The 46781-nt window shown below is 38.5% G+C and carries 47 protein-coding genes, 2 other RNA genes and 1 pseudogene; 23 read left to right on the plus strand and 27 right to left on the minus strand.

Annotated elements, in window-relative coordinates; genetic code table 11:
- Together C4E06_RS12575 and C4E06_RS27895 are read right to left on the minus strand one after the other, a co-directional pair.
- Positions 1-1216: FAD-binding oxidoreductase (locus C4E06_RS12575; protein WP_232826239.1), on the minus strand; the 1216-nt coding region annotated here is incomplete at its 3' end.
- Positions 1164-1523 (minus strand): FHA domain-containing protein, encoded by a 360-nt coding sequence (locus C4E06_RS27895; RefSeq protein WP_198648610.1) that lies wholly within the window; start codon positions 1521-1523, stop codon positions 1164-1166. The genes C4E06_RS27895 and C4E06_RS12575, both read right to left, overlap by 53 nt.
- A 107-nt stretch (positions 1524-1630) precedes the next feature.
- Here C4E06_RS27895 and C4E06_RS12580 point away from each other — a divergent pair, with 107 nt between their 5' ends.
- From C4E06_RS12580 to C4E06_RS12590, 3 genes are all read left to right on the plus strand, one after another.
- Complete coding sequence (locus C4E06_RS12580) at positions 1631-2569, plus strand: NAD(P)-dependent alcohol dehydrogenase (RefSeq protein ID WP_107668422.1); 939 nt, start codon at positions 1631-1633, stop codon at positions 2567-2569.
- Between the two features lie 18 nt (positions 2570-2587).
- A complete protein-coding gene (locus tag C4E06_RS12585; protein WP_107668380.1) occupies positions 2588-3298 on the plus strand; it encodes an MBL fold metallo-hydrolase in 711 nt (236 codons plus the stop codon).
- Between the two features lie 102 nt (positions 3299-3400).
- Positions 3401-3904, plus strand: a complete 504-nt coding sequence (locus C4E06_RS12590; RefSeq protein ID WP_107668381.1) for a DUF3122 domain-containing protein — start codon at positions 3401-3403, stop codon at positions 3902-3904.
- Here C4E06_RS12590 and C4E06_RS12595 read toward each other — a convergent pair.
- Positions 3901-5526 carry a CocE/NonD family hydrolase gene (locus C4E06_RS12595; RefSeq protein ID WP_107668382.1) on the minus strand — a complete coding sequence of 542 codons (1626 nt, stop codon included), beginning with the start codon at positions 5524-5526 and terminating at the stop codon, positions 3901-3903. The genes C4E06_RS12590 and C4E06_RS12595 overlap by 4 nt on opposite strands.
- A gap of 25 nt (positions 5527-5551) precedes the next feature.
- On the minus strand, positions 5552-6028 hold the full coding sequence (locus tag C4E06_RS12600) for a YbjN domain-containing protein (protein ID WP_107668383.1): 477 nt from the start codon (positions 6026-6028) through the stop codon (positions 5552-5554).
- A gap of 150 nt (positions 6029-6178) precedes the next feature.
- On the opposite strand from C4E06_RS12600, the gene C4E06_RS12605 reads away from it, so the two are divergent.
- Positions 6179-6811: a TetR/AcrR family transcriptional regulator gene (locus C4E06_RS12605; RefSeq protein ID WP_198648613.1), complete on the plus strand. Its 633-nt coding sequence runs from the start codon at positions 6179-6181 to the stop codon at positions 6809-6811.
- A 126-nt stretch (positions 6812-6937) separates the two neighbouring features.
- Here the strand turns inward: C4E06_RS12605 and C4E06_RS12610 are convergent, their stop codons facing one another.
- Positions 6938-7891 (minus strand): transposase, encoded by a 954-nt coding sequence (locus C4E06_RS12610; RefSeq protein WP_107668385.1) that lies wholly within the window; start codon positions 7889-7891, stop codon positions 6938-6940.
- Between the two features lie 110 nt (positions 7892-8001).
- Here C4E06_RS12610 and glpK point away from each other — a divergent pair, with 110 nt between their 5' ends.
- A complete protein-coding gene (gene glpK, locus C4E06_RS12615; protein WP_107668386.1) occupies positions 8002-9507 on the plus strand; it encodes a glycerol kinase GlpK in 1506 nt (501 codons plus the stop codon).
- 109 nt (positions 9508-9616) lie between these two features.
- Here glpK and C4E06_RS12620 read toward each other — a convergent pair whose 3' ends face one another.
- Positions 9617-10168 (minus strand): thioredoxin family protein, encoded by a 552-nt coding sequence (locus tag C4E06_RS12620; protein ID WP_107668387.1) that lies wholly within the window; start codon positions 10166-10168, stop codon positions 9617-9619.
- Positions 10169-10265: 97 nt separating this feature from the next.
- Here C4E06_RS12620 and C4E06_RS12625 point away from each other — a divergent pair, with 97 nt between their 5' ends.
- Entirely contained in the window at positions 10266-10670 is a 405-nt protein-coding gene (locus C4E06_RS12625) for an NIL domain-containing protein (protein ID WP_107668388.1), read from the plus strand.
- A 53-nt stretch (positions 10671-10723) separates the two neighbouring features.
- Positions 10724-11926 carry a glutathione S-transferase family protein gene (locus C4E06_RS12630; RefSeq protein WP_107668389.1) on the plus strand — a complete coding sequence of 401 codons (1203 nt, stop codon included), beginning with the start codon at positions 10724-10726 and terminating at the stop codon, positions 11924-11926.
- 35 nt (positions 11927-11961) lie between these two features.
- Here C4E06_RS12630 and C4E06_RS12635 read toward each other — a convergent pair whose 3' ends face one another.
- Positions 11962-13128: a cysteine desulfurase family protein gene (locus tag C4E06_RS12635; RefSeq protein ID WP_107668390.1), complete on the minus strand. Its 1167-nt coding sequence runs from the start codon at positions 13126-13128 to the stop codon at positions 11962-11964.
- 139 nt (positions 13129-13267) lie between these two features.
- Positions 13268-14068, minus strand: coding sequence for a peroxiredoxin-like family protein (locus C4E06_RS12640; RefSeq protein WP_339377155.1), 801 nt, complete (start codon positions 14066-14068; stop codon positions 13268-13270).
- A 191-nt stretch (positions 14069-14259) separates the two neighbouring features.
- Between C4E06_RS12640 and C4E06_RS12645 the strand changes: the two genes are divergently transcribed.
- The 3 genes from C4E06_RS12645 to C4E06_RS12655 all read left to right on the plus strand — a co-directional run bounded on the left by C4E06_RS12645 (position 14260) and on the right by C4E06_RS12655 (position 15906).
- Positions 14260-14751: a RimK/LysX family protein gene (locus tag C4E06_RS12645; protein WP_107668392.1), complete on the plus strand. Its 492-nt coding sequence runs from the start codon at positions 14260-14262 to the stop codon at positions 14749-14751.
- A 96-nt stretch (positions 14752-14847) separates the two neighbouring features.
- On the plus strand, positions 14848-15642 hold the full coding sequence (hisF, locus tag C4E06_RS12650) for an imidazole glycerol phosphate synthase subunit HisF (protein ID WP_107668393.1): 795 nt from the start codon (positions 14848-14850) through the stop codon (positions 15640-15642).
- A 72-nt stretch (positions 15643-15714) separates the two neighbouring features.
- Positions 15715-15906 (plus strand): hypothetical protein, encoded by a 192-nt coding sequence (locus C4E06_RS12655; protein WP_107668394.1) that lies wholly within the window; start codon positions 15715-15717, stop codon positions 15904-15906.
- Between the two features lie 54 nt (positions 15907-15960).
- Here C4E06_RS12655 and ffs read toward each other — a convergent pair.
- From ffs to C4E06_RS12675, 4 genes are all read right to left on the minus strand, one after another.
- Positions 15961-16057: signal recognition particle sRNA small type (gene ffs, locus C4E06_RS12660), an RNA gene on the minus strand.
- Positions 16058-16093: 36 nt separating this feature from the next.
- Positions 16094-16390: an Asp-tRNA(Asn)/Glu-tRNA(Gln) amidotransferase subunit GatC gene (gene gatC, locus C4E06_RS12665; RefSeq protein ID WP_107668395.1), complete on the minus strand. Its 297-nt coding sequence runs from the start codon at positions 16388-16390 to the stop codon at positions 16094-16096.
- 24 nt (positions 16391-16414) lie between these two features.
- Positions 16415-16936, minus strand: a complete 522-nt coding sequence (locus C4E06_RS12670; RefSeq protein ID WP_107668396.1) for a photosystem I assembly protein Ycf3 — start codon at positions 16934-16936, stop codon at positions 16415-16417.
- A 75-nt stretch (positions 16937-17011) separates the two neighbouring features.
- Complete coding sequence (locus C4E06_RS12675) at positions 17012-17836, minus strand: carbohydrate ABC transporter permease (RefSeq protein ID WP_107668397.1); 825 nt, start codon at positions 17834-17836, stop codon at positions 17012-17014.
- Positions 17837-18307: 471 nt separating this feature from the next.
- On the opposite strand from C4E06_RS12675, the gene C4E06_RS12680 reads away from it, so the two are divergent.
- Positions 18308-19024: a PEP-CTERM sorting domain-containing protein gene (locus C4E06_RS12680; RefSeq protein ID WP_107668398.1), complete on the plus strand. Its 717-nt coding sequence runs from the start codon at positions 18308-18310 to the stop codon at positions 19022-19024.
- A 306-nt stretch (positions 19025-19330) separates the two neighbouring features.
- Here the strand turns inward: C4E06_RS12680 and C4E06_RS12685 are convergent, their stop codons facing one another.
- Entirely contained in the window at positions 19331-20695 is a 1365-nt protein-coding gene (locus tag C4E06_RS12685) for a proton extrusion protein PcxA (protein WP_107668399.1), read from the minus strand.
- A gap of 101 nt (positions 20696-20796) precedes the next feature.
- Between C4E06_RS12685 and C4E06_RS12690 the strand changes: the two genes are divergently transcribed.
- Entirely contained in the window at positions 20797-22971 is a 2175-nt protein-coding gene (locus C4E06_RS12690) for a hypothetical protein (protein ID WP_107668400.1), read from the plus strand.
- A 1-nt stretch (position 22972) separates the two neighbouring features.
- On the opposite strand, the gene C4E06_RS12695 is transcribed toward C4E06_RS12690, so the two are convergent.
- The 3 genes from C4E06_RS12695 to C4E06_RS12705 form a co-directional block, all read right to left on the minus strand.
- Positions 22973-23341, minus strand: coding sequence for a response regulator transcription factor (locus C4E06_RS12695; RefSeq protein WP_107668401.1), 369 nt, complete (start codon positions 23339-23341; stop codon positions 22973-22975).
- A 233-nt stretch (positions 23342-23574) separates the two neighbouring features.
- Positions 23575-23757, minus strand: a complete 183-nt coding sequence (gene rpsU, locus C4E06_RS12700; RefSeq protein ID WP_007307443.1) for a 30S ribosomal protein S21 — start codon at positions 23755-23757, stop codon at positions 23575-23577.
- Between the two features lie 135 nt (positions 23758-23892).
- The gene (locus tag C4E06_RS12705; protein WP_107668402.1) at positions 23893-26055 is read right to left on the minus strand and encodes an IMS domain-containing protein; all 2163 of its coding nucleotides are present in this window, start codon (positions 26053-26055) and stop codon (positions 23893-23895) included.
- Positions 26056-26408: 353 nt separating this feature from the next.
- Between C4E06_RS12705 and pdhA the strand changes: the two genes are divergently transcribed.
- From pdhA to C4E06_RS12730, 5 genes are all read left to right on the plus strand, one after another.
- Entirely contained in the window at positions 26409-27440 is a 1032-nt protein-coding gene (pdhA, locus tag C4E06_RS12710; RefSeq protein ID WP_107668403.1) for a pyruvate dehydrogenase (acetyl-transferring) E1 component subunit alpha, read from the plus strand.
- 322 nt (positions 27441-27762) lie between these two features.
- Positions 27763-28821: a ribonucleotide-diphosphate reductase subunit beta gene (locus C4E06_RS12715; protein ID WP_107668404.1), complete on the plus strand. Its 1059-nt coding sequence runs from the start codon at positions 27763-27765 to the stop codon at positions 28819-28821.
- Between the two features lie 79 nt (positions 28822-28900).
- A complete protein-coding gene (locus C4E06_RS12720) occupies positions 28901-29449 on the plus strand; it encodes a hypothetical protein (protein WP_157951150.1) in 549 nt (182 codons plus the stop codon).
- 43 nt (positions 29450-29492) lie between these two features.
- A complete protein-coding gene (locus tag C4E06_RS12725) occupies positions 29493-30386 on the plus strand; it encodes an AEC family transporter (protein ID WP_107668406.1) in 894 nt (297 codons plus the stop codon).
- Between the two features lie 53 nt (positions 30387-30439).
- Complete coding sequence (locus C4E06_RS12730; RefSeq protein ID WP_107668407.1) at positions 30440-31033, plus strand: nitroreductase family protein; 594 nt, start codon at positions 30440-30442, stop codon at positions 31031-31033.
- A gap of 325 nt (positions 31034-31358) precedes the next feature.
- On the opposite strand, the gene C4E06_RS12735 is transcribed toward C4E06_RS12730, so the two are convergent.
- Entirely contained in the window at positions 31359-31814 is a 456-nt protein-coding gene (locus C4E06_RS12735; protein WP_107668408.1) for a hypothetical protein, read from the minus strand.
- A 361-nt stretch (positions 31815-32175) separates the two neighbouring features.
- Here C4E06_RS12735 and cobS point away from each other — a divergent pair, with 361 nt between their 5' ends.
- Complete coding sequence (gene cobS, locus C4E06_RS12745; RefSeq protein ID WP_107668410.1) at positions 32176-32958, plus strand: adenosylcobinamide-GDP ribazoletransferase; 783 nt, start codon at positions 32176-32178, stop codon at positions 32956-32958.
- Here the strand turns inward: cobS and C4E06_RS12750 are convergent.
- On the minus strand, positions 32938-33396 hold the full coding sequence (locus C4E06_RS12750; protein ID WP_107668411.1) for a PPC domain-containing protein: 459 nt from the start codon (positions 33394-33396) through the stop codon (positions 32938-32940). The genes cobS and C4E06_RS12750 overlap by 21 nt on opposite strands.
- A gap of 172 nt (positions 33397-33568) precedes the next feature.
- On the opposite strand from C4E06_RS12750, the gene C4E06_RS12755 reads away from it, so the two are divergent.
- The gene (locus C4E06_RS12755) at positions 33569-34765 is read left to right on the plus strand and encodes an AAA family ATPase (RefSeq protein ID WP_107668412.1); all 1197 of its coding nucleotides are present in this window, start codon (positions 33569-33571) and stop codon (positions 34763-34765) included.
- A 201-nt stretch (positions 34766-34966) separates the two neighbouring features.
- Here the strand turns inward: C4E06_RS12755 and C4E06_RS12760 are convergent, their stop codons facing one another.
- Both C4E06_RS12760 and C4E06_RS12765 read right to left on the minus strand, forming a co-directional pair.
- A complete protein-coding gene (locus C4E06_RS12760; protein ID WP_107668413.1) occupies positions 34967-35296 on the minus strand; it encodes a hypothetical protein in 330 nt (109 codons plus the stop codon).
- A 113-nt stretch (positions 35297-35409) separates the two neighbouring features.
- Positions 35410-36369 carry an orange carotenoid-binding protein gene (locus tag C4E06_RS12765; protein WP_107668414.1) on the minus strand — a complete coding sequence of 320 codons (960 nt, stop codon included), beginning with the start codon at positions 36367-36369 and terminating at the stop codon, positions 35410-35412.
- A 670-nt stretch (positions 36370-37039) separates the two neighbouring features.
- Here C4E06_RS12765 and C4E06_RS12770 point away from each other — a divergent pair.
- Both C4E06_RS12770 and C4E06_RS29560 read left to right on the plus strand, forming a co-directional pair.
- Positions 37040-37531: pseudogene (locus tag C4E06_RS12770) on the plus strand (AAA family ATPase); the annotation flags it as partial.
- Positions 37532-37557: 26 nt separating this feature from the next.
- Positions 37558-37653, plus strand: a complete 96-nt coding sequence (locus C4E06_RS29560) for a hypothetical protein (RefSeq protein ID WP_370051338.1) — start codon at positions 37558-37560, stop codon at positions 37651-37653.
- Positions 37654-37845: 192 nt separating this feature from the next.
- On the opposite strand, the gene C4E06_RS12775 is transcribed toward C4E06_RS29560, so the two are convergent.
- Positions 37846-38760 (minus strand): S1 RNA-binding domain-containing protein, encoded by a 915-nt coding sequence (locus C4E06_RS12775; protein ID WP_107668415.1) that lies wholly within the window; start codon positions 38758-38760, stop codon positions 37846-37848.
- A 370-nt stretch (positions 38761-39130) separates the two neighbouring features.
- Between C4E06_RS12775 and C4E06_RS12780 the strand changes: the two genes are divergently transcribed.
- Positions 39131-40897: a fatty acyl-AMP ligase gene (locus C4E06_RS12780; RefSeq protein ID WP_107668416.1), complete on the plus strand. Its 1767-nt coding sequence runs from the start codon at positions 39131-39133 to the stop codon at positions 40895-40897.
- An 89-nt stretch (positions 40898-40986) separates the two neighbouring features.
- Here C4E06_RS12780 and C4E06_RS12785 read toward each other — a convergent pair whose 3' ends face one another.
- The 5 genes from C4E06_RS12785 to hemB all read right to left on the minus strand — a co-directional run bounded on the left by C4E06_RS12785 (position 40987) and on the right by hemB (position 45020).
- Entirely contained in the window at positions 40987-41832 is an 846-nt protein-coding gene (locus tag C4E06_RS12785; protein ID WP_107668417.1) for a COP23 domain-containing protein, read from the minus strand.
- Positions 41833-42527: 695 nt separating this feature from the next.
- Positions 42528-42959: a hypothetical protein gene (locus C4E06_RS12790; RefSeq protein ID WP_107668418.1), complete on the minus strand. Its 432-nt coding sequence runs from the start codon at positions 42957-42959 to the stop codon at positions 42528-42530.
- Positions 42960-42991: 32 nt separating this feature from the next.
- Positions 42992-43309, minus strand: coding sequence for a hypothetical protein (locus C4E06_RS12795; protein WP_107668419.1), 318 nt, complete (start codon positions 43307-43309; stop codon positions 42992-42994).
- Positions 43310-43311: 2 nt separating this feature from the next.
- A complete protein-coding gene (locus C4E06_RS12800; protein WP_107668420.1) occupies positions 43312-43863 on the minus strand; it encodes a hypothetical protein in 552 nt (183 codons plus the stop codon).
- Between the two features lie 179 nt (positions 43864-44042).
- On the minus strand, positions 44043-45020 hold the full coding sequence (gene hemB, locus C4E06_RS12805; protein ID WP_107668421.1) for a porphobilinogen synthase: 978 nt from the start codon (positions 45018-45020) through the stop codon (positions 44043-44045).
- 1042 nt (positions 45021-46062) lie between these two features.
- On the opposite strand from hemB, the gene ssrA reads away from it, so the two are divergent.
- Positions 46063-46450: a transfer-messenger RNA gene (gene ssrA, locus C4E06_RS12810) on the plus strand.
- 49 nt (positions 46451-46499) lie between these two features.
- Here the strand turns inward: ssrA and C4E06_RS29565 are convergent.
- A complete protein-coding gene (locus C4E06_RS29565; protein ID WP_107668423.1) occupies positions 46500-46610 on the minus strand; it encodes a delta-aminolevulinic acid dehydratase in 111 nt (36 codons plus the stop codon).
- Positions 46611-46781 lie beyond the last annotated feature (171 nt).

Raw genomic sequence — 46781 nt, forward strand, 5'->3', positions numbered from 1 at the left:
CCACAGGTTGTTCTGTAGTAGAATGACCATTATTGGTAACATTTTTCGGAGGTGTGACAATAGATGAATTATCATTTTTTGCTTTAGTTGATGATTGTTTTTTAGAACTTCCGAAACTTTCTTGATAGTAGTTTTCCATGGGAAATCCTAAGGTTTCGACTAAGGTTTTAACCCCTTTCATAAAGCTATCTGGACCACAAACATAGATAATTCTTTCTTTATAGTCAGGACAAATAGCAGGTAATAAAACCTCGTTTAACCGTCCTTGAAAACCCCACCAGGGATCACCTTTTGTCTGCCGTGTAATGGTTAATGCTAAATTAAAATTACTATGATTAGCTGCCATTGCTTCGAGTTCTTTTCGGTAGATAATATCTCTAGGACTTCTGGCACTATGAACAAAAGTAATGTTTCTATTGGCAACAGTATCTAGGGCCCAGCGAGACATAGACATCATGGGTGTAATGCCACTTCCAGCGGAAATAAATAATAGTTTAGTTGCGTTATTTTCCACACAGGTGAACTTACCTGATGGTCCAGTTATAGTAATTTCATCCCCTACCTTAAGATGGTCATGTAACCAGTTAGAAACTAACCCAGGAGGCGCGTCAGGAATATCAGCCGGTGGGGGAACTCTTTTGACGGTAATTTCTAAAGTATGGGGACGAGAAGGGGTAGAAGAAATGGAATAAGCCCTTTTAACTGGTTTACCATTAATAGTTAGATTAAGGGTAATAAATTGACCGGGTTTATAGTTAAATAGGGTGGGTGATGTGCCAACAAAACGAAAGGTTTTAACATCATTGGTATCTTCAATAATATTGATGCAACGAACGGTTATTTTACCTTTATTCCACCAGTTAATCCCTTCTAATGTCGGGGGTTGAGATTGAAAAGAATTAGGGGTATTTTCTGGAGGTTTTGAGGCTGTTTTTTTTTCTGTTTTGGTGGTGGGTAAAGGAGGAGAGATAGTCGAGGTATTCGATGAACTAGAAGGTGTAGCAACTGGGTTAGGTTGATAGTTATTGAGAGTTGTTTTAGGATCAATAATAACTTGATTTGATTTTTCTGTTGTTTCTGTTTTTTTGTCGGTAGAACGACGATTTTTTCGGGTTAATGCTTTAAGATTTTGTAAACTTCTTTTGTTAGAGGATTTTCCTTTTTTATGATTTGTGCTTTTTTCTGATTTTAGATTTTTTTCTAATGGGTAAGCCATCGATAATTAAGACAAATTCACCAATGCGAATAATGTCATCGGTTTCTAAAGGATAAGATTGATTATTATTCACTGCTTCGTCATTATATTGGCTGCTTCCTTTTTCTGTTAAATCTTGAAAGTAATATTTCCCTTGTTCAGTAAAAAATTTAGCGTGTATTTCTTGTACTTTGACACTAGGCAGCATTAACCCGCAACTGGGAGAATTCCCAATTAAACACCCGTCATCTTTGAGGCGATGATCACTTAATTCTAGTTCCTGATGTTCTAGGGGATGTTGCGGATTAAATAACTTAATTTTTAGCATGGGATTAACTAGAATAAAAAAGGCGGTAGAGGCTTGCTCCTTATGGTTCTAGAATGCCCAAAAAATTGCTAAAATTAACACAGTCAGGATCTTTTTTTAGGGCTGTTATGAAAAGTGTTATTTTTAATCAATATGGGTCTCCTGATGTTCTAGAATACACAGAAGTGGCGAAACCTTCTCCCACGGCGAAACAATTACTAATTAAAGTTTTCGCTAGTAGTGTTAATCCCGTAGATTGGAAAATTCGTCGCGGAATGTTACAAGTTATTACAGGAAAAAAGTTTCCGTTGTCCTTGGGTTGTGATTTTTCTGGGGAAGTCGTCGAAACCGGGGCAAAAGTATCGAATTTTCAAGTAGGAGATCAAGTGTACGGTTTCCTGAGTCCAGGTTCGGGTAACGCTTACGGAGAATATATTGTCACAACGCCTCAGTGTATTAGTTATAAACCCGACAATTTAACCCACTCCCAAGCTGCTACGGTTCCCCTGGCTGCTTCTACGGCTTTACAAGGCTTGAGAAACAAAGGAAAGGTCAAAAAAGGTCAAACGGTCTTAATTAACGGTGCATCGGGCGGTGTCGGTACGTTTGCGGTACAAATTGCTAAGGCATACCAGGCAGAAGTCACAGGGGTTTGTAGTGGTAAAAATATTCCTTTGGTGACAGAGTTAGGGGCCGATAAGACCATTGATTATACTCAAGAAGACTTTACCGAAAATGAAAAACAATATGACATTATTTTCGATGTTGTGGGTAATTATTCTTTTAGGAAATGTCAAAAAAGTTTAAAGCCTCAAGGGATTTATGTTACCTTAACACCCAGTTTACAGTTTATTATTAATCGAGTGTTTGCCTTTTTCTCTCGTCAACAATCCAAACTCCTGTTAGTTAAACCTCAAGCTAAAGATTTAGCTGAATTAAAAGATTTCATTGAACAAGGAAAAGTTAAACCGATTATTGATAGGGTCTATCAACTATCAGAAATTAGGGCGGCCCATACTTACAGCCAAAGGGGCCATGTTGTGGGTAAAATTGTATTAGAAGTATAAAAAAATTGAGATAAAATTATGCTTTTTCGTCAATTGTTCGATGCAGACTCATCGACTTATACCTATTTAATCGCCGATCGTAGTCTCAAACAAGCTTTATTAGTTGATCCGGTGTTAGAACAAGTAGAACGCGATCGCCAACTTCTAAACGAGTTAGGATTAACGTTAAAATACTGTTTAGAAACCCATATTCACGCGGATCACATCACAGGAACGGGAAAATTACGAGAAATCACGGGATGTTTAGGGATTGTCCCAGAAAATGCCGAGATTGCTTGCGCTGATCGCTTTTTGAAAGATAAGGAAGTGTTACAGTTAGGAAATGTAATCATAGAAGCGATCGCTACTCCTGGCCACACCGACAGTCATTTTGCCTATTTGGTCAATGGGAAAGCTATTTTAACGGGGGATGCGTTATTTATTCGCGGATGCGGACGGACCGACTTTCAAAGTGGAGACCCAGGGATATTGTACGACTCAGTGACCCAGCGACTGTTTACGTTACCAGATGAAACCTTAGTGTATCCCGGCCATGACTATCGGGGTCACACGGTTTCTACTATTGGGGAAGAAAAACAATATAACCCTCGCTTTGTGGGACGCGCACCGCAAAGCGGATCTCTTCGAGATCGCCCTAATTTTATCACGTATATGAATAATCTTAATTTACCATTACCTCAAAAGATGATGGAAGCGGTTCCTGCTAACGAAAAATGTGGCAAGATTTGAATAGTAAACACCAATTTCCTAGGGTAGGGGTCAACGGCCGTTGACCCCTACAATATAAAAATCTGTAGTTGAAATTAATGAAAATAGTATTACTAAAAAAACATGACCAAGAAAGTTTTAAAATCGATTTTACTATTAGGGTTGATGTGTTTATTATTTCTACAACCTGCTTATGCTGTGATTAGAGAAAGCAAAATTCCCCCGAATACTGTCCTTTATAAGTCTATACAAACTTGGCGAGATACGTCTAAAAATCCCTGGCAGGTTATTTTTTTCAAAGAAATCAAAGGGGATAAGGAACCGACAATTAATCTTCGTTTAGTCGGATTTCCTGATTTATATGAATTTTCCCATCCTCAACCTTTAATTATTAAAATTCGAGACAATTTAACCTTACAAGTTCCTGATGTATTTGCGAGTGATCAAGCATCTTTTGCGCCTAATATGGGGCAATATGACTTTACACCCATTTTAAATCAACTAGAAAGTAATAATTTTTGGATCTTAGAACTTCCTTTAAAAGAGGGTGATTCTAGCAGCATCAAAATTCCTTATTTTATCTTAGAAGAGTGGCAAAAAATTATCAGTTATGATTCACAAAACTAATTAATAGGTAAGATTATTTTTGATAGTTGATCGGGTTGACTCCATAGTTTTATTGTGATAACTTGAGCCTCAATTAACTTTTCTTCATTGGGTAATTTTCCTGTTCCTGTATTTAAAGCATAAGCAGGAAAACAGGCCCCACTGATACTTATTCTTATACAGTTCCCTTGATTAATTTTAATACAAGTGGGTTGTAACGGAATTTTTATCGGTAATGTATCTGAGTTGATTCTACAATATCCTTGACTAAAATTATAAACGTTTCCATCGGGTTTAACCTCGGACAAAATAACAGAAATATCAAAACTTTCTGCATCAGCAGTACAATAAAGTTCAATAAAAGGTATGCCGCTAATTGATAAATCTTCGGTTAAGGTTTCAGAGGTATAAGTTAGAATATCAAAACGATTATCTAATTGCGATCGCTCAAAACTCCCGGATGGAATACTAGCATGGCCCCCTAAAGATGGAACAGGCCGCCAGGGATCATGAACAATGATATCATGAATATTAGTATCAGGAATTGTATCAATTAATTGACCGTCATCTTCTTTGATATTACCTAAACCTTGACTGAAAATATAGTAATGTTTTTCTTGTTTATTAACCCAACTTTTAGAATATTTCCATTGATTAGTTCCCATTTCAAACAATGATATGGGTTGAGAATATAAATGATCAATCTCTTTACCTTTGAGAAAATGATCAAACCAATCAATTTGATATTGATCAATGAAACTAGCCGCTAATTTTGTATAGTTTTGACTTCCTAGTTTTGACCCCCACGGAATATGACCCCAAGGACCAATAATCAGGTTTTGAGGATAGTTACTCTGGGTTTTCATGGCGTTATAAAGGTTAATATTTCCCCGTAAATAAGGATCAAACCATCCCCCAATATGTAACATGGGTAAATCCAGTTTATCAATGAAACTTTTCGGGGATAAATTACGCCAATAATCATCAGAATAAGGGTGATTAATCCAATCATGATAAAAAGAATTAGAAGCAACCTCTTTTATCAAATTGGGATAAGCAGGAATGGGATCAAATAACGGTAATTTGTGGGACACTTCATACAATTGATGAAACGCCTGACTATCTCCTTTTAATCTAGCTGTTTCGGCTGCTAATTGTATCGCCCAACCTAAATTAGTTTGTAAACAAAAGGCTCCATTTTCATAGCCCCAATCCTCATATAAATCATAAGCCACCATAGAAGGGCAAATGGTTTTTAATGCTTTTGATTGAGTCGATGCTACATACAATTGGGTCATTCCTTGATAAGAAAACCCGTACATTCCTATGGTTCCTGTACTACCTGGCAACTGAGAAAGCCAATTTATGGTATCAAAACCATCTTCTATTTCATTAGCAAATAAATCAAAATCCCCTTGAGAGGTTCCTCGTCCTCTTACATCTTGAATAACCACAATATAGCCCTGGGAAGCATACCATAGGGGATGAGCATAAACAACAGTAGAAGCAATTTTTCGACCGTAAGGTTGTCGCATTAATAAAATAGGGAAAGACTCGGTGCTGTGGGGTCGATAAACATCAGCATCGAGACGTATTCCATCCCGTGTGGTTAAGGATAAGGTTTCTTGTTTAACCTGATACATTCCGTTAATTGATAAAGGGTTAAAGTTAACTATTGGTAATAGCCGTTCCCCCGTAGGTTTCGATTAATTTTTCATCATTATCATCAGCAATGGTAGCCACTAAAGTGATGGCGCGAGAAATTTCGCCAGGAGATAAATCGGCAACAGCGCGCTGACTTAACACCACGATTTCATTATTCATAATTCCAAAGCGAGTTTCTAAGGTTTCCTCTCCATTCATCTCTAATAATTTTCGCATTAAACCCAGTTCATCTTTAGCAGGAAGGGTTAACACAGGGGCCCAAACTGTTAACACATCTTCTTCCGTTTCCCCGGTTAGTTGAACATAGGTTTGAACACTGCCATATTGAAACTTCCAGAGATGTCCTTGATCATCATGATGCACCATAGCACTATCATTTTGTTGTAAACTATCGATGACGGTTTCTATTGCTTCTTGATGGCTGACTTCGGTGGTGGTGAAATCATCAGGTAACATATAATCTGTGGTTGAGTTAGTCATAATAAGAAAAGAATGCTCAGTGAGTTGATAGTCTATCTTCTTATTATCTCTTGTTGAGGGAGTCAAAAAACAACATTTTGTGAAGATATTTAAAAATTTGATCCATCATAGGAGAAAATGGTCTGAGTTGTTATGCTTATTATTATGGTAATGTCCGGTTTTTCCTCAACTTTAGCCCGTAAAGCCCTTAGTGCTTCTAATGTAGAAGAAGATACGCGATCGCGCATTCTTAAAGCAGCCTTACGTTTATTTGCGGCTAAAGGCTATGATGGCACAACAACCAAGGATTTGGCCAAGAAAGCCAAAGTAGCAGAAGGCACTCTATTCCGCTATTTTCCTAATAAAAAAGCCATTTTAATCGAAGTCGCCACCCAAGGATGGATAGAAATTTTAACCGACTTATTAACCGAATTAAGTGAAATGGGAAACTATAAAGCGGTAGCGCAAGTAATGCGAAGACGGGTGTTAAGAATGCAGGAAAATAAGGATTTATTACAAGTCTGTTTTATTGAAGCTCAATTTCATCAAGAATTAAGGGAAAAAATACAATCAGAAGTGATTATAAAAATGACAGATGTGGCAGAAGCATTCTTTGAAACTGCCATGGAAAAAGGCATTTATCGTCGGATGAATCCTAAAATTGTTGCTCAAGTTTTCTTAGGAATGTTTGCGATCGCTGGATTTTCTTCAGACACCATTATCGCCCCAGAAGCGACACCTAAAGCCTTACAGGAGATGGCAGAAGGCATTGCCGATATATTTTTGCATGGGGTTTTAGCTTAATATTAATACATTAAAAGGTACAAAATCTCTTTTTCCGAATTGTATCTAAAATTGTTTTCCAATTTAAATCCTCCGTTATTATTGTGAACTGGTAACTGTTAACCGGTCACTGGTCACTGGTAACTGTTAACTACTACCTTCAAGAAGTTCTTGAAATTCGTCTAATGAACCGATAGTAATTCCTTGTCTATGTAACGTTTTCAATAATTCTAAATCCTCAATTTGGTTAATTTTTTCAATTAAATCTGAGGGTAACACCTCAAAGCGAACTTCTAGCACCTCAATGACATTTTCACGACTGCTTTGTAAAATACCCTCAGATATTCCTTCCTGGCGTGCTAACCGTTCAAAACTGGTAACATAAGGCATCTTTAAATCCTCCTCGAAACTCATAATTTCCTGTTTAAACTGACTTTCGATGGACTCTGGTAAACTCATCATCCAGTCAATTAATCGGAATAACTCTAATATATCTTGTCTGCTATATCCTCGTTGATACAAACTTTTGGCGATTCTTAATTTTCCTTGATAACGTCCATCTGGGTCTTGGTTGGTTTGCTGTGTGGTTAAATGAGCGGCTACAATCACCGCAAAAGGGTTATTATCAGCTAAACTCTCGCTTCTCTGCTGATAATCTAGTAATTTAACCGTAGGAAATAGAAAATTAACCTCACATCCCCAAAGTTCATTGTTATATTGATTCGGTCGCCAAGAATCTTGATTATCCGCTAACACCGCTAAACTGACCACAGAACGCCGATACATATCAAAAATACGATAATTATAGACATACATCCGTTCAGCAAAGTCAGAAGCCGCCTGACTCTGGATTTCCACATGAATCAGTACCCAAACTTCAGCCCCATCTCCTCGCCAGACTTTAACTAATTTATCCGCTTCTCGAAGACCTATTTCTGCATCCCTAACCACCTGTTGAAATTCCTTATCTAGAAATTCATAGCCTCGACTCCAGTTAATATTGCCATTAATTTCTGGGAAAAAGAACGCCATAAACGGTTGAAAATACAGGGATAACGCTTCTTTCCAGGGATTATCATAATCGGCACGTTGCTCTATCATTGTTGCACCAAGCTATTAAAGATTATTCTTTATTGTTTATCTATGGTTCAATTATTTGATTAAAATGTTTACCAAGCATAAAAAGAAAAGAATTCAGGGTGTTATCACCAATGACAGATAATAAAACAAAATATATCTTAGCTCTTGATTTAGGAACCACTGGCAACCGTGCGATTATCTTTAATCACGAAGGTGCAATGGTTGGCCAAGCTTACAAAGAATTGACTCAATATTATCCCCAACCCGGTTGGCTAGAACACGATGCCCTAGAAATTTGGCAAGATACTTTAAGTGTTCTAGGACAAGTGCTAGAAAAGACCCGTATTGCTGGTAAAGATATCGCTGCCATCGGTTTAACGGTACAACGGGAAACCTGTCTATTGTGGGATAAAACCACAGGAAAACCCCTTCATAAAGCGATCGTTTGGCAAGATAGACGCACCTCCCCCATGTGTAGTCAATTGAGAGAAATGGGTAAGGTAGAAGAGATCGAAAGCCGGACAGGTTTAGTGTTAGACCCCTATTTCTCTGCCACAAAGTTGGCTTGGTTAATAGACTGGGTAAAAGAACATAAACCCGATACCAATTTTGATAACGTCATCGCTGGAACCGTTGATACTTGGATGTTGTGGAACCTAACCGGGGGAAAAGTTCACGCCACCGACCATAGTAACGCCTGTCGGACTATGTTGATGAATCTCGATACTCGCAACTGGGATGACACCCTACTGGATTTATTCAACATTCCTGCCCATATTATGCCCGAAATTAAACCGAGTATGGGGATGTTTGGTCATACGGATGCTGACTTATTGGGGGTCGAAATTCCCATTACTGCTATTTTCGGAGATCAACAAGCTGCTTTATTTGCTCATGGTTGCAGTCGTCCGGGGTTACTCAAATGCACCTATGGAACCGGCGCGTTTCTCATTGTCCAAGCAGGCCGTGAAGTGATGCGCTCTCCCAATGGTTTATTATCTACTATCGCCTGGACTCAGGAACAATCGACGAATTACGCCCTAGAAGGGGCAATTTTTACCGCCGGGGCTTCCATTCAGTGGTTACGGGATGGCATTAAACTGATCAACAGCGCCGCGGAAACCGAAGCGATATGTAATCAAGTCACTGATACCAATGGGGTTTATTTTGTCCCGGCTTTGAGTGGGTTAGGCGCACCTCACTGGGATATGTCAGCACGAGGATTATATATCGGTATTACTGGCGGTGTGCAACGAGAACACATGGTGAGAGCCGTGTTAGAAGCGATCGCTTATCAGGTAAAAGAAGTCGTAGATGCCATGAATAAAGATTCAGATTTATCGGTAGCGCGGTTGAAAGTGGATGGCGGTGCCTCTCAAAATAACTTTTTGATGCAGTTTCAAGCGGATGCTTTAGGGGTTCCCATCGAACGCCCTGTTGTCTTAGATGCCACTGCACAAGGGGCAGCCTTTGGAGCCGGGCTAACGGTGGGTTATTGGGATAATTATGACGATTTAATCGCCGGTCGTAAAATTAATCGCGTCTTTGAACCCGGAAAAAATGCTTCGGAAGTACAAGAGAACTTTTTGACTTGGACCAGAGCCGTTGAACGGGCAAAACATTGGATCGAAGAGTGAAGCAGAGGGAGTAGGGAGCAGGGGAGCAGGGAGCGCCGGAGCAGGGGAGTAGGGGAGACAATATGAATAGTGTTCCCGAACCCTGAACCCCGAACTCCTAACTCCTAACTTACCCGGACTTAGCTTGGGAACTATGACTACGGGGATCAGTGGTGGGGTTACTGGTTGGTTTTAACTCAGAGGTTTGACCCGTAGACGCAGCATAGGGTAGGGTTTCATGGTCAATTAAGGCGTTTAAGTTGGCTTCCATGACGGATGGGGGTTGTTCCCCGATGGTTTGAGCGATCGCTTTTCCTTGGTCGTCAATAAAGACAAAATGGGGGATACCATCGACGCGATAACGGAGAATTTCGGGCAACCATTTATTATTATCCACATTGAGCATGACGAAGTTCACCGAATCTCCGTATTTTTGCTTCAATTGAGCCAATTCTGGAGCCATGGCCTGGCAACTGGTACACCAATCAGCGTAAAATTCTGTTAATGTCGGTTTTCCGTTGTTCATGGCCACTTCGATGGGGGTTGACTCCTTGGCTTGGGCCTCTAAGGAAACCGAACCGGTTTGAGTTTGAAAGCCAAAAAATATCGCTATACTAAGAGCAATGGCAGCAAAAGCGATGATAGTATTTCTGATACGATTAACATTAACAATTTCAGACATATAAGGGATTAAAGAAAAACGTTTTTACTGTTTCTATATTCTATAATATTTTACCTTTCTTTGAAGTTAAATTTCAGGTTGTCCCTTGAGTTAAATTATGAAAAAACGAGTCACTCTGACGTTTCCTAAGCGCACGGTACAAATGCCGTTAACCTATCGTTTAGCTAAAGATTTTAATATTGCTTCTAATATTATTCGGGCCCAAGTTGCCCCCAATCAAGTGGGAAAATTAGTCTTAGAATTATTGGGGGATATTGATGCCATTGAAGCGGCCGTAGAGTGGATGCAAGCTCAAGATATTGGGGTATCCTTAGCCAGTCGTGAAATTAGCATTAATGAAGAGCAATGTGTAGACTGTGGGTTATGTACGGGGGTGTGTCCCACTGAGGCGTTAACCCTTGATCGCGAAACCTTTAAGTTAACCTTTCGGCGATCGCTTTGTGTGGTTTGTGAACAGTGTATTCCTGCTTGTCCCGTGCAGGCCATTTCTACGAGTTTTTGATGTTATATTATCAACAACTACTATGATAAAAAATCACTTCATTAATTGATAAAATGACAACTGCACCTTTAAGCTGGACAGAACTGGAAACCCTGACGAACTGGACTATTGATAATATTAACGGTCCGACTAACGCCCAAGCAATTTTACGGCTTTTTGGTCATCAAGAAAGTGATATTAGAGTCACCCTTTACCGTGATAACCATGCTTGGTGTCCCTACTGTCAAAAAGTTTGGTTATGGTTAGAAGAAAAACAAATTCCCTACCGTATCAAAAAAGTGACCATGTTTTGTTACGGACAAAAAGAACGATGGTATAAGAAAATTGTCCCCTCAGGAATGCTGCCGGCGGTTGAATTAGATGGACGTTTAATAACCGAAAGTGATGATATTTTGTTGGCCCTAGAAGCAACCTTTGGGCCTTTAACCCATAGTATGACCGAGGCAAAGGTTATCCCTTTGCGACAGTTAGAAAGGTTATTGTTTCGGGCCTGGTGTACTTGGTTATGTTATCCCACTTGGTCACAAAAACAAGAACAGCAAAATCGTGAACAGTTCGTTAAGGTGGTGGCGGCGGTAGAAAAAGCCTTAGGAGACACCCCAAGTCCCTATTTTCTAGAGGCGTTTGGCACAGTGGATGTTATTTTTACTCCCTATGTAGAGCGTATGAACGCCAGTTTATACTACTATAAGGGTTATTCTTTACGGGAAGAAAATGAGCGTTTCGGTCAGTGGTTTGAGGCCATGGAAACCCGTTCAACTTATCGGGGAACCCAAAGCGACTTTCACACCCATGTCCACGACTTACCCCCACAAATGGGTGGATGTTACAGTAACACGGACCCACAAAGGAAAATTAATCAAGATAGGGTGGATAACGGCCCTTGGTTTGGCTTGCCAGATGTCATGTATCCCGAACCAGAAACCTCCCGTCAAGAAGCCCTAAAACGGGTGATCAAACACCGTCATAATATTATTCGGGTCAACCCTGGAGAGGATCGGGTGTTCGACGAAGCGTTACGGTGTGCTTTAACTACCTTGATGACTGGGGAAACTTGTCAACCCCCAAAAGATTCGGATGTGGCGTTACGATACTTACGGGATAGAATTAATGTCCCACGGGATATGTCTATCTATGCAGGGAAACGGTTACGAGAAGCATTAGAAAGCACTGCGAGTTTAGTGGGCGATCGCCAAGGTATCCCCATTCCTGTCAAACATCGACGGGATCAAGATCCGGCTAATTTTGTTTATTAAAAATCAGTAGGGGCTTAATATTATTAAGCCCTTATCTAATAATTAACAGTAGCTTGACGTAAAGATTGAATTGTATTAACCACTTGTTGGCCGACAATTTCAATTTCTTGGCTGGTTGTAAACCGTCCTAAGCCAAATCTCAAAGATCCATAAGCCAGTTTATCTGAATGTCCTAATGCTTTGAGAACATGGGAGGGTTTGGTTGTGGTTGAGGTACAAGCAGAACCGGAAGAAAGGGCAACAATTGACTGTAAACCTAATAATAAGGCTGCTCCATCTACCCCTTCTATACTAACATTAAGATTCCCTGGTAGCCGTTGGGTTAAATGTCCATTGACATAAACGTCTTCTAGGGTCAAAAGTTGTTTTTGAAGTTGATTTCTCAATTGACTTTGACGTTTATTTTCTGTTTCCATTTCTTGCAATGCTAATTCAATGGCTTTTCTAAAGCCAACAATTTGAGGGGTGTATAATGTCCCTGATCTGATTGATTTTTCTTGACCTCCTCCATGTAATTGGGCAGCAATATTAACCCTAGGATCACGACGACGAATATATAACGCGCCAATCCCTTTTGGCCCATAAATTTTATGGGCGGTTAATGATAGTAAATGGATGTTCATTTGTTGAACATCTAAAGGAATTTTCCCGATAGCTTGGGCTGCGTCGCTATGAAATAGAACATCATGTTTTTGACAAATTGCTCCAATTTCTGGCAAGGGTTGCAACACTCCAATTTCATTATTTGCTGCCATAACTGACAATAAAATAGTTTCGGGACGAATGGTTTTTTCTAATAAGTCTAAATCAATTAAACCGTCTTTTTGGACAGGAAGATAGGTGATTTCAAAGCCTAATTTTTCTAAATAATGACAGGGATCTAAAACGGCGCGGTGTTCGGTTTGAACAGTAATAATATGTTGTCCTTGACTAAAATAAGCCTCGGCAATTCCTTTTATTGCTAAGTTATTGGCTTCGGTTGCTCCACTGGTAAAAATAATTTCTTCTGGACTACAATTAATCGCATTAGCAATGGTTTCTCTGGCTTTTTTTACGGCGGCTTCTGCTTCCCAACCATAGAGATGATTAATACTTGAAGGGTTACCAAAATGTTCGGTAAAATAGGGTAACATTTCCTCTAATACCCGTTTATCCATCGGGGTTGTAGCATGACAGTCTAAATAAATAGGACGTTGAGACATAAGATGAATGTTAAGTTGCTCATGGTATTTTTATTTTAACAAAAATTGCTAGATTAAAAATATAAAATTAATGATTCTGATTCACCATAACCGTCTGTTATTATTGGGATTTAAAAAAGTTGATCTCTACTCTATTATCTTAAGTTTGATTGGTCAAAACTTGCTCAGAATCAAGGGATAAAAATGACAAAGGATTACTCATATTTTCAGCAAAACCCAGAATTCCTGGATCTCGATGTTCATATAATAAATTATCCTGTTGATCAAACAAAAAGGTTGCCCCTCTTTGCGTTAAATAAGCCGCGTTGGGAACATAGGTTTTCCAGTTACTTAATACCTCAGTCATATTCCGTAATCTTAAGGTTGCTAACTCGAAAGGCCGCTGATGTCCTTTCCCCCCTGCTAAATTAAAAAATGAGCCTTTAAGAGGGGGTAAAATATTGGTGTCAACCACTTCTTTATCTGCAATTAATTGGGGGGCTTTTTTATCTCCTGTATATCCTCTTAATACTTCTTTTAAGGTCCCTTGACTGCCAATTCCTGCACACATTAACATTAAATTAACCCAAGCCTTTTGACTATCATTTAGTCCTGGAATATTCCAGGATAATCCTTGATATAACCCTAATTTTTTATGAATATTCCCATCAGGATCAACAAATAAGTTTTCTTGAGGAAACTGGGTATAATCACAAAATTTTAACCCTGATTCGCGGTTACCAATACCAATGGCTTTTACGATTATATTATGGGCTGCAATGTCTGATGATTTTTGATTTAACCACCAAGCATATTCAAGGGTATCAAAATCCCCTAATTGTGGCCAAATGATAACTAATAAGCGAGAGTAGGATTGACAGTTCGTTAAAATAGGAACGGTGTTACCATCACTCACTCGTAAAGCTTGGGTTTCTTTTAAACAATCAATCACTTTCATCATTTTTTCACTCAAAGAATATGGTTTGTTTCTTAAGACAAACACCACCGTCTTTTTATTATATCTATTCTTCCTCTCCTTTCTACCCAGTCTTGACTAACAGTTTAAATGATGAATAGCTTATTTTGGGGACTCCCTGAAAGTCATCCTTTGCTGTATTCTGAGTAAAAGAAGTTAATGAGTTGTCTATTTTCATGGAACATAAACATCACAAAAAACAGAACGACGCTTTAGGGATTATTGGGTGGAGAGAATGGTTAGATTTACCTGAATTAGGCATTACTGAAATTAAAGCTAAAATAGATACAGGGGCAAGATCATCAGCGTTACACGCTTTCCATATCAAAGAAGTTGAAAAAGATGGCAAAAGAATGATTCATTTTCAAGTCCATCCCTATCAAAAAGATAAAGAAACCACGGTTCATTGTGAAGCTAAACTATTAGAATGGCGTAATGTTAAAAACTCCGGTGGCCATAAACAATATCGTCCAGTTATTTTAACCCCTGTAGAAATAGGAGGACAAGTGTGGAATATTGAATTAACTTTAACCAATCGGGATGTGATGGGGTTTCGGATGTTATTAGGAAGAGAAGCGGTTCGTGAGCGATTTTTAGTCCATCCAGGGGACTCATTTTTATTATCTGAGTCAAAACATAAAAAACATAAAAAAAAGTCCCATTCTTAAGGAATTAAACTTAAAATTAATAGAAATTTTTTCAGGGGTGTTACCAATTTGTGGCAACATAAAAAAAGAGATAAATAAGCCAAAAAAACCTAATCAATGTTAGCTAAAAGAATCTTACCCTGTTTAGATGTTAATGCCGGCCGTGTGGTTAAAGGGATCAATTTTGTCGACCTTAAAGACGCAGGGGACCCCGTGGAACTCGCGAAGGTTTATAATGATGCAGGGGCAGATGAGTTAGTCTTTTTAGACATTACAGCTACCCATGAACAACGGGACACCATTATTGATGTGGTTTACCGTACCGCCGAAGTGGTGTTTATCCCCTTGACAGTCGGGGGAGGGATTTCAACCTTAGAACAAATTAAACTTTTGTTAAGAGCCGGGGCTGATAAGGTGAGTGTTAACTCATCGGCTGTCAGAAATCCTGACTTTATTAATCAGGCCAGCGATCGCTTTGGAAAACAGTGTATTGTGGTGGCAATCGATGCAAAACGCCGTCATGACCCTAAAAACCCTGGTTGGGATGTCTATGTTCGCGGAGGACGGGAAAATACGGGCTTAGATGCGGTAAAATGGGCAGTAGAAATGGAAAAAAGAGGGGCCGGAGAACTGTTAGTTACCAGTATGGATGCGGATGGAACCCAGGCCGGTTATGACTTAGACTTAACTCGTACCATCGCCCAACAAGTCGAAATTCCAGTGATAGCTTCAGGAGGGGCGGGAAACTGCGAGCATATCTACGAAGCATTGACCCAAGGGAAGGCAGAAGCCGCTTTACTAGCTTCTTTGCTCCATTATGGACAATTAACCATTGCTGAGGTCAAAAATTACCTAAGCGATCGCAAAATTCCCGTCCGTCGTCGCCCTGACGACACCTTTAGACAACCTTAATTTTCTAACTTAGACGTTGTCACCTAGGGATTGTGTATTAGAATAGAAAAAAAAGTTAACATTTTTTAAAATATGTTGATACCGATTCTAATATTCGACGTTGCCCTAGTTGCTTGGTCCCTGCATTTGATGCAGGAAGCCATTGAACAGCAAGAATTTTCCCTGATGTTAGCAGGAACCCTAGTGGCCTTAGCAGCCGCGGCCATGTTAGTGGTCTATTTCCTTATGGGTCATTGTTTGACTTACTTGACAAATATTTCGTGATATGCTATATAATTTCCGTAATAATAAAACTTTAAAAATTTTTTTACGCAATAAAAAGACTCGGAGTTTACGCCTATCACAAGCATCCCGTATTGCTGCTACCTTCCGGTCCTGACAAGGTTTGGGCGTTGTAATTGCGTAAGTCCGAGTCACTTACTATCATAACATAAAAACATCTTAACGATAATTATTCCTCATCAGTATTGAGAATTTGTGGAACTCTAAAAAAGTCCCCTTCAGGGCTTGGGGCTTCTTGTAACAAAGCTTGGCGATCGCTATACAGTTCGGAACTATCCTGACGGGTGATGTTACTGAGTTCGATAGCGCGAGTGGTGGGGGGAACATTTTCCGTATCCAATTCACTCAACTGCTCAAAATAGTTTAAAATGTCGCTCAACTGGCCAGCAAACTGCTCTTCTTCTTCTGGGGTAATCTTTAAACGTGCTAAATGAGCGATCTTCTGGACTTCTTGACGATCTAACATAAATAAAGGTTCCTGTAAATGAGTTTAGAAAAAGACATCCATTTCTGAGCGTCCCGTAATTTTTAGCCAGTTTTGGGCTTCAATGTAGTTATTCGGTGCCAGACGGATAGCCTGTTTCCAATACTCTCCCGCTTTATCAAATAGGGCTTCTGCTTCGTTGATATTCCCTTCAGATTTAGCTTTTTCTCCTTGATAATGATAAATGACAGCAATATTATTCAACGCTGAGGGCATCTGGGGGTTCAACTCTACTGCTTGCTCATAATAGTTGAGGGCTTTGGCGTGTTCCCCGTTGCTGGCGTGGATAATACCAATATTGTAGAGGATATAACTGCGATCGTTGGCATCCTCTTCTAACTTGAGGGCTTCATAATAGTTATCTAAGGCTTCAGCATATTCACCGTCTGCTTGGGCTGACATCCCATCTCTGTAATAGACAAAGGCTTCTTTTGCCTTTTTATTAGCTGGCAGTATTTTGAGGATAATATCTGCCATTACAGTAAAGCTTTTATCGATAAAATTATCATTTCGTTGGGTTCTAGGCATAGATTTGACGTTGAAGACAAAATAGTATCCTTATCCTATCAAAATTTTAGCAAACATCTACTCCTATCTTGTACCTTAACCCTTAACACCGCTTCCAGTTTCTGTGGGGATAATATAGCGTTGCAGAAAGACGAATAAAAGGACAACTGGAACAATAGAAATAATTGATCCAGCAGCAATTAGTCGCCAATCTAAGTCTAACGCACTGGCTAGTTTAGCCACCCCTAAAGGCAACGTATAGTATTCAGGCCGATCTAATACAATCAGAGGCCATAAAAAGTCACTCCAGGAACCAATAAAGACAAAAATAGCTAAAGTAACTAACGCAGGACGGATCGACGGTATCATAATATGCCACCAGATTCCTAATTCTGAACAACCATCAATTCTTGCTGCTTCTTCTAACTCCTTGGGAACCCCTTGAAAGGCTTGACGCAAAAGAAAAATTCCAAACGCTGAGGCTAAACTAGGAAAAATCACCCCTAAATAAGTATTCCGTAATCCTAATTGTACGGTGAGAATGTATAAGGGGATCATCACGATCTGAAAAGGAATCATGATCGTAGCAATCACCGCAGCAAAAATACTGTCTCGTCCCCAAAAATCAAGTCTTGCTAAAGGATAAGCTGCTAAAGAACAAAACAGGAGATTTAACCCCACTGTTAACACAGCAATTAAGGTACTATTGGCTAAATATTTTCCAAATGGATAGGTTTGCCAAACAACGCCAAAATTCTCCCAGGTTGGTTGAGTGGGAAACCAAGTGGTAAAAACATCTTCTGTCGGAGATTTAAAGGCGGTACTGAGTAACCATAGTAAGGGAAACAACATGGCGACTGCTATCACCGTTAATAATAAATAGAGGCCAAAACGTTGGATTAAAGATTTTTGGTTCATCATTGGGGACTGTAGCGAAATAGTAAATTTTTATTAAATTTTCCGCGATTTTACCATAGCGCGATAGTTAGCAGAAGAATCAAGTTCGCTCTTTCCATAGTATTAAGCAATGTTACGAAGCTTCAAAGCCTTTACCATGAAGCATTACAGGTTATTTGTGACTAATTTTTTTGCTCTTTTTTAACAAGTTATTGCACTGTCTTAACGAAAGTAACTAATTGCTTCAATTTATAGATATTAGATAAAGATTAGTATAACTATTATTAAAACTCTTATACTTATATTTTTTATAGTTTCTTTTTTTGTCGTTTTTAATATTTAAAAATGTAGTTATTTGTAGAAGATTTACTAACATCTTTACTTTAGTTTGTTGACAAATTCAAATATAAAAAAAATCAGCTATCCGAGGGAATTAACTAAGAGGTAATGCTATAAGAAAAGGACAAGTATTGATGAATTATTCCTTCAAAAATAATGCTAAAACTTAAGCAAATTATTCCTGGGGTCTTGGCACCCCTTAGCTTTGCTATGGGTTCTTCTGTTGAAGCGGCAACAGTCGTTAATCTCGATGGTGATGGTAACGTGGTTAGTATTAGTGACCTTGAAATTTGTATTAGTAGTGCCGAAATTTGCGCCCAAGCACCAGAAGACCTAACGGAAAATAAAGTTATTAACTTTTACAATGTCAACTTTCCACTCGGTTCATTTAACGATATTTTTGGTAACCCTACTCAACCTGGTTTTATGGGTTCTTGTAATAATGGTTTATGTTTTTGGGGAAATCAAACCCAAGCAAGTTTAGCCATAACCGAGATGAATAATGCCATTAATGATATGATGCCGATTCCAGGAGATATTGCAGGAGAATTTACTCCACCCCTCCCTCCTCCTCCCTTTCCACCTTTAGATAACAGGAGAAACTTCTATCGAATTCCTCTTAGTTTTAATGGAGTCAGTAGCATCACTTACATTCAGGGGACTAATAATAATGAAAATCCCAATAGTCCCTGGGTTTTAGACACAATTGACTCTAATACTTTAATATCTAATCAATTATATGCTGACTTTGAATTTGTTGGTCAAGAAATTATTACCCCTCCTACTACCCCTACGGTTCCCGAGCCTTCAAGTTTAATCGGAATTGTCTTCATGGGTGGCTCTGCATTGATAGCCATCAAGAAAAAGGATTGACCTTGGAGGTCAAACGGCAAGGGGCTTGTAACGGATTATATTATAGCAGTACACAAAAGGTATTTGTCACTGGTTAACGTTGAAACTGTATATCTAATCAACCATTGCCACCCCCTCTAACTCCCCCTTTTGTGAGGGGGAGAACCCTTGCCCATTCCCTATTCTAAGGGTGCGTAGTAGTATAATAATGATGGCAATTTTCTTCACAAGGTAGAGGGTTGACTCCCCTCTCAATCCTTCTTCCTCTCCTTCGGTTAGACCCAAAAACGTTTTCTACTTATCTCAATCAAAACCATCATGTTTCAATTACTCATTCATATTCTTATAAGTCGCCACCGCAGAGGGAGAAATACGATTAAGATAACGGAAGATCCAATATTTAAGAACCGTATCTAAAATAACTGGAAACGTCGCAATAAACAGGAAGTTAAATTCTTGGTTTTCCGGTAAGCCAAAATGATGAGCCACTCCCTCTAAAATCACCTCCCAACCATGAGGAGAGTGGAAACCCACAAACATATCAGTAAACAAAATAATTAGAAAAGCTTTGGCCGGATCACTTAAACCATATAAAATTTCATCTAAAAAAGACTTAAGGACTTCTATTTCTTTACGACTACTTACAATGACAATAATAAACGCTGTGACTGAAAATAAATCAGCAAAAATATTACCAATGGAATCAATTCCTTGGGCGCGATAATCTTCTGTAATTTCTTGGGCTTTTTCTTGAATTTTTTCTTCAATTTCTTCGTTTGTCAAGGGTTCTCTCAAACCAATTAACCCCTGAAAGCGCAAAATTTCCTCATAATGACTTAATTCTTCAAACGCTTCTTCTTCTAAATCTTTATTGATAAAAACCACTCGTTCATGATTTTGGAAATATTGATTAATAATGGGAGTCAATAAAAAAGTTTTTGTTAATTGATGGGTCAATAAAGGAACAATAATTAACAACAAAATAAACTTAATAGAGAGGGCTGTCCTTAAACGCGATTTACGATATTTATTAAGAACTTGTTCTTCGCTTTCTCCTGATTTTGGATCAATTTCTTGTTTAATTCTGTTGAGGGTATTGATAAAAGATCGGGGTAAAACACCTGTTTTTTGAGAAGCAGATTCTAAACGACGGGCATTTTCTCCGGGGGAATAAGTCTGGTTATTATTGGTTATTTTTGGGTTAATTTCATTGGTAGATGTATTATCTAATGGCTTTGTTTCTTTCTTGGGTGAAGCTTCTTTTGTCAATACCAAAGAACCGTTATAAACGTCCTCTGTCTCACGCACTTGATATTTAGAAGCCACTTGGTCAATAAATTCTAATTTCTCAAAAATAATAGCAGCATTGGTGGCATTTTTTCGTAATTCTCCTGGGGGTATCGTGTCTTCAGGAAATTCCTTTAAATTAGAGATATTGAGGAAAAGGCGACTGGTTTTAAATACCCCTAATCCCATATTGATTTTTTGTAAATAACCATTGACTTCTGTTTTAAAATAAGAGATAACACTGTCACCATAGTCAGCGTTCTCCTTTGACACCTTTTTACCACCAAAATGGTTATCTTCAATTTCTTTTATTTTTAAAGCTGCTTTATAGGCGTTATCTAAGGATCTTTCTGGGGTAGCTGTTAACCAGTTAGAAGTCTTTTTAATTAAGGACCTAAATTTCATAATAATTGCTACTTACCTGCAACAAAGAAAAAATAAAATAGAGAGAGAAACCAGAACAAAGGAATGCAAAATAATTGTATGTTAACCTATTTACTTGAGGAATGTCCGTGAAGCGAACCTCTCTGTGGATTGAAGGAACGACCCGTACCGGAAAAACAACCCAATTGGTTAGAGAGTTTTGTGATTGGGTTGAAAACAAACGTCAAGATAAGATAACCTCCTCAGTTCAATCAGTTACCCAAAATCTAGCGTCATCAGTTTTGATTTTTTCAGCTAATGATGATAATCGTCGTCGTTTAGCTGATCGACTTTCTTTAGCTGTCAACGGGAGTTACCCTATTCACTGTAAAACTCCTATAGGATGGATGAGGGATGAAATCAACCTGTTTTGGCCGCTTTTGTTCGAGGAACTTTCTTTAAAAGCACAGTTTCCCCTATTATTACGTCCGGAAACGGAGCAATTTCTAGCCACTCAGTTATGGCGGTTTTTTTGTACGACCCAGGAGAGATCCCACTTAAACCACTCTGGAGTCGTCTTAACCGGAAACAGCGAGTTTCGCTTTATCCGTCAAACTTTGGACTTGCTACAGTTGGCCGGTGCCAGTGGAATTATGGTTGAACATATCCCCTACATTCTAGAACATGGTTTAGAAGCAGGGGAACATTTTTTAGAAGAGTTAAATAATTCACAGAGGGAGGAGACAGTTTTACCTCAACTTCGGGGTGATTTTATTTTAGCGTGGCAAGATTGGTGTTTAAAACGAGGTTTCTTAACTTATGGCTTAATTTATACTCTATATTGGCGATATTTATTACCCTTACCTCAATATCAACACCATTTAATCACTCGTTATCAAGGAATTTTCGCTGATGATCTCGATGATTATCCAGGAATTACTAAAGATTTATTTCAGTTTTTCTTAGATCATAACGCCTTTGGCGTTTTTACCTATAACCCCGATGGACAAGTGCGTTTAGGATTAAATGCAGATCCTGACTATTTATATCAATTATCATCCCATTGTCAGCTAAAAATCTTATCAAACTATCCTCGAATTCAGAGTGATTACGGTGACTTAATCGTACAATTATCCACGAATCCTTTATCGGTAGAAAGTTTACCGGATTGTTTTACCTCCATTCAAACGATTTCCCGTGCTGAACTCTTACGAAATACCGCTAATTTTATTGTTGATACCATCAAAAACAAACAAATTAATCCCGAAGATGTGGCGATTATTGCCCCAGGATTAGACGAAATTGCTCGTTATACCTTCATTGAAATTTTATCCGCTGCTAATATTCCCATCAAACCGTTAAATGAACAACGTTCTTTAATCAGTTTCCCTTTAGTTAAAGCCTTATTAACTATTTTAGGACTGGTTTATCCTGGGTTGGGTGATTGTTTTAGAGGAGATGATATTGCTCAAATGCTCACCACATTAACTTATAATGCTGACCAAACAATGGCCATTATTGACCCTGTCAGAGCCGGTTTAATTGCTGATAGTTGTTATGAAGTTAAGTTAAAAACCCCTCAATTACTACCCATTGAAACCTACCCCCGATGGGATAGAATTGGCCATCAAGCAACCGCAGCTTATCATCGTCTTGTTGATTGGATAAAAGAAACTAAAAAACAAGTAAACCAAGAGCAATTTTTGAGTCCGATGATCGTCTTAGATAAAGCCATTCAAGACCTAATAGAAACTCAATATAAATTATCTTATCAACAATTATCCGCTCTGAGGGAGTTAACCGAAACCACACAACATTTTTGGGAAATTGATCGCCGTTTACGACAATACGATCCTAACCCCAAATCTCGGCAAGAAACCTTAATGGAGTTCATTCAATTATTACAACGGGGAACCATTACAGCCAATCCTCGTCCCATGTATTACTTAGGACAAGAACCTGGTTATGTTACTTTAGCCACTATTTTCCAATATCGGTCTTTACGAACTTCTCACCGTTGGCAATTTTGGCTCGATATCTCATCGAATTTATGGGAAAAAGGCGGGGCTTCAGTGCTATTTTGCGCCCCCTTATTCCTCCGAGAATGGTCAGGACGTACCCTAACCCCTGAAGATGAATTTGAAGCGGATCAAGCACGTTTAAAGCGGATTCTGAGGGATTTATTAGGGAGAGTAGAAGAAAAAGTTATTTTCTGTCACAGTGATTTGAGTGTTAAGGGAACGGAACAAACAGGGTCTTTATTAACTTTAGTTAATGGTTCTCAAGAAATCGAACTCATTATGAATAATAAAAAATAGTTTAGGAATTTCTTAACAATTGCTTCACTGTTCCTAATAGCTCCTCGTGGGGAAACGGTTTAACAATATAAGCATCAGCCCCTTGTTTTAATCCCCAATAACTATCAACTTGGGTGTTTTTAGTTGAACAGAGAATAACAGGAATATGTTCGGTTTTCGGATCACTTTTAATGCTTCGACAAGTCTGATAACCATTAAGGTTAGGCATAACAACATCGAGAATAATCAGATCCGGAGCGAGGGATTTTAACTTTTCTAAAGCTTCAGCCCCATCTATGGCAGTGGTAACAGAAAAGCCATTATCTATGAGTAAACCAGCAATTAGTTCACGTTGAGCAGTGCTATCATCGGCTAGTAAAATTGTAGGCATAAGAAGTCATTGAGAAATACGCTTTAGCGACAACCAATCATAAAGATCCTATACACTAGGATACCCTCCAAACCGAACACAATTATCATTATTTCAGAATTGGGCGATCGCTCCCTATTCAAAAGCCCTAACGTTGTTGTTATGGTTAGGGCCCTTTAACCTTCTCTAAAGAATTAGAGAAAGGATTATTATATGAGTTCGCATATCGCTATGAGCAAAGAATTTTTATTATTTTAGTGACGACGCGATCGCTGTCTTCGCCGAGTTGCTTCTTTGCGCTTGCGTTTTTCTTGTGGCGTTTCAAAAAATTGGTGCTTTTTATAATCTGTATAGATTCCAGCTTTAGCAACCTGTCGTTTAAATCGACGTAACGCAGATTCAATGGGTTCGTTTTGACCAACAACTACTTGGGTCATTATCTAACTTTACACCTCCTATTTTGTTTAAGTTAATTGGGGTCAGCCATAATACTGACAAGCCTTATTTTTATTAAAGCTTATTGAGGCACATTTTCTCAACTTATCTAGTATAGCTTATGATTAGTCTTCTCATTATTTTATGACATTAATGTCTTGAATCAACCAGCGATCGCCTTGACGAACCACATCATAACGAACCCGTAAATTATCGTTATAAGAACGACTCACCTGATTGCCTTGATAGTATTGAGCGGATTCTTGAACATTGGCATCGACTACCCCTTGATTGGCGTTATTGCTATCGGGTTTAAAGGAATTAACGGTCACTGCGTGTTTGTAGGTCCAGTAATTTTGATTTTGTTGTAATTGTTGAGCGCGTCGTTTCCATCGAGAGAGGAGGGGATCGGCCAAAATTTCATTCAAAGCGTCGATGTTATGGCCTTGGCCGAAGGCTTGAGATTTACTTGATAACCAGGTTTCTACCACTTGCTGGGCCCCTTCTAGGGTCAACATTCCTGTGGCGGTTACCATTTGAGCATCAGCCGGGGGAATCTCAATCAGAGGTTGATGGAGGGAAACGGAATATTGTCCTTGTTCGAGGGCGGATAAGGGAGAATTGGCCTTATACATCCAAGTGGCTCCTAAAGCGATTAATCCGACCCCGCCTAAAAGAGCCACCACAGTGAGACGAGTGGGTTTGTAAGTCCGTCTGAGGGGACGAACCTGTGTCGGGGTCGTAACCGGAGCCGTTTGGACGGGTGAAGGTTGGAGACTTGGGGATTTTTCTGGCGGGGTTGGCGTGGATGGCTTGGGGTCAAGTTTTTGGGAATACTGTTTGCGCTTACGACGACGGACATCCCGAATATCCACCGGAGAGAGAGAACGAACCGGTAGAGGAACCGGATCTAAGGCTGCATTACCCTGTTCTAGGGGTTGATAGCTAGGATAACGACGATTAGAGAGACGACTACGAGAAGGTGGGGTTTTTTCAGGGGTCGTCACTACTTGGGGTTTAGGGCGAGGGGGACTGAGGAGTTGATTGAGATAAGTTTGCACCTCTGGGTCGGCAAAATATTCTTTTAAAGAAGCGGTTTTTTCTTTCAAATCTCGAAAATGGGCAAAAACCTCCGCCTGTAACCAATGCTCGCTATAACGACATAGCCCTGGCAGGAGATCCGGAGCCCCTTTGGACTGTTCGCGGATAAAGTTTAACGCTTGTTGATCTTGGCATCGCTCTAGAGCTTGAGCGGCGGCTTGGGTTTGTCCGAGTAATAAGGAGACAATGGCCTGTTCTATTGACACATCTTGGCGAGGTTCTAACCCTTCAAGCACTGTTTTGGCTTCTAGAATTAAGGAGGGTAGTTTTTGGGCGAACCCTTGGCCAATGAGGGCATATACCCCTAAATAAGCCGCCACCGAGGAAGGCCGTTGAGCTTCTTCGATAAAAATGTCTTTTTGTTCGGCTGCGGTCAAATAAGTGCGAATCTGCTGGATGAAGCGTAAAAAGTCATCAATGCCTAATCCAGAGTGATCGTTTCCCCTGCCGTCAATGCCTTGACGCTCGTTTAACATTGATTTTAATAACTCAATGCCTGTTTGACGGGGGACTTTGTTTTTCAGAGGGGCTGCTAGTAATTCTAAAATGCGATAGGGACGCAGTTTCTGGAGTTCTGCTTTAATTTCTGCTTGGAGGGAGGGAAAAAGACTATTTTTTTCTAGTAGGCTTAACCCTTGGCTTCCTGCTTGGCCTGCTTCCTCGTAGGCTGCTTGATGCCACTGTTCTCGACTAATTTCTAAATAAGCTAAAGCAATGCTTAAGATTGTGTCGGTCCGTTGCTGGGTCGCTGTATTATCAATGTCTAAGGACAGAGAGGAGGTCGGAAGGGTCTGAAGATAACTTTCACCGTACTTAATGACTAACTCGTATTCTCCTAATTCTTGGAAGATTAAGAGACTACCTGGGACTTGCTCTGGCTCAATCTCGATTTCTGAAGTGGTTGGTCTGGCATTTTCCCCGACTCCTTCGGTGGGTGACTCAACAGATGCCTTATCCCCTTCTTCTTGGTAAGCAGCTTGGTCTTGCCAAAACTGTGTTTCATACTTGGCTTTTTGGGCAGGATTGGATAAAACGCTATAGGCTTTCTCTAGTAACTGTTTGCGGGCTTGAATCCCTTGGTTACTATATTCTCGGCGGGGTAGCTGAACACTGCGATCGCGATACGCTTGGCGAAGTTGTTCATCTGTCGCTTGGGGAAATATTCCTAATATCCTGTAGTAGTCTAGCGGTATGCGCACGGTTGACTTCCTCAGAGCAGGGTGACTTAACTTTATATATTTATAATTAACAAGAATGATGATAAAGAATCATCTATAGAAGTTAGGGGATTTGATTATTACATCAAAAATAAAGGATTGGCAAGATTGTAACTTAAAGATTCATTTTAGTAAAAGTTTTTTTTATTTATGGTAAACATGGCCACTTAACCTCAGTGTCCCTATTCAGTTTAAACTAGAACAGAAGGAAATTAGTTTTTCCTAAAACGGATTACGATAGCTTACCTCGATATACGATTGTAGCGATATTTTTCATTCTTGGTCGGCTTCCCTCAGTGTTAGTTCAATTGTTCTTAATTATTGTTTGAATTGTTATGGTTTCTGAACGTACTTTACCTGAATTTAATACAACGTCAATTCAACTGAGCAAAGAAGAAGGATTGATGTTATACGAAGATATGACGTTAGGACGCTTATTCGAGGATAAGTGTGCGGAGATGTATTATCGGGGTCGGATGTTTGGCTTTGTCCACCTCTACAACGGACAAGAAGCGGTTTCTACGGGGATTATTAAAGCGTTACGGCCCGATGAAGATTATGTGGCGAGTACCTATCGGGATCACGTCCATGCCCTCAGTTGTGGGGTTCCTCCCCGGGAAGTGATGGCGGAGTTGTTTGGGAAACAGACCGGTTGTAGTAAGGGCCGGGGAGGGTCCATGCACTTATTCTCCGAACAACACCGTCTGTTAGGGGGTTACGCTTTCGTCGCCGAAGGCATTCCCGTGGCCACTGGGGCAGCCTTTCAAAGTAAGTATAGACGGGAAGCGATGGGAGATGATAGCGCCGATCAAGTGACGGCCTGTTTCTTTGGCGATGGGGCCAGTAATAATGGCCAATTTTTTGAATGTTTGAACATGGCCGCCCTCTGGAAATTACCCATTATTTATGTGGTAGAAAATAATAAATGGGCCATCGGCATGGCCCATAACCGCGCCACCTCTCAACCGGAAATTTACAAAAAAGCCAGTGTCTTTGATATGGTGGGGGTAGAAGTGGATGGGATGGACGTTTTAGCGGTGAGAAAAGTGGCCCAAGAAGCGATCGCTAGGGCCAGGGCAGGAGAAGGACCGACCTTGATCGAAGCGTTAACCTATCGTTTCCGAGGCCATTCTTTGGCTGATCCCGATGAACTGCGATCGTCTGATGAAAAACAGTTTTGGGGCAGCAAAGATCCCATCCAGAGATTAGAAGCCTATTTAACTGAGCATAACTTAGCTAATCAAAATGAGTTAAACGAGATTAAGCAACAGGTTCAAGCAAAAGTCGATGACGCGGTTAAATTTGCTGAAGAAAGTCCCGAACCTGATCCCAAAGACTTATATCGTTACGTTTTTGCTGAAGATTAAAAAACCTTGTCAAGGGAATAGGGAATAAGGAATAGGATAAAATACACTATTGCCACCCCTTCTAACTCCCCCTTTGGTGAGGGGGAGAACCCTTGCCACCCCTTCTAACTCCCCCTTTTGTCAGGGGGAGAAACCTTGCCACCCCCTCTAAATCCCCCTTTTGTCAGGGGGAGAAACCTTGCCCACCCTACCATAATTTGATGACTTGATCACTATAATATTAGGGACTTTATTGATTTTTTCTTTAAAAAATTGAGGCTGACTAACTACTCAAAAAAAATCTTATATAATTAGGTGATGTACATTGATTTTTAAGTAATAGATGGTTGTCAGTAATCAAAAAGAAATGCCCATCAATCCTATCTTTAACCCAGAAGGAGATGATGCCATTGAAAACCGTTCCATTTGGTTTGGTAATACAACAAATTTAATGCAATTAAATGATGTTCGTTATACCTGGGCTGTTGGTTTATATCAACAAATGAGGGAAAATTTTTGGATTCCTCAAAGGCTTGATGTGACTCAAGATGTGACGGATTATACTAATTTAACCGATGACGAACGCTATGCTTACGATGGAATTTTATCCTATCTTACGTTTTTAGATTCTGTTCAAACTTGTAATATTCCTCATCTAAAAAGTAGCATTACTGCCCCGGAAATTAGTCTATGTATGGCCGAACAAATTTCCCAGGAAGGAATGCACAACCAAAGTTATCAATATTTAATTGAAACCATTATCCCACCGGAAAGAAGAACTCAAGTTTATGAGTTTTGGCGTACAGATACAGTGTTAAAAGATCGTTGCGAATTTATCGCTAAACTTTATCAAAAATATGTTGATGATGCTACCCCAGAAAACTATTTTATTGCTTTGATGGCTGACTTTTTGTTAGAAGGATTGTATTTTTATAATGGCTTTATTTACTTCTATAATTTAGCCTCTCGGATGTTAATGCCGGGTTCAGCCGATATTTTTAAAATGATTAACCGCGATGAGTTAAGTCATGTTAGATTGTATCAAAAATTGATTCCAGAAGCTAGAAAAGTCTTTCCCCATTCGGTTGAACAAATTTATGAAATGTTTGACATGGCGGTTAATTATGAATGTCGCTGGACCAATCATATTGTGGGTAATAATATTTTAGGAATTACTGAGTCGAGTACGGAAAGATATACGAAGTATTTGGCTAATATTAGATTACGTTCCATTGGTTTAGAACCCCTTTATCCTGAACCCAAATATAATAAGAGTCCTTATACTCATTTGGAGCGTTTTTCTGATACTAAAAAAGAAGCTCATACTAAGGCTAATTTCTTTGAAGCGACTGTAACCAGTTATGTTATGTCTTCTGGGGTAACAGGATGGGATGAAATTTAGCTTTTGTTAACAAAAATTGAAAAATTTTTGTGTTATTAAGGTGAGTATTTCTCACCTTACTTTTATTAATAGTTTAGTTATGAATCAAAATAAAAAATATCAAGAATTGGCAGAAAAACACAGTAATATTTATTGGTTACATGATCAAGAAAATTTTGAGGATTTAGCTAAAAATGCGAGTTTAATCTATCAAAGTTTAGGATATTCTTCTCAACAATCTTTAGAGGTAGGCCAATTAATTAGCGAAGCTTATCAATTATCGGACTATGCAGAATTAAAGAGAATTAATAATAATATTGAAGCGGAAAAAAAATATTATAATCAAGTTAAAGATAAATTTTTGAAAGTAGAAACTATCCTTAACATTCCCGTCAGTATTGCACAGTATCAAGTTAATTGGTGGATGTATTTTCGCCATCGCCATTGGCCATTAATAACCTTAAATTTATTCTTACAACATTCTTTGCCGTTTGGACTCAACGGTTTTTTAAAAGGAGGCTATTTAACCTATTATCTAATACAAGCAGCTTTAGCACATAATAAGAGGGATAAACTCAATTGTCAACTTAAATTAGAAAAATATTGGGAGTTGGTAATCAAAGATACAAGGTATCCTTTTATTGGTTAATTAGTCTTTGTTATAATCAAAAAAATCATCAATAATAAGCTAAATGACTGTTTTATTACCCGCGATTATTCCCGTTGCTTTTATTATTATTATAGGGGTCATTGTTGGCAAAACATTAAAGATTCATAAACAAACTTTATCTCAATTAATTGTTTATGTATTAGCTCCTGCATTAGTTGCTGATAGTTTATATACAACTACCATCTCGGCCCAAAATGCAGCCCAATTATTATTAGGAGTGTTTATTGTCGCTTTTATTCTTTATTTATTGGTTTCAATTATTAGTTCTATTTTAAAATTGCCTCCTATTACTCGCAAAAGTTTAATTGCCACTTCATTACATCCGAATAATGGTAATATGGGATTACCTTTAGTGGATTTTGCCTTAGGAGCAGCCGGGTTAGAAAGGGCGATTATTTATATGATTGGTTCGAGTATTTTATTATTTGGTGTTGCTCCGGCTATCCTAGCAGGAACCAGTTTAAAACATAGTTTAACAGTAACTTTTAAATTACCTTTAATGTGGGCAATGTTAGCAGGATTAAGTTTAAGAATTCTTCAAATTGAGCTTCCTTTTAATTTAGGAGAAGCGTTACACTTATTAGGAAGGGCTGCCATTCCTGTTGCTTTATTGATCTTAGGAATGGAGTTGGTGACAACACAATTTAAAGTGACTAAATTTGAAATAATCTCTCTCAATTTTAGACTGATTTTAGCTCCTTTAATTGCTTTATTAGTCGGAAAAATTATTCAATTAAATCCCCTAGATTTACAAGTTTTTATTTTACAAAGTGCGATGCCAACTGCAGTTAATACAGTGGTTTTAGCAACAGAATTCGGAGGAGAAGCACTTAAAGTTGCTCGGACTATTGTTGTCACCACTTTACTGAGTTTTTTGACCTTACCGTTTGTTTTATGGATTGCTGAACAAGTATAATAAATTCCAGCATTTATCTAGTATTAATAGCTAGAAATAATTGAGGAAAATTCATGGAAAAACCGGCTAATAATCAATATCCCATTCATGAACTCATTAAACAGCGTTGGAGTCCATTAGCCTTTGATAATCGTCCCATTGAACCCGAAAAAATTGCTAGTTTATTAGAAGCCGCCAGATGGGCAGCCTCTTGTTATAATGAACAACCGTGGTGTTTTATTGTTGCGACTAAAGATAATACCGAAGAATACGAAAAACTCTTTAGTTGTCTCGTAGAAGCTAATCAAAAATGGGCAAAAAATGCTCCCCTTTTAATGTTATCCGTAGCTAAATTATCCTTTGAACGTAATAATAAACCCAATCGTCATGCTTTCCACGATGTCGGTTTAGCCGTCGGTAATTTAACCCTACAAGCTCAATCATTCGGGTTATTTGTCCATCAAATGGCTGGATTTGATGTGGAGAAAGCCACCCACCTCTACAATATACCTCAAGACTATGAACCCGTTGCAGCGATCGCCGTTGGTTATCCAGGGAATGTGGAGCAATTAGAAGAAGATTTACAACAACGACAATTATCTCCCCGTAGTCGTAAACCCTTCACCGACTTCGTATTTCAAGGGGATTGGAATCAATTTTATTTTTAACTGACATCTTTCACGCCCTACATAAAAACTAACCGAAAGACTAGAGAGAATCAATTCTCAATAAGTTACAGTCAAAAATAAACACTATTGCCACCCCCTCTAACTCCCCCTTTTGTGAGGGGGAGAACCCTTGCCTATTCCCCATTCCGTACCCCCCACACCCCCCTTTATAAGGGGGGCAGGGGGGGTTAGGGAATGGGGGGGTTAGGGGCAGGTTATCGAAGGTGCAAGATGTCAGTTTAAGAATATTTTTATAGAAAGAAAGGACTTCTACCGTTATTCTAGTAGAAGCCCTCTATAAAAGAAGAAATTTTGCGTAAAAACCTTAAAAAGGACAATCATCCTCATCATCTAACTGCATATCCCATTTGGCTGCTAACACTTGAGTTACCATAGCTTCTAGAGCAGCAGAATCAAGGTTAGAATTATTGTCAGGAATAGGAGAAGAATAGGTAATGGGAATCAAACGTAAACAACGACGATCCTGAATTAAATCAAAATAAGCTTCTTGCTGTTGCGATCGCTGAAGTTGTAAATAATCGAAACTTTGAACATTGAGGTACAAGGAGCGATTAACCACGATAGTAGCCTGACTCGGATCATTAAAGACTTCAACGATCCATCCCTCCCCTTCGCTTTCTATATTTCCATCGAGGGTATGAATGTAACGAACCCTTCCGAGATCGTTGAGAATACGTTTCATGTCCTCAGCATTAACAATAATCCCAAAATCAATGATACAAGGGGCCGGGAACGAGTGTGAGGGGTGATGGTGACTCATAAGAAATTGCCTGAAAGCACAACGATTGGTAGTCAGTCGAAAGACTGTAGGAGTGGAAAGATAAAGCTAGATGAAGCTTTTCTCTTTCATGGGAGCAGAGAAACAATTATCAAAGGCGACTTATCATCCATGCTATGGGACATTTTTGGTGTGTTGTCCTGTAGCATGATTAGATGAGATAAAATTAGGCATTTAGGTTAAGGCAAGACTAAAATTAGCCAAGCGTTTGAAAATACCCTTAGCCAGTTGCCATCTAACATCATGTTACCGCAATATTCCCTGAGCATTTCTTAAAGTCTCAAGAGAATGTGATGTAATTTTGGGATCTTAAATTTTCTACATATATGTCGTTAAATATTCAATGTTCCATACAATTTATAACAACTTGATAGATTCTTTTACATCCCTATTAGGAGGGATTACTTTTTATACAATTATCCCTTTACCTGATCAGTGGCCCAAAAATTTTCAATCCATTGCTCGGTGGTCCCCCATTATTGGCCTAGGAATCGGGGGTTTATTAAGCATCATTGATACATTATTAAGCTTAGTCGGATTTCCCATCACCGTCAGCAGTGCTTTAATAATCAGTTTAGGGATTTATCTCACCGGCGGATTGCATTTAGATGGAGTCCTCGATAGTGCCGATGGTTTAGCCGTAATCAACCCCAAAAAACGCCTAGAGGTGATGCAGGATAGCGTTACAGGAGCTTTCGGGGTCATGGCCGGCATAATTGTCATTTTGCTCAAAATCGTCGCTTTGAGTGCCATTGTTAACCATCGTGCTTGGGTTTTCATGATGGTTGCTGGTTGGGGACGATGGGGACAAGTGAGTGCGATCGCCTTTTATCCCTACCTGAAACCCACCGGAAAAGGAGCCTTTCATAAACAATATTTCAAACGTCCTCAAGACTTATTGGGAGGGTTAGTCGGTTTATGGGGGATGACAGGGGTATTTATCGCATTGAACCCTGAATTATGGCAGTTAGGGTTAAGGGTAACGGGGATAGGAATGGCGATCGCCTTAGGGGTAGGTGCTTGGTTTAATCATCGGTTTGGGGGTCAGACCGGAGACACCTACGGGGCCGTGGTGGAATGGACCGAAACCTTGATGCTCTGTCTATTATCGATCCACCGGTCGTAAACGGGTGACTTTGAGGTTAAAGTTACCACCTCCGGTTTCACCAAAGGCCCGCACACGAATAATATAGCGGCCAGTTTCCGTGATGCGAGAAAATAATAAGGAGTTGGTACTCCCATCGGGTCCGTCGTCATTTTCAGCAATGGTGGTCCCATCAGCCCCTAATAATAACACCACACTATCAAACTCATCAGAGGTTAGGTCAATGGCCACTTGATCCCCTTTTTCCAAATCTATTTCATAATCCTTGGCAAACCCACCTTCTCCTGTAGGAATATCTCGATCCGACAGACGATCAGAGATAGCTCCGTTCGATTTGATGGGAATGGGATTATAAATGTTTTGTTGTCCTTTTACTGGAAAAGCAATTAGGCCCAACATTAGGGAAAATAAAGGGATCATTAAAGAACGATAGGAGACTTTACCAGACAAATAGGTCATTTTATGAACAATACTTACACACACTCCCGTATAGTCTATCGAATGTCTAGGGTTTGGGGGTCAACTTAATGAAAAATCGAGGAAAAATTTAGAAATATTTTATGATTAACAGTCATGATAATCTGATTTAAGGAATATTTAAAAAAAATTCAATATCTTTGGAGTTAAATAAATGTCAGATTTTCCCAATTATAGCGATCGCATCCAAGAAGATTTAGAAAAATTGAAACAACAAGAACTTGAAAAACAGTCGAAACGACAGCAAGAAATGGAACGCGATCGCCGTTTAGTTCAGCAAGAAGAAGAATATCTATTATTACAAAAAAAACAACGAGAATTAGAACGAGAAAAGGCTAAGTTACGAGCAGAAATTAAACGTAGACAAGAAATAAAAGCAGAACAAGAAAGACTTAAACAAGAAACATTTAATAGAGAACAAAGACGTAAACAGCAAATCCAATGGGATCAACAAAAAGTTAGACAACAAGAGTCACAAAATAAAACATCATCCCCTTCTTATTCCCCTAGTTACTCTTCCTCTCCTCATACTACAGTTGAAGACAAACTAAAAGAACTAGATAAACTGATTGGTTTGAATCATTTAAAAGAAGAAGTTCGTCAATATATCAATTTTCTCAAAGTTCAAAAGTTACGAGAAAAACAAGGTTTACAACCCATTCCTATTACGTTGCATTCCGTTTTTTGTGGATCTCCAGGAACCGGAAAAACAACAGTAGCACGACTCATGGGGCAAATTTATCAACAATTAGGTATTCTCAAAAAAGGTCATTTAATTGAAACAGATAGATCGGGAATGGTAGCCGGATATGTAGGACAAACGGCACAAAGAGTAGATGAATTAGTTGATTCTGCTTTAGATGGGGTTTTATTTATTGATGAAGCTTATACCTTAAAACCTCTCGATCCTGGTAATGATTTCGGTCAGGAGGCTATTGATATGTTATTAAAAAGAATGGAAGATTATCGAGATAGATTAGTAGTTATTGTGGCAGGTTATGGGGATGAAATGACCCGCTTTATTAATTCTAATCCTGGGTTAAAATCCCGTTTTAGTCGTTATTTTTATTTTGAAGATTATACCCCAGAAGAATTATTAGCTATTTTTGATATTTTTTGTGATCAACATCGTTACACTTTAACTGAAGCGGCAAAAGAAGTATTACTAACTCGATTTAAGGAATTATATGATCATCGTGATAAAAGTTTTGGTAATGGTCGTCTAGTTAGAAATATGTTTGAAAAGACCATTGAAAAACAGGCAAATCGCTTAGTTACTATTCCCAATGTAACCCCTTACACGATGCAGCAAATATTACCTGAAGATATTGCCTTATTGGTTAATAGTTAAAACAATTTTTAACCTGAGTTCGACATAAAGAAATTATAGATAACTTGCAAAACCGATCAGTATCAAACCCTGATGATTTCGTTGCCGAAACCATAACTCCTAAAACCGAACTCAGGTTGTTACGGTAAGTTTGGTTAGCTGAGATTCATCCCTGACGTTCTATGATTTAGGGATAAATGCCAACATTAGCACCATTAAACATTAAGACATTTTTGCTAGAGCAGCGACTTTGGCTCTTGTAGAAGGGGTTAAACCGCTCAATTCATCGAGGGATAACCATTTTTCTTTAACTAATTGAGCCAATACAAACATAGAGATTGTATCGTTAGAGTAATACTTACCATCAATATGGTATCGTTTACTGTTCAGATAGTCATTTAAAGCCCAAATGTCGTTGATTTGAGTAATTTGGCTGGCTTTTTGATTGATTTCAGCCACCAGTGCCTCTGTTTCCCTAGCATAAGCTTTGCCTAATGCTTCTTGAGCAATTTTTTGATCGGTTTGTGACCATTGTTGTGTGTTGGTTTTCATATCGTAGTTTTGAACTCAGAGAAATACGCTCTATGGATAAGAGCGTATTTTTCATATAATCTGTGATTTTTACTTGTTTACTAATTCTAAAAATATAGCAAAAATCTATCTAATTAGCGAGCTAAGTTCAAAAGTTCTTTAGGAGAAGCAAGTAAATCAATGGCTACAAAGAAAATTTTACCTTGAGGATCGAGTAAAAATCGCCAAGCGATATTCATACCAACACCACCACCAAACCAAGGGGTTTGACAGGTTCCTGTGACTTTAATTTGAGTGAAACCATCTTCAGCCGGTTCACTTACCCCTTGTTTGGGAATTAATTGAAGATTTTGGCATTCTTCACGGAAGAAACGCAGTACGTTTTCTTTACCAATAATGGGACGGCGGAAGGGAGGTTGCAATGCTCCATCTTCGGTAAATAATGCGATTAAAGCATCAAAATCATTCGCATTCAAATTATTCATATAGTTAAGGATGGTTGGATTGTCAACCCCTTCAATCTTCACTTGAGTCCGTTGTGCAAAGTCTTTGGGGGGAGCAACCGGTTCTGTTACCTTGTCGAAATTGCCCATTTTACTGGGATCATATCCCATATCCACCACACAGTTGCGAAGAACAGTGATTTGTTGCCCAGGTTCTAGGCCAGTAATGGTCAAGAGGACAGCATTGGCATTGGCTGAGAGCTGATAACCTTTAGGAATGGGAGCAACTTTGCCTTGTTCCATTAATTTTCCTAGTTCGTACCAAAAACCAAGCTTAATATTAGGACTCCAAGTCGCATAAGTCCGACTGACGGGTGTATCAGCACGGTTGGCTAAGTCGCACATAGCCTGACTTTGCTCTAAAGGGGTCATGTTGATGATATCTTTAAGAGTACCTTCAGCAAACTGCATATTCGCTGCGCCAGGAGCAGCAACAGTGATATTTTTACCCATCTCTAGATAAGCAAACCAAATCAGTGCCAGTTGGTCTTCAGCGCTGAGTTGCTCGAATCTAGCTATGGTTGCAGGAACCGCATCAGCAGCTAAGGTATTCGGAAAAATGTTGCGGGCCGAATCTATAGAAAAAGGCATATCTATCCTTCCGTTTGCTAGGTTTTTTTGGCAGACTAACTTTAATTAAGTCAGTCATACTATTAATCAATGTATCATAAATATGAAGTTTTATTTAATTTTTTTAATCCGTGACTATTTAAAAGATTTAGTAGATCAAGCGTGTTACTTTTTTATCCTGAGCAAAGATGAAAGAGATGATTATCTATTAATTAATTACTCTTAACTTACAGTTAAGTATTTTCTATTGTTTTATTGATTGTCAAAACTTTTATGAGAATAGTTTATGTTTCTCTAGTCTGTAACACAATCTTCTAGATTGTAATACACAGTTTCTTAAGTAAAATCAAAAAACTGTAGGGTGGGTAATGCTAATAAACATCTTTATAATAACTATTTTAGAAATTTAGCATTACCCACCACTGATAAATTTGAATTATAATCGAGTAATTCAAATTTATAAAGTTTGAGTGTCATTGAGTTCTTTCTAAATATTTTTTCTTCTCTTGTTAATTTTTCAGTCTGTTATGGGAATAATAACCTTATGTCTTGAGATAGTATGTAACGCAATCTTCTAGATTGTAATATAGCAGGACTTATTATGATTAGGATATTAAGAAAATTTCTTATTTCCTCGCAATGACAATTAAACATATAAATAATGTTCTAATTAATTTTTGTATTGCTATTAATACTTATCTTGACATTAACACCTATTTATTATCTAGATGAGGTTTTTGATATGGATTTTGATAAAGATTACGGTGCTATCGTAGAAGAAGAAAGAAAAAAGTTATCTAATTATTATAAACATCCTGACTCAATAGATAACGAGTTAGAAAGATTAAAAAAAGAAGTTGATCAAAATTCTATCAATAATCGTCCTAACTCAAATAACATAATCAATAATGCTCCAGATAATAAGAATGAAATAGAAACTATTTTAAAAGACTTAAATGAATTAATTGGACTAAATAGCTTAAAAGACGAAGTCCGAGAATATGTCAATTTTATCAGAATTCAAAACTTAAGAAAACAACAGGGATTATCAGCTATTCCTATTACTTTACATTCCGTTTTTTGTGGTTCTCCAGGAACAGGAAAAACAACTGTAGCAAGATTAATGGGTAAAATTTATAAAGAATTAGGAATACTAAAAAAAGGCCATTTAATTGAAGTCGATTAGTTAGGAATATTTTTGAGAAAACTATTGCTAAACAAGCGAATCGATTAGCAAAAATATCTAATCTTGACAATAAAATGATGCAAGAAATTTCACTTGAAGATATTTATATAGGAAAATAATCGATGATTTTTTTGCTAAAATTGTTTAAATTATAATCATTTATACCAATTTTCTAAAACGTGGCTACATATTTTCGTAGGAGTCAACGGCCGTTGACCCCTACCATAACTGCCATGTTTCTAGCCATTTATAAAAATTTATCCTGTTTTTCAATTTCCCCTAATCTTTTTTAAGAAAAGGGGATAAAAATTCTAACTTTGTTCTTCTTTTTCCATTGTTTCTTTTGCTTTTTCTACCCTTGCATCAGCCGTCTTCATCACTTCATCAAACTTTTCAATCATTTCACCAGGATAATTTTCTAAAACTTTAGTGGATAAAGCAATACGATTTTTGTACTCATCAATACTTAAAATCATTACTTTAATGTCTTGATTATACTTAAACAGATGGTTCAAATCATCCACACGGGAACCACTCACTTGAGTAATATGTAAGAGTCCGGAAACCCCTTCAAAATCAACAAAAACACCATAAGGTTGAATACGAGAGACTTTTCCATTCACCAATTGACCGGCTTCTAGTTTATCCATTCTCGCTGCTGCGATCGCCTTACGTTGGGAAAGAACTAATTTCTGAGTCGAAGGGTTCACTTCTAAAAAAGTAGCGGTTAACAGTTGTCCTACTAACGAGTTTAAATCCTCTTTTTCTATGAGATGCGATCGCGGAATAAACCCTTGTAACCCTTCCACTTCACCAACCACACCCCCTTTATTGGTTCGGGTGACGCGCATTTGTGCAGAATGACCCATTTCAGCGATTTCTGCTACATTTTCCCAAGCTTCTTTTAGTTGTAGTTGACGACGGGAGAGTTTAACTTGTCCTTCGGCGTTTTGTTCGCTAATAACGAGAAATTCCTTTTCTTCATTGAGGGGTAAAATTTCTGCTAGATTAGGACGGGACTGTAAATCTACTTCATTAATGGGAACAAACCCGGCGGATTTACCGCCAATATCAACAAAAGCACCATCATCGGTATGTTGAATCACTTTCCCCCGGATAACTTGCCCTTTTTCACATTTATAATCGTACTGATCAAGAGCTTTGGTGAAGTCATCCATCGAAAAAGAAATTTGAGAACCCTTGGGGGAAGCGGAGTCTGAAGTCATGATCGTTAAAGAGAAATAAAGACTGATAAGGACTCACATGGTTAAGTCCATGATTAATTATAACGTGCAGCGTTCTCTCGTAACTGCTTGAAAAATGAATCCTCAATCCTGCGAATTCAATTAATGACTACCTATCCCTCTTTCTTTATTAAAATTCTCTAAAAAAAAGCTCTTTTTTTCTTTTTAATCTTAATCTTTAATTTATTCTATAATTATTATTTAATTTGGTTGGTTTATGTAATCTTATGGGTATATTATAGAGAGAAATAATTGATCGGGGGAAAACAATCAATTCAGTAATTTCCGTTAAGCAAAATTATGTAAATTTTTGCAGTAACTAGACAACAGTATTTAATGCTAATAAATAACTATGAATTTTTCAAGCCGTTCTTATAATACCCCGTATAAATTAAAAAATTTACAGCCATTCCCAACCCTATTAGATATTTTGGCCTATCAAGTTGAACATCAATCGGAAAAAACCGGCTATATTTTTTTAGAAGATGGGGAAAGCGAATCGAGTCGTTTAACCTACCAAGCTTTAGAAACCCAAGCCAAAGCGATCGCAACAACCCTTCAATCTTGCACAAAAATCGGCGATCGCGCGTTATTGTTATATCATCCCGGTCCAGAATTTCTTACAGCCTTTTTTGCCTGTCTTTATGCCGGTGTGATTGCTGTCCCTGTTTATCCCTCCCATTCTCAGCAAAATTTAAGAAGATTAGAGGCAATTATCTCAGATGCTCAAGTTAACCTCGTCTTAACCACAGAATCCTTTGTTAATAAGCTTAAAAATCAGTGGACTCATCTACAATGGTTAACCACCGAAACCATTAACCTTGACTTAGCATCCCAGTGGACAAGGCCCAATATTACTAAAGATACCATTGCCTTTCTTCAGTACACATCAGGGTCAACCGGACATCCTAAAGGAGTGATGGTGAGTCATGACAACCTTTTAAACAATGAACGATTGCTAGAAATGGCCTTAGGTCATTCTGAGAGAACGGTGGTTGGGGGTTGGCTACCGCTATTTCATGTTATCGGACTGGTCGGTAATATCATTCAACCCTTATATTTAGGGGTTCCCTCCATTTTGATGCCGCCTGACGCTTTTATACAAAAGCCCATTCGTTGGTTAGAGGTGATTAGTCGTTACGGCGTTACCACCAGTGGTGGGCCCAATTTTGCCTATGATTTGTGTGTACGGAAAATTACCCCAGAACAATGTTCAGATATTAATCTCAAAAGTTGGACAGTGGCCTTTAATGGGGGGGAATTGGTTCGCGCCGAAACGTTAGAGAAGTTTACCGAAAAATTTGCTCCCTATGGTTTTCGTCCTCAAGGGTTTTATCCTTGTTATGGCATGGCCGAAACCACCTTATTTGTGTCTGGAGGGTTAAAAACAGGTCTTCCTGTGGTTCATAAAGTAAATTCTGACGCTTTACAAAAAAATTGTATCAAATTAGAACAAAATGATCAGGTTCAGACTCAGAAGTTAGTGGGATGTGGACAAACCTTTTTTGACAAAATTATTATTGTTGACCCAAAAACTAAAACTCGTTGTCAACCGAACCAAGTGGGAGAAATTTGGATAGGAGGGGTCAGTGTAGCGCAAGGGTATTGGAATGACTCAGAAGCAACAAAAGCCACTTTTGACGCTTATTTATCCGAGGGAAAAGAAGGGCCATTTCTGAGGACAGGGGACTTAGGATTTTTCCAATGGGGAGAACTATATATTACCGGTCGTATCAAAGATATGATTATTATCGGCGATGACTATTATTATCCTCACGATATCGAATCAACGGTTGAAACCAGTCATCCTGCCTTAAGAATGGGTGCAAATGCTGCCTTTTCTGTAGCGAGTGAAGAAGGGGAAAAATTAGTGATTGTGCAAGAGGTTCAACGCACCTATTTACGTCATCTTGATGTTAATGAAGTGGTGACAGCTATGAATGAAGCCGTATCGGCAAAACATCAACTATCAATTCATAGCATTGTACTACTAAAAACTGCCAGTATTCCTAAAACTCCTAGTGGTAAAATTCAGCGTTATGCTTGTAAACAAGGTTTCTTAGATAGTAGCTTAAACACCGTAGGAGTCTGGACTAACAACTTGATGATAGCCTCGTAGGTTGGGTTGAGGCAACGAAACCCAACACTAAACTCTCGATAAAATTATTTTTGTCCTCAAGATAGTTGACCTTGAGGACTATTTTTATCCTATCGAAAAAGATTAGGGTTTAACCGACGGGAGTCAGAAGGACGGGAGTTAGAATTAGTAGGCGTTTTTTCTAGTTTTTCCCCGGTTCCTCCATCGACAGGGGCCAAGAAAGGACGCAAGTTAATCCCATTAGAACGAGGAGACGAGGGTTGTCCGATTTGTGGGATGGTTCCGTTGAGGAGTTGGCCCAGTGGGTTCGTGATACCACTACCCCCCGTAAAAGCGTTAACCCCTTGGGTGTATTGTCCTTCTTCTGCTGCGACTAAGGTTTGAAAGATTTGATTACGGGTAACTTCGGGGTTTTTTCCAGGGGGAACCGTTAACACAATACGACAACGGGGGTCAGCTTCTGTGGTAACACAAATGGTATCGTAGTTATTTTCCCGACCGTTTCTTAATTCTAGGAGTCCGTCAGGTCGATACATTTCTAACCGTCGACTAATTTCGTTACACCGACGTTCTGCTGTCCAACCATCTCCCATATTACTCGGAATGGCCCAAGGATAAGGTTGCATAGACTGAGATTGGGGACGATACATCACTTTATATTGACCGTCATGATATTGACAGTCAAAACGAGTATTACTAGAACTGGTAGTAGTAGTAGTAGGTGGTGGGGGAGTGGTTTGGGGGTTCGTATCAATAATGATGTCGTCAGGACTTTGTTGCGCTACATTGTAATCATAATCTTGAGGGTCAGAAGTGCGATAGTTTCTGTAATCTCTAAGAAAGTCAACTAGGGGGTTAGCATTTGCTGATGAAGCAGAAAAGAGAACCATCAGTCCTAAACCGTATCCTGTTCTTTTAATTAAGGTTTTCATCTGGTTAGATAATTGTTTCTTCATAGCGTTTATGTTCCCTCAATGAATAATTATGATGACGATATTGATGTCCAACTGTTTCAACTTTAAAGGGAATAACAACAGGATTGATCACGAAACATGACAGTTTTTTGAGTGAACAATTGAATACTACTTTTTTCTACTTCTTTCTACTTTTTGCGTCTACTGATTCTACGCTTTTCAAATATCAATACCACTTTGCATGGTCATATTATAAACTATTTATAAATTAATCTAGCACTACAAAAATTAATTAGGACATTTTTTGTATCTTTAGCTGTCATTCCGAGGAACGAGGAATCTCCGTAGCGTGGTAACTATAATGGGTAATGCTATAGTATATCAATTAGTAAATCTTGCTATTATGCAATCTTTAACTCAAACCTCTCTGACTTTAGAAGATGATATCTTACCTGATTTAAGTTTAACTCCTCACTATATTTTTGAAAAAGCAGGTTTGATTTAATTTGTTTTTTTGACACTAATAATTTTTACTTCAACTTGATTATTTTATTAATAATTATAGTACATTACTAACTATTTTATTGATATATAGCAGTTCCCATACTTGTGAGATACAAAAGTAATCGCTTTGAGGCAGGAGGCAGAAGGCAGAAGGCAGAAGGCAGAAGGCAGGTGTTAGGTGTACCTCATGAGTCCGAGAAACGCTATATTACAATTGAGAATCAACTTCTAGGTTAAAGTTTCTCTTTAATATGTTTTGTAAAGGTTACAGTTTTAGCAAAAGAACGATCATATTTCCCCTGATATTTTTCATGAATCAATTGATCAATAAAGTTTGAAGTATTTATAAAAGCTTCAAGACAATGCTCATCATTGGTTAACACTTTTTCTATTTTTTCACAATATTTAATGAATTTCTTAGAGTTTAAATCAGGTTGCTTCAAACCTGATACTTGCCTTCTAAAAATATTCAAGAAATGGTATTTGAATGGTTTATATTTACTATCTAATTTATTTTTTCTAAATAATGAATTTAATTGGAAAAAAGCATAACAACTAACATAATATCCAATAGGATCATGAGATGATTGAAAAATTTTATTTTCTATATTTTCATATAATTTTGTACGATATCTACCTGCATTATGCGCTTGATCAAGAAACATAGACGCAAAACATCTCATTTGTAAAGTTGCGTCTACAATTCTAATCTTTTCAATTCCATTTTCCCCATGATATTGTTGTGATCTTCATTGACATCGTTTTGATCACCTTGAAAGTCTCTAACATTATCATAAAATAAACCTTTTATAATATTATCTGAGTCATCCATAATCAATTTTAGATATTCTTGTGCAGAAACAATACCAATATAAGCTTCTCCAACGCTTTTTATTTGGGGTAATGGAATATATTTCTCAAAATTGATTTGTTTAACGATTCTGTTATTAGAAGAACGATATAAGTTTTGAAGTTCCTTAGCATCAACAGGAATAAAGTTTATTTCTGTAAACATATTCAAATCTTCAAGATTTTTTTAAGACTTGAAACTGTTCCATTTATGGTAGAATCGTCAACCCATTTCCCAGTGGTAACATAATATAAGTTTAAATTAGGATTTCGATTTCTAAATAAAGAACTTGCTTGATAAACATATTCCATGATTTCAGCTTTTTCTTGTATTTTGCTGTTATGAGGTACATTATTTTGATCATCAAAAAATTCTTTTGCACCTATCATGAATTTAGCAATATCACCCGTATCAAAAGTGCTGCTAGTTTTCGATTGAATTAAAATAAACGAGACATCTAAATATTTATTCGATTTTGCTAAGTCTTCAACTTCTTGTTCTGAAGTAATTAAATTTCCATTGATAATAATAGCGATACCATCTATTGATTTATCTTGACCTGAACCTACATGAATATCGTCAATAGCGAAAGAGTTATTATATTCTTTAGACACGACACAATAATTAGAAAAATGTTCAAAAAGAATGGATTCTTCATTGATATCTAAGGATTGCTCTTCTTTAAAACTTTTAAGATTTCCTTTCGTGATTTTATCCATAAAGTTAAAATGCTAATTCAGGGATAGTAACTCATTTCTACATTAATCTATATTATCGGAATTAGTTTTCCCTAGCTGTAAAGATTGTTGATTTTAAAATTATTTAATAAAAGAGCATCTACGAAATCATATCAATAGATGCTCTAAAAAACAGCTAAAAATCAACTTAACTATCCTTCTTATAACCAACGGGCTGCATCTTTGGCATGATAAGTTAAGATTAAATCAGCACCAGCACGCTTAAAACTGGTTAACGTTTCTAAAGTAACTTTTTTCTCATCGATCCAACCGTTTAAAGCAGCAGCTTTCACCATAGAATATTCTCCCGAAACATTGTAAGCAGCAACCGGAAGATCAGTCATTTCCTTGACCCGCCAAATAATATCCATGTAAGATAAAGCAGGCTTAACCATCAACATATCAGCCCCCTCTGCGATGTCGAGATCCACCTCTTTTAACGCTTCTCTGGCATTCCCAGGGTCCATCTGATAGGTACGGCGATCGCCAAATTGAGGGGAAGAGTCCGCAGCATCCCGAAACGGTCCATAATAAGCTGAGGCATACTTAGCCGCATAGGATAAAATAGGAATATGGTTAAATCCAGCCTCGTCTAACCCTTCTCGGATAGCTTGCACAAAACCATCCATCATCCCCGAAGGTGCAATAATGTCAGCGCCTGCTTTTGCCTGAGAAACAGCCGTTTTCTTCAATAATTCTAAAGTAGGATCGTTTAATACTCTCCCTGTTAAGTCACCCACTTCCAAGTAACCACAGTGACCATGACTGGTATACTCACATAAACAAGTATCCACAATGACCACTAGATCAGGAATAGCCTCTTTTACTGCTGTAGCCGCTTGTTGCACAATACCATGATCATGCCATGCACCAGTCGCTTCGGTGTCCTTTTCTTCAGGAATACCAAATAAAATAATGGCAGGAATACCGAGATCATAGACTTCTTTGGCTTCATCGACTATCTTATCAATGGATAGCTGATAAACCCCCGGCATGGATACCACTTCTTTAGCCACACTACTACCCGGAACCGCAAATAAAGGGTAAATTAGATCATTAGTGGTCAATATGGTTTCACGTACCATGCGACGGAGTTGACCATTTTGACGCAAACGACGAGGACGGTTAATAGGAAACATAAGTATCAATACATAATGACTAGCTTAATTACTGTACAGCGATCGCCTTCCCTTCATGTCAAAATGAAGTAAATACTCAATGATTTGTAACGTTTTGACGCTCTAGTCCGTAAACGCACTGAGATTCTTGGTTCAGCGACACACCTTTAAACTATCTATCCTTACGGCAATGCTTAAATCTAATATCTGTAGAATTCTACTAAACATCAAGTTTAACTTAGATAGCCCCAGAGGGCTTGTCTCCCCAAGCGTACTAGAATATAAATCTAGAGTTCTCCTGCGCCCCAGGATACTTGTGCTTAAAAGGTTTTTACTTTTCTGGTTTTCGGTATTCTGTAGAACCCATACGTTTTTAAAGAGGTCTTTCGCGCCTCTGCTACCAGTATCACTTTACGTCGTTCAATTAACGGTAGTACCGACGAATCCTACCTGTACTGGACTAGCTTTCTATTGAACCTCCCGTCGCCCAAAGCGAGGGATTCCCTTATAGACTCTTATCTAGACCGAAGTCCCCGACAGAACGCCATTACAGGGCTGTTTGTTTAACGGACATATCAAGCTGCCGAGGACACCTCGGCAGTCTTGTCCTCACGTTCACGGGCGCACCGACCGCAAACGGATCTAAATTCTATTCTGTTTTTTGGCTGTGCTTTTCAGCTAAACCTAATATACCAGTCGCGTCACCCTTCGGGTTCGTTAGTCGCTCATGGGGGAAACCCCCAAGACCGCGCTAACTCACCATTACAATTGCTAGGGCGATATTTGTCCCGACGATCTGAGGTAAGGGAGGCCAATCCCCTTAATATCTTACGCGCATTACCGCTATTTGGAATTTTAGCACAAAACCAGCAAACCTTGCCCGAAATTCATCCCGTCAGCGTAGCTGACGGGATGAATTTCGGGAAGAAAAGATAAAATAACACACTTTTAAAGACTGTGCGTCCTCAAGGCTTGTTCTGAGCTTGCCAAAGGGACGGGAGTTGAATCCCTGATTTTGTGGTCAAAATTGAAAATTTCATCTATAATGTATATATAAGCACATGGGGCCGCAACGGCTTCGACAGGTTGGCGAAATCCGAACTGTGATGCAAGCCGAGAGTGAGTCTCCTCTCGTAAATCAAAGGCTCAAAAAAAATAGTAACTGCGAATAACATCGTAAGCTTCAAGCGCGTAGCAGTAGCTGCGTAGAACTCTCTCATAGAGTCGCTTACCTCTGATCTGACTCCGTTAAGGATTTAGAGGTACCAACCCCAACGGATGCCCTTAATAGCTACCTCTGGTTAGCTGTTAAGTCAAGACTATACCAGAGCATCCCACCGTTCGGGATAAGGAACGGTTCCCGCCTTGAGGATCAGAAAGGATAAGCTTGTGAATGAGCAGTAGGTCAATACCCAGTCTGGACAGCAGTTCGACTCTGCTCGGCTCCACTTTCAATAAAGAATGATAAGGGGTAATCATTGGTTATCCCTTATTGATTATTTAATCCATTTTAGACGCATACCAAAAAGCCCAAAACACAAAGGCTGCAAATAAAGACGTACCAAGGGCGATGGCTAAGTTATGAAAGATTTGGGAGTCAATAAGAGTCATTTGGGTAACTAAGTAAGAGACGTTACTGAACAGTTGGCATAAACCTAAATAGTAAAGGTAATAAGTGTTTCTTAAATGGATAGGAGGGTTAGAGTCAAATTGGATAATTGTCAATAAAATGACAGGGCAACACAAAACATATCATATCATTAATTATCTCAACTTTCCAGA

Origin of the sequence: Cyanothece sp. BG0011 (genome assembly GCF_003013815.1) — a bacterium.
Lineage (GTDB): Bacteria > Cyanobacteriota > Cyanobacteriia > Cyanobacteriales > Microcystaceae > Crocosphaera.

Excerpts from the sequence above, each read along its gene's own strand:
- C4E06_RS12755 (WP_107668412.1), top strand. The coding sequence starts at position 33,569 with ATGTCAGATTTTCCCAATTATAGCGATCGCATCCAAGAAGATTTAGAA.
- C4E06_RS12625 (WP_107668388.1), top strand. The coding sequence starts at position 10,266 with ATGAAAAAACGAGTCACTCTGACGTTTCCTAAGCGCACGGTACAAATG.
- C4E06_RS12675 (WP_107668397.1), bottom strand. The coding sequence starts at position 17,836 with ATGATGAACCAAAAATCTTTAATCCAACGTTTTGGCCTCTATTTATTA.
- pdhA (WP_107668403.1), top strand. The coding sequence starts at position 26,409 with ATGGTTTCTGAACGTACTTTACCTGAATTTAATACAACGTCAATTCAA.
- C4E06_RS12760 (WP_107668413.1), bottom strand. The coding sequence starts at position 35,296 with ATGAAAACCAACACACAACAATGGTCACAAACCGATCAAAAAATTGCT.
- C4E06_RS12605 (WP_198648613.1), top strand. The coding sequence starts at position 6,179 with ATGTCCGGTTTTTCCTCAACTTTAGCCCGTAAAGCCCTTAGTGCTTCT.
- C4E06_RS12725 (WP_107668406.1), top strand. The coding sequence starts at position 29,493 with ATGACTGTTTTATTACCCGCGATTATTCCCGTTGCTTTTATTATTATT.
- C4E06_RS12765 (WP_107668414.1), bottom strand. The coding sequence starts at position 36,369 with ATGCCTTTTTCTATAGATTCGGCCCGCAACATTTTTCCGAATACCTTA.
- C4E06_RS12795 (WP_107668419.1), bottom strand. The coding sequence starts at position 43,309 with ATGTTTACAGAAATAAACTTTATTCCTGTTGATGCTAAGGAACTTCAA.
- C4E06_RS12600 (WP_107668383.1), bottom strand. The coding sequence starts at position 6,028 with ATGACTAACTCAACCACAGATTATATGTTACCTGATGATTTCACCACC.
- C4E06_RS12590 (WP_107668381.1), top strand. The coding sequence starts at position 3,401 with ATGACCAAGAAAGTTTTAAAATCGATTTTACTATTAGGGTTGATGTGT.
- C4E06_RS12670 (WP_107668396.1), bottom strand. The coding sequence starts at position 16,936 with ATGCCTAGAACCCAACGAAATGATAATTTTATCGATAAAAGCTTTACT.
- C4E06_RS12610 (WP_107668385.1), bottom strand. The coding sequence starts at position 7,891 with ATGATAGAGCAACGTGCCGATTATGATAATCCCTGGAAAGAAGCGTTA.
- cobS (WP_107668410.1), top strand. The coding sequence starts at position 32,176 with ATGTTCCATACAATTTATAACAACTTGATAGATTCTTTTACATCCCTA.
- C4E06_RS12790 (WP_107668418.1), bottom strand. The coding sequence starts at position 42,959 with ATGTTTCTTGATCAAGCGCATAATGCAGGTAGATATCGTACAAAATTA.
- C4E06_RS12645 (WP_107668392.1), top strand. The coding sequence starts at position 14,260 with ATGGAACATAAACATCACAAAAAACAGAACGACGCTTTAGGGATTATT.
- C4E06_RS12640 (WP_339377155.1), bottom strand. The coding sequence starts at position 14,068 with ATGATGAAAGTGATTGATTGTTTAAAAGAAACCCAAGCTTTACGAGTG.
- gatC (WP_107668395.1), bottom strand. The coding sequence starts at position 16,390 with ATGTTAGATCGTCAAGAAGTCCAGAAGATCGCTCATTTAGCACGTTTA.
- C4E06_RS29565 (WP_107668423.1), bottom strand. The coding sequence starts at position 46,610 with ATGACTCTTATTGACTCCCAAATCTTTCATAACTTAGCCATCGCCCTT.
- C4E06_RS12580 (WP_107668422.1), top strand. The coding sequence starts at position 1,631 with ATGAAAAGTGTTATTTTTAATCAATATGGGTCTCCTGATGTTCTAGAA.
- C4E06_RS12715 (WP_107668404.1), top strand. The coding sequence starts at position 27,763 with ATGGTTGTCAGTAATCAAAAAGAAATGCCCATCAATCCTATCTTTAAC.
- C4E06_RS12750 (WP_107668411.1), bottom strand. The coding sequence starts at position 33,396 with ATGACCTATTTGTCTGGTAAAGTCTCCTATCGTTCTTTAATGATCCCT.
- C4E06_RS12690 (WP_107668400.1), top strand. The coding sequence starts at position 20,797 with ATGTCCGTGAAGCGAACCTCTCTGTGGATTGAAGGAACGACCCGTACC.
- rpsU (WP_007307443.1), bottom strand. The coding sequence starts at position 23,757 with ATGACCCAAGTAGTTGTTGGTCAAAACGAACCCATTGAATCTGCGTTA.
- C4E06_RS27895 (WP_198648610.1), bottom strand. The coding sequence starts at position 1,523 with ATGCTAAAAATTAAGTTATTTAATCCGCAACATCCCCTAGAACATCAG.
- C4E06_RS12800 (WP_107668420.1), bottom strand. The coding sequence starts at position 43,863 with ATGGATAAAATCACGAAAGGAAATCTTAAAAGTTTTAAAGAAGAGCAA.
- glpK (WP_107668386.1), top strand. The coding sequence starts at position 8,002 with ATGACAGATAATAAAACAAAATATATCTTAGCTCTTGATTTAGGAACC.
- C4E06_RS12685 (WP_107668399.1), bottom strand. The coding sequence starts at position 20,695 with ATGAAATTTAGGTCCTTAATTAAAAAGACTTCTAACTGGTTAACAGCT.
- C4E06_RS12680 (WP_107668398.1), top strand. The coding sequence starts at position 18,308 with ATGCTAAAACTTAAGCAAATTATTCCTGGGGTCTTGGCACCCCTTAGC.
- C4E06_RS12785 (WP_107668417.1), bottom strand. The coding sequence starts at position 41,832 with ATGAAGAAACAATTATCTAACCAGATGAAAACCTTAATTAAAAGAACA.
- C4E06_RS12620 (WP_107668387.1), bottom strand. The coding sequence starts at position 10,168 with ATGTCTGAAATTGTTAATGTTAATCGTATCAGAAATACTATCATCGCT.
- C4E06_RS12630 (WP_107668389.1), top strand. The coding sequence starts at position 10,724 with ATGACAACTGCACCTTTAAGCTGGACAGAACTGGAAACCCTGACGAAC.
- C4E06_RS12780 (WP_107668416.1), top strand. The coding sequence starts at position 39,131 with ATGAATTTTTCAAGCCGTTCTTATAATACCCCGTATAAATTAAAAAAT.
- C4E06_RS12655 (WP_107668394.1), top strand. The coding sequence starts at position 15,715 with ATGTTGATACCGATTCTAATATTCGACGTTGCCCTAGTTGCTTGGTCC.
- C4E06_RS12695 (WP_107668401.1), bottom strand. The coding sequence starts at position 23,341 with ATGCCTACAATTTTACTAGCCGATGATAGCACTGCTCAACGTGAACTA.
- C4E06_RS12730 (WP_107668407.1), top strand. The coding sequence starts at position 30,440 with ATGGAAAAACCGGCTAATAATCAATATCCCATTCATGAACTCATTAAA.
- hemB (WP_107668421.1), bottom strand. The coding sequence starts at position 45,020 with ATGTTTCCTATTAACCGTCCTCGTCGTTTGCGTCAAAATGGTCAACTC.
- C4E06_RS12720 (WP_157951150.1), top strand. The coding sequence starts at position 28,901 with ATGAATCAAAATAAAAAATATCAAGAATTGGCAGAAAAACACAGTAAT.
- C4E06_RS12735 (WP_107668408.1), bottom strand. The coding sequence starts at position 31,814 with ATGAGTCACCATCACCCCTCACACTCGTTCCCGGCCCCTTGTATCATT.
- C4E06_RS12635 (WP_107668390.1), bottom strand. The coding sequence starts at position 13,128 with ATGTCTCAACGTCCTATTTATTTAGACTGTCATGCTACAACCCCGATG.
- C4E06_RS12585 (WP_107668380.1), top strand. The coding sequence starts at position 2,588 with ATGCTTTTTCGTCAATTGTTCGATGCAGACTCATCGACTTATACCTAT.
- C4E06_RS12775 (WP_107668415.1), bottom strand. The coding sequence starts at position 38,760 with ATGACTTCAGACTCCGCTTCCCCCAAGGGTTCTCAAATTTCTTTTTCG.
- hisF (WP_107668393.1), top strand. The coding sequence starts at position 14,848 with ATGTTAGCTAAAAGAATCTTACCCTGTTTAGATGTTAATGCCGGCCGT.
- C4E06_RS12595 (WP_107668382.1), bottom strand. The coding sequence starts at position 5,526 with ATGTATCAGGTTAAACAAGAAACCTTATCCTTAACCACACGGGATGGA.